The sequence below is a fragment of the Micromonospora sp. NPDC050417 genome (genome assembly GCF_044458865.1).
In the GTDB taxonomy this organism is placed as follows: Bacteria; Actinomycetota; Actinomycetes; order Mycobacteriales; family Micromonosporaceae; genus Micromonospora_G.
The window spans coordinates 104,583-162,253 of sequence record NZ_JBITIH010000017.1; the positions used below are offsets into that span (position 1 = coordinate 104,583).

A 57,671-nucleotide genomic window follows, 5' to 3' on the forward strand; every position below is an offset into this window, starting at 1 on the left:
ACCTGGGCGACGATGGTCGACCGGGGCGACACCGTCGCGTCCGCCCCCGATGGCAGCGATACCGGGTGACCGAGCCTCGCGTCGACCTGGGAATGATCGGCGCGCAGGGAAAACTGACCGGACCGGTCGTCAACACCATGCGATTCGACCACCGATCCGATTTCCTCAACCATCCGACGGGCGTCCCGCAGCCTCGGCGTCGGACCGGCCGACGATCTCACGATAGACGTCTACGGTGCCCCGAAACCGACGTACGGATCAGCTTCATCGCCGACGCCGAACGCTGTTTGCCCGAAACGCTGACCGCGCGTCAGGAACGCTTCCGGCGCGTACCAGGCATCGCCCGTACCAGCTCGGACCTGCGCCTCAACCACATCGAAATGGTCGACCAGACCACCCGTGACACCATTATGGAACTGTCCCGTAGGCCGCTGCGCGCATTTCCCGACGACACACTTCCCGTGCTGTTCGAGGAGCAGGTGACGCGTATGCGCCAGGCGCCGGCGGTGCTGTCCGGATCGACCTGGCCGAGCTACGACGAACTGAACGCGCGGGCGAACCGGTTGGCCCCGAACTGCTCGCCCGGGGCGTCGGGCCGGAGCAATTCGTGGCCCTGGCGCTGCCCCGATCCGTCGACCTGATGGTGGCGCTGCTGGCCATACTCCAGCCCGGGCCCGTGCTGTGCGCGTCGGCCGGCCGGTACTGTCAGCGTCGGTCGGCCAGGTCGGCCAGGTCCGTGACCAGGTGGGCGAAGCCGGGGCTGGCGAGGTGCTGGCGTTGCATGGCCCGCGCCCGCCACCGGAAACCCGGGTCGCGGAGCACCCGTTCGCAGGCCCCGACCAACCCCGCCTCGGTCAGCTCGGCCACGTCGAGCCGTTCACCCAGTCCCAGTTCGGCAATCCGGTCGGCGTTCGCCGGCTGGTCGGCGAAGACCGGCAGCGCCACCATCGGCACACCGGCCGCCACCGCTTCGTGGGTGGCGTTGAAGCCGGCGTGGGTCACGAAGAGGTCGACCGCCGGCAGCAGTGTGCGCTGCGCGACGAACGGGATCAGTTGGACGTTCGGCGGTGGGGGGCCGACCAACTCGGCCAGCCCGGTCTGGCCGCCGAGCGTCACCACCGAGTGGCAGGGGAGCGCGCCGAGGGCCGCCACCATCGGTGGAAGCAGTTCCGCCATCCCGGGCAGGGTCAACACCAGCGAACCGAGGCTGGCCAGGATTACCGGCCGGTCCGCCGGCAGCGCCGCGACGACCGGGTCGAGGGGTACGTCCTCGCGTGGTGCCGGCGGTCGGTAGTAGCGCCCGGACGGCAGCCTCAGCTCGGACGGGTACCACGCCCGGGGCACCAGCCCGGCGCGCAGATGCCGGTGCGGGTGCAGCGGCTGACGGACCGGGTCGAGACCGAGGGCCTCCCGCTGGGCGTCCAGCGTGTCGATCACCAGCGGCAGCTCCCGGGTGGCGTACGGGGAGATGTCGAGCGTGACGTGCGGGATGCCGAGCACCTCGGCGACGAGGTAGCCGCCGTACTCGGCCGGTTCGCGCACGATCACGTCCGGGCGCCAGTCGCGGGCCACCTCGAGCAGGTCACGGGCGAAACGCAGAGCGATCGGCCCGGCGTACGCCCGTGCGATCTGTTCGGCCGCGACCGGGTCGACGGTGCGCCGGCCGGGCAGCATCAGCCGTTGCGGCAGGCCGAACTCCTCGGCCAGCCGGGGATCGTGGCGCAGCCGTTCCTGGCCGGCGACGTTCGGCAGCGACAGGTGCGGTACGCCGTGCCGGGCCAACTCGTCCGCCATCGAGTCGGCGGTGGCCACCGCGGTCCGGTGTCCGAGGGCCTGTGCGGTCTGGGCCAACGGCACCAGCGCCGGCACCAGATGCGAGTAGATCGGTTGGCTGGTCACGAGGATGCGCACGAGACGGGATGTTGTCCCGGGATCCGCCGTGCCGTCAAGGTTCCACCACGAGCGGTTGTCCACGCTCGACGATTCGGGCGCCGACCGCCTGACCTCCCCCGTTAGCCGGGTTCAGCGGCGGGCGGCCGGGCCGGGTGCGGGCATCACGTACAGGTCCAGCACGTCGGGGAGCGGGGCGACGCCGGGACCACCGGCACGCACCCAGGTGGCGATGTCGTCCACCGCACTGTCGTCGAGGACGAAGCCGAACCAGACCGGACGGGCGCCGGCTGCGCGACCCGCCCCGGACGGGTGGACCACCACCACGTTCGACCGTTCGCAGGCGTCGAGGCAGTCGTCGGTGATCCGTACCCGGTGGTCCGTGCCGATTGCGGCCCGGAGTCGGTCGACCTGACCGGCGTGGTCGACATCGGGGTGCTTGCGGGTGGAACCGCAGCAGCAGCCCCGGCAGACGGTCAACGCGCAGCCCGCCGGTGCCGTCCAGCGGCGTCGGTCGGATGGTGCGGAGACGGGGTCGGATGGGTGGCGCACCTGATCATCCTGACATCCGACCGAGGCCGCGCGCGGCGGGGCCCGTGCCGGTCCCGCCGCCCGTCCGGGTGACGACACGCCCGTCGTAACGATCTTGGCTGGAACGCTCCGGGATGCGAGGCTGGTCCGGTGAAGCATGGAGCGACGTCGTGACCGGCCAGTTACTTGCGGTGAGTGATCTCCATGTGGGCTACCCGGAGAACCGCCGGATCACCGCCGAACTGCGTCCCGGGTCCGACGACGACTGGCTGATCGTGGCCGGCGACGTCGGTGAGATGGCGGCCGACATCGAATCCACCCTGACAATGCTGGCCGACCGGTTCGCCAAGGTGATCTGGGCGCCCGGCAACCACGAGCTGTGGACACCGGCCGGGGACCCGCTCCAGCTCCGAGGCGAGGAGCGCTACCAACATCTGGTACGGATGTGCCAGGCGATCGGCGTGGTCACTCCGGAGGACGAGTACCCGGTCTGGGACGGCGTCGGCGGACCGGCCATCGTCGCGCCGCTCTTCCTGCTCTACGACTACTCGTTCCGGCTGCCCGGACTCGACACCAAGGAAGCGTCGCTGGCCCGGGCGTACGAGACCGGCGTGGTCTGTACGGACGAGTTCGTGCTGCACCCCGACCCGTACCCGAGCCGGGAGCAGTGGTGCTGGGCCAGAGTGGAGCGGACCGAGCGCCGTCTCGCCGCCTGCGATCCAGACCTGCCGACCGTCCTGGTCAACCACTATCCGCTGGTCCGGGAGCCGACCGACATCCTGCGCTATCCGGAGTTCGCCCAGTGGTGCGGTACGGACCGAACCTCGGACTGGCACCTGCGGTTCCGGGCCACCGTGGCGGTCTACGGCCACCTGCACATCCCTCGGACCACCTGGCACGACGGGGTGCGGTTCGAGGAGGTCTCGCTCGGCTATCCGCGCGAGTGGCAGCAGCGGGGGCAACAACCGCAGGTGCCGCGCCCGGTCCTGCGCACCATAGGGGTGGACCAGTGATCGAGCGGCTGCTGCCCTCATCGGTCAGCGTGATGGAGGCATTCGACGACAACGTGCCCGCTCCGCTCTTCCCGGAGGAGGCGGCGCTGGTCGCGAACGCGGTGGTGAAGCGGCGACAGGAGTTCGCCACTGCCCGTCGTTGCGCCCGGGAGGCGATGGCCGGGCTGGGGCTGGCACCGGTGGCGCTGCTGTCAGGGCCGAACCGGGAGCCGCGCTGGCCGGACGGGGTGGTCGGCAGCATCACCCACTGCGACGGCTACCGGGCCGCCGCGGTGGCCCGGAACACCGAACTGCTGACCGTGGGTATCGACGCCGAGCCGAACCAGACGCTGCCGTCCGGGGTGAGTGAGACGGTCGCGCTGCCGGAGGAGATGGGCCAGTTGGCCGAACTGACTTCGGCCGAGTCCTCGGTCCACTGGGACCGGTTGCTCTTCTGCGCCAAGGAGGCGGTCTACAAGGCGTGGTTCCCGCTTGCCCGCCGGTGGCTGGACTTCCATGAGGCCCGCGTCGAGATCGAGCCGTACGCCGGCACCTTCACCGCGACTCTGCTGGTCCCGGGTCCGGTGGTCGACGGCACGCCGCTCACTGGGTTCACCGGCCGGTGGCTGGCCGACCGGGGCCTGCTGCTCGCCGCCATCGTCGTGCCCGTCACCCGCACGTAGGCGGCGCGGATTGCCGCACAGCTCCCGAGCCCGGCTCACCTAGAGAGGGTAGGCCGGGCCCGACTCACCGAAGGCAGTCGATATCCGAGGGGAGATACCTGGGGCGGAAGGACTCCCGCGCTATCGACTGCCCCCTGAGCTGCCCGCTCAGTGGTTGTTGTACGCCTCGACCACGGAAGCCGGGATCCGACCGCGCTCGGAAACGTCGTAGCCGTTCTTGGACGCCCATTCCCGGATGGCCTTGTTCTGGTCCCGGTCGCTGCGGGTGGGGGCGCCACCGCTGCGACGGGTCGGGCGACGGCTTTCCACGCCACCGCGACCAACGCGCGTGCCAGCGGCGATGTACGGGTCGAGCACCTTGCGGAGCTTGCCCGCGTTCTCTTCGGACAGATCAATGGTGTAGCTGACTCCGTCGAGGCCGAACTCGACCGTGCGGTCGGCTTGGCCGCCGTCGAGGTCGTCGGTCAGGACGGTGATTACCTTTTTAGCCATGGTTGATCACTCCACGTGAACAATGGGGTTCCAGGTGATGAGTTTGACTCATCAATCACTGATTTTGCAACGTTCCCTCCATTGTCCGAGTGGCGTGGCTGCCGTCGGCCCCCGGAAACTCGCCCTACCGGCATAAGAGCCTCCGCCGGCAGCCTCCCGGTTCGGTGGGGTCGGGCGGCAGCCGGTACGGTAGGAAGTTCCGTTGTGCTTACTAAGCCGGGGCGGTCCAATTCTGGTTTGCGTCCCCGGTGCCGCTCCAGATCTGCGGCGGGGTGCTGTCGGCGGCGGTGTTACCGGTGACGTCGAGGCACTTGTTCGCCCGGCGGATTTGACCAGGTCACGGCCGGTTGTAGAGGCGCACACCTTGGTGAAGGGGTCGTTGCGGGTGTAGATCCGCACTCCTGCCCCGTTGACGATGGACCGCCGCGGATGGTGAGGCATTCGCCCGACTGCGCCTACGGATGCCGTCGGCGAGCCGGGTCCACAGTTGCGCCGTTGTTCCGTCGCGGCCGTACCACTGCGCCGCCATGCCCCGGGCGGAGTCGGCGATGTCGGCGCACATTCCACCGAGGCCGGTGATCTGGCCGGTCGGTGGTGGGATGGTCGGCCCGGTCCGCTGCGTCCCTGACCGGGGGGAGATGGCCGAGGTCCACGCCGGCGGGGATAGGTGAAGGGCCGGTTTTCCCAGTTCATCTTCGCCATCAGGTCTAGCTGACCAGGTTCGTCATGTCCGCCGAGTGCCGGCCGGCGATCCATGTGGCGCCGGAATGCGCGGAGCGCGGTATCCGTTCCGGGCGATCACGCCGAAGATCGGGGCGTTGCCGATTGCCAGGTCGTTGACCAGCGGCGCGGCCCGGACTTCGCACTCGTTCCAGTTCCCGTCGTGTACCGGCATCTCGGTGTTGTCGATTCCCCGGAGCGGAATGCGGGAAAGAGGAGGTTCTTGGCGGACTCCCGCAACCCGGGAGGACGCCCTCTGTGGCGTGCCCTTGTCGATGGCACAGATCTTCTCCGACCGCGAGGCGTTTTTTTGCCGGGAGGTGGGCTCTCGGCGCCCACTGGGCGGGGGCGGTCACCGCCCCCGCGACGACCAGGGGGCGCGGCAGCGGCAGGACTCGCTCTGCTGGCCGTCGGGGGTGCGATGCTCGCGGGCGTCGGGAGTGGACCCCGTTGAGCCGGTCTGGTGCATCGACGGTGATGAGGGGGCGGCGGTCCCGTACGGCTAACTGCAAGGTTTGTTTAGAAATTTGGGTTGTTACATGAACGTGATTGACGTGGCCCGCGTCACTCCGGTTGACTCGGGCCGGAACCGCTTCCGCAACCGGTTCCGAATCAGCCGTTAACCGTCCTGACACGAAGGGCACCCACGTGCCGATCACCATTGCCGACGTCGCGGCCCGGGCCGGGGTCAGTAAGACCACCGTGTCGCGGGTGCTGAACGGCAAGGGTGAGCTGGACGTACAGACGGCGGCGCGGGTGCGGCGGGTGATCGAGGAACTGGGTTACGTGCCGAGCGCGCGGGCGGTCGGCCTGGCCCGAGGCCGTACCCGGGTGGTCGGCATGCTGGTCCCGTCGCTCACCTGGCCCTGGATGGGCGAGGTGCTCCAGGGCGCGGTGGACGTGGTGGAGACCGAGGGCTACGGCCTGCTGCTCTTCACCTGCAACCGGGGCGAGGAGTCGATGCGGCAGTTCGCCTCCCAGGTGTCGGCGAAGTCGTTCGACGGACTGCTGGTGATCGAGCCCGAGGGGACCCTCGACTACATCACCGACCTGCACGCGCGCGGCCTGCCGGTGGTGCTGATCGACGACCGGGGCCACCAGCCGCTTTTTCCGTCGGTCACCACCACCAACCGTAGTGGTGGTGCCGCCGCCGCCCGCCACCTGCTGGAACTCGGCCGACGTCGGCCACTGGTCATCACCGGCATCGAACCCTTCGGCTGCACCCAGGAACGGCTGGCCGGGTTCGGTGACGTCTACGCCGAGGCGGGCTCGCCACTGGACCCACGGCTCGTCGTGGAGGGCGACTTCACCTTTGACCGGGGTCGGGCGGTGGTCAAGCAGTTGATGGCCGACGGGCTGGAGTTCGACGCCGTCTTCGCGCACAACGACCTCTCGGCGGCCGGTGCTCTGCTGGCCATCCGCGAGTCGGGCCGCCGGGTGCCGGAGGACGTCGCCCTGGTCGGCTTCGACGACATTCCGTACGCCTCGCACACCGACCCGCCACTGACCACGGTGCATCAGCCGATGCGCCAGATGGGCGAGGCCGCGGCGCGGATGCTGCTGGCGCACTTCGACGGCACGCCGCTTCCCGACGTCCCGCACGTGCTGCCCACCACCCTGATCATCCGAGCCTCGACCATGGTCCCCGCCTGACCCGTACGCCACCCCTGACCGGTCCCACCCCCGACCGCTCCGCTCCGCCACCGGAACCACCCCGACCGGCTACCCCCTACCCCTGACCAAGCACAGCGCAACCCGTCTGCCCGATTGTGAGAGCGCTCTACCGATCGGACGGACCCTTTGTCAGCCCGTCTCTCGACATCCCGACGACCACCCTCACCACCACGACACAGGGAGGAATACATGCACGTCAGACGGACTCTCGCGCTAGCCCTCGCCAGCGTGACGGCGCTCGGGGCGCTCGCCGCCTGCGGCGACAGCCCGAACGCCAACAGGGACGGGAACAACGCCCCGTCCGTGCTGAACATCGGCATGCCGAACGGACCGCAGACCGAGAACCACAATCCGTTCCTGAGCTCCGCGTCCGCCGCGTCGCTCGGCTACCGGTGGCAGATCTACGAGCCGCTGATCATGGATAACCTGATTCGCCCCTCCGACGCGGGCAAGCCGTGGCTGGCCACCAAGGCGGAGTGGAGCAACGGCTACAAGACCCTCGCACTGACCATCCGCGACGGCGTCAAGTGGTCCGACGGCAAGCCGTTCAGCGCCGAGGACGTGGTGTTCACGTTCGATCTGATCAAGAAGACCGAGGCGCTGAACGTCAACGCGTTGCCGCTGCTCGACATCACCACCAGCGGTAGCACGGTCACGATCAACTTCGGCGCACCGCAGTTCGTGAACCAGCACAAGATCCTCACCACCATCCCGATGGTGCCCAAGCACATCTGGTCCACGATCGCGGACCCGGCTACCGACATCAACAAGAACCCCGTCGGCACCGGCCCGTACACCCTGAAGTCGTTCACCCCGCAGACCACCACCCTGACCGTGCGGGACAACTACTGGCAGGACCTGCCGAAGGTGAAGGAACTGCGCTACACGTCGTACAACGACAACAACGCGCAGACCACCGCCCTGGCCAACGGCGAGTCGGAGTGGAGCTTCGTCTTCATCCCCAACTACAAGACCGTCTACGTCGACAAGAACCCCCAGTTCAACAAGGTCTGGCCGGCGTCCGTACTCGGTATCCACGGCCTGTACATCAACACCACGAAGAAGCCGTTCGACAACGCGGCACTGCGCCGCGCGATGAACATGGTGATCAACCGCAACGACATCTTCGTCCAGGCCGAGGCGGCCTACTTCCACCCCGAAGTGACCTCCGTGACCGGCATTCCGCTGCCGGCGGGTGAGTCGTTCATCGCGCCCGAGTACAAGGGCCAGATGCACAAGGTCGACGTCGAGGGGGCCAAGGCGCTGCTCGCCCAAAACGGTTTCAAGCTCGATGGCAACGTGCTGAAGGACCCGAGCGGCAAGCCGGTCACGCTGAACCTGAGCGACCCGGCCGGCTGGTCCGACTACATCACCAGCCTGGAGATCGTGAAGGACAACCTCTCCCAGATCGGTATCGCCGCTACGGTGGAGAAGGCCAACCAGGACGCGTGGTTCACCTCGGTCGAGGAGGGCAACTTCGAGGCCAGCTTCCGTTGGACCAACGGTGGTGCCACGCCGTACGACATCTACCAGACCATCATGGACGGTCGGCTGCTCAAGCCGATCGGCACCGCGTCGCCGCAGGGTAACTTCGGTCGCTTCAACAACCCTGAGGCGACCGCGGCACTGGAGGCGTACGCCAGCGCTGCTGACGACGCCGCCCGTACCACCGCGATGAACACGCTCCAGAAGATCTTCGTCGAGCAGATGCCGATGATCCCCGTCGGCGCGGACAACGCCGGTGGCGCCTACGTCACGAAGAACTGGGTGGGCTGGCCGGACGACCAGAACCCGTACGCCCCGGCCCAGCCGACCCAGCCGAACGCGGTTGACGTCGTGCTCCACCTCAAGCCCGCTTCCTGATCCACCCGCGTCGTCTCCCGGGTGCGCCGTGACAGGCCACCCGGGAGGCGACGTCGCCGCGCGGAGCCAGCGCCGCGCGCGGATCAGCTCTCTTCGACAGGAGCTCCGGCATGACCTTGAGCGAGCCCTCCGCCCCTCCGCTGACCGAGGTGGTGCTGGAGGCGGAAAGCCTGACCAAACATTTTCCGGTCCGACGGCGGGTCCGGGACTTCCTCTCCCGCGAGCGGCGGGTGGTGCACGCGGTCGACGACGTGAACCTGGTACTGCGCCGGGGCCGGGTCACGGCTCTCGTCGGTGAGTCCGGCTCGGGCAAGTCGACGGTGGCGCGGCTGCTGGCCCAGCTCTACCGGCGCACCTCCGGCGACATCCGGCTGCACGGCGAGTCGACCACCGTACGCGGCGGCCGGCGGTTCCGGGCGTACGCCCGCCGGGTGCAGCTCACCTTCCAGGACCCGTTCGCCTCACTGAACCCGGTCCACACCGTCCGCTACCACCTCACCCGGTCGCTGCGCATCCACGGCCACGGCGGCAAGACCTCCGCCGAGCTGGAGCGCGCCCTGCACGACCTGCTCGGACGGGTGTCGCTCACCCCGGCCGAGCGCTACATCGACAAGTTCCCGCACGAACTCTCCGGCGGCCAGCGCCAGCGGGTGGCGATCGCCCGCGCGCTCGGCGCCGACCCGGAGGTGCTCCTCGCCGACGAGCCGGTCTCGATGCTCGACGTGTCGATCCGGCTCGGTGTGCTGAACCTGCTGCGCGACCTCAAGGAACGGCTGAACCTGGCCATCCTCTACATCACCCACGACATCGCCTCGGCCCGGTACTTCGCCGACGACACCCTGGTCATGTACGCGGGACGGATGGTCGAAGGCGGCGACAGCGAAACCGTCACCCAACGGCCGGCGCACCCGTACACCCGGTTGTTGATCGCCTCGGCGCCGGACCCGGACCGGATCCAGGGCTCACCCACCGAGGCCGCCTCGGCCACCCCCGAGGACCGGGGTGGCGGCGAACCGCCCAGTCTCATCGACCCGCCGTCCGGGTGCCGCTTCCACCCCCGCTGCCCGAGCGCGATGCCGCGCTGCCTCAGCACGCTGCCGCCCCGGCTCGCGGTGCAGGGGGAGCCGGGACACTGGGCCTCCTGCTGGCTCTACGACCCGGAGAACACCGAGACGCCGGGCTCCGCCGCCCGCGAGGTAGGGGCGGTGGCCTCGTGAAATTCCTGCTGCAACGGATCGCGTTCTACCTTTTCACCGCCTGGGCCGCGATCACCATCAACTTCTTCATCCCCCGGATGATCCCCGGTGACCCGGTCCAGTCGCTGATCTCCCGCTACCAGGGCCAGATCAGCACCCAGGCCATGCAGTCGCTCTACGTGCTCTTCGGGTTGGACAAGGAGAAGAGCCTCTGGCAGGAGTACGTCGAGTACTGGGGCCAGCTCTTCCATGGTGATCTGGGTCTGTCTTTCACGTTCTTCCCCGCCCCGGTCTCCCAGGTGCTCTCCGACAGCCTGCCCTGGACCCTCGCCCTGGTCGGCATCACCACCGTGATGAGCTTCTTCACCGGCACCGCCCTCGGTGTGGTCGCCGGGTGGCGGCGGGGCTCCTGGCTCGACGGGCTGCTCCCGGCGACCACGTTCCTCTCCTCCATTCCGTACTTCTGGCTCGGTCTCATCTCGATCGCCCTGCTGGCCGGTCCGGGGAGCTTCTTCCCCTCCTCCGGCGGGTACGAACCCGGTCTGGTGCCGGCCTTCGACCAGTACTTCATCGGCAGCGCGATCCAGCACAGCCTGCTGCCGGCGTTCACCATCCTGATCTCGTCGGTCTCCGGCTGGATCCTCAGCATGCGCAACATGATGGTCACCGTCGCGGCGGAGGACTACATCACCGTGGCGCACGCCAAGGGGCTCTCCGAGCGGCGGGTCGCGGTCAGCTACGCCGCCCGCAACGCGCTGCTGCCGAACGTCTCCGGATTCGCGCTGTCGCTGGGCTTCATCGTCGGCGGCACCCTGCTGGTCGAGATCGTCTTCTCCTATCCGGGCCTCGGGTTCCAGCTCTTCCAAGCGGTCGGGGCCAAGGACTACCCGCTGATGCAGGGCATCTTCCTGATCATCACGCTCTCCGTGCTGCTGGCGAACCTGCTGGCGGACCTGGCGTACCTGGCCCTGGATCCCCGAACCCGCAAGGAGGGCTGAGCGATGGCCATCCCCACCAGCAGCATCGACGCCGTCATTCCCTCCGGGCCGGTGGCCGAGACCGCGCCGCCGGCCGCCGCCCGCCGCCGCCGACTGCGGTTCGTGGCCAATCCCAAGGCCGCGACCGGGCTGGTCATCCTGGGCATCTTCCTGCTGATCGCGGTGATCGGCCCGTGGATCGCCCCGTACGACCCGTCGGCCCGTGGCGCGGACCTGGTCGCGCCCCCCTCCGGCGAGCACTGGTTCGGCACCACCCACCTCGGGCAGGACATCTTCAGCCAGGTGCTGGTCGGCACCCGGGGCGTCATCTTCGTCGGATTCCTGGCCGGCGCGGTCGCGACCGTGCTCTCGGTGCTGATCGGGGTCACCGCCGGGTACCTCGGTGGAGCCGCAGACGAAGGACTCTCCGCCCTGTCGAACGTCTTCCTGGTGATTCCGGCGCTGCCGCTGGTCATCATCCTCGCCTCGACCATCCAGTCCGCCGGTGACCTGGTCGTCGCCCTCGTCATCGGCTTCACCTCGTGGGCCTGGGGAGCGCGGGTGCTGCGCGCCCAGACGCTGTCGCTCCGAAGACGCGACTATGTGGAGGCGGCCCGCGCCAGCGGGGAGAGCACCTGGCGGATCGTGCTCTTCGAGATCCTGCCGAACCTGACCGCGATCATCGCCTCGAACTTCGTCGGCACGGTCATCTTCGCCGTGATGTCCGAGATCACCCTGGCGTTCATCGGCATCTCGACCATCTCCGAGTGGAACTGGGGCACGATCCTGTTCTGGGCGCAGAGCCAGCAGGCGCTGGCCCAGGGCGCCTGGTGGTGGTTCGTCCCGGCCGGGCTCGCGATCGCCCTGCTCGGCACCGCACTGTCGCTGGTCAACTTCGGTATCGACGAGTTCGTCAGCCCCCGGTTGCGCAGCAGCGGCAAGGCGAAGGTGCGTACCGCCGACGGCCGGGTGGTCCGGATGCGGGTCGGGTTCACACCGGTGCTGGCCGCGCCGACGTCGACCCCACCGCCGGTGCCCGAGGGTGCCGCCGTGCTGACCAACGCCGAGGGAAAGGCGGCCGGGCGATGACGCGACCCGTGCTGGAGATCAAGAACCTCAACGTCGACTACGGACTCGGCGACCAGGCCGTACGAGCGGTCCGGGACGTCAACCTCACCCTGCACCGGGGCGAGGTGCTGGGCCTCGCGGGGGAGAGCGGCAGCGGCAAGTCCACCCTGGCGTACGGGGTGACCCGGCTGCTCCCACCGCCCGGTGCGATCAGCGGCGGCTCGGTGATCTACCACCCGCCGAGCGGCGAACCGATCGACATCATGACGCTCAGCCCGGCGCAACTGCGCACGTTCCGCTGGGCCGAGACCTCGATCGTGTTCCAGGGGGCGATGAACTCGCTCAATCCGGTGCACAAGGTCTCCACTCAACTGCTCGATGTCCTGGCCGCACACGAGCCGACGATGAGCGCCGCCGCCCGGTTGGCCCGTGCCCGCGAGTTGCTCAAACTCGTCGGCATCTCGGCCGACCGGCTGGAGAGCTACCCGCACCAGCTCTCCGGCGGCATGCGCCAACGGGTCATGATCGGCATGGCGCTCGCTCTGGAACCGCAGATCGTCATCATGGACGAGCCGACCACCGCGCTCGACGTGGTGATGCAGCGGCAGATCCTGGGACAACTCGTCGAACTGCGGGAACGGCTCGGCTTCTCGGTGCTGTTCATCACCCACGACCTGTCGCTGCTGGTCGAGTTCTCCGACCGGATCGCGATCATGTACGGGGGGCGGATCGTCGAGGAGGCGCCCGCCGCCGCGCTCTACCGTGACTCGCTGCATCCGTACAGCGAGGGGTTGCTGAACTCGTTCCCGGCGCTGCGCGGCCCGCGTCGGGAGCTGAGCGGCATCCCCGGTTCGCCGCCGGACCTGCGCGGGATGCCGACCGGCTGCTCGTTCCACCCGCGCTGCCCGAAGGCGTTCGACCCGTGCGGTACGGAGATCCCGGTGCTGGGCGTACCGAAGGAGGGTACGGCCGTGGACCGGGCGGTGGCCTGCTGGCTGCACCCGGTCCGGTGACGGCCCGGACCGGTCTCGGTGTGCGCGGGCCACCACCGGTCGCCGCCGACCAGCCCGACACCAGTTCCCCACACCCGATCAGGAGAGCCATGGACACGACCGCCCCGACACTCGATCCTGCCCGCGTGGCCAGCGGTCAACCCGATCCGATCGACAGCCTCCCCGCCGACTTCCGCTGGGGCGTCGCCACCTCGTCGTACCAGATCGAGGGAGCCGTAGCCGAGGACGGACGTACCGCCTCGATCTGGGACACCTTCTGCCGGGTTCCCGGCGCGGTGCACAACGGCGAGCACGGCGACGTCGCCTGCGACCACTATCACCGCATGCCCGCCGACGTGGCGTTGATGCGTGACCTCGACGTGGACACCTACCGTTTCTCGGTGGCCTGGCCGCGGGTCCAGCCCGGTGGTCGGGGCCCGGTCAACCCGGCGGGCCTGGCCTTCTACGACCGGCTGGTGGACGAGTTGCTGGCCAAGGGGATCGACCCGTGGGTCACCCTCTACCACTGGGACCTGCCGCAGGAACTGGAGGACGCGGGCGGCTGGCCGGTCCGGGACACCGCGTACCGGTTCGCCGACTACTCCATGCTCGTCTTCGACCAGCTCAGTGACCGGGTACGCACCTGGACGACGCTGAACGAGCCGTGGTGCTCGGCGATGCTCGGCTACGCGTACGGGCGGCACGCCCCGGGCAAGCGGGACTTCGAGGCGGGCATGCACGCGGTACACCATCTGCTGCTCGGGCACGGCCTGGCCACCCAGCGGATGCGGGCCGCCGCGAGCGGGCCGGTCGACCTCGGCATCACGCTGAACATGAGCACCTCGACCGCGGCCAGTGAGAGCGAAGCCGACCTGAACGCCGCCCGCCGGGCCGACGGGCTCGGTGTGCGGATCTACCTTGATCCGCTGGTGTACGGGCGCTATCCGCAGGACATCGTCGCCGACCTGGCCGCCCGCGACATCGAGCTGCCGGTGCGGGACGGGGATCTGGAGATCATCTCGACGCCGATGGACGTGCTCGGGGTCAACTACTACTTCAGCACCCAGCACTCCGGAGTGGACGAGCAGGGACGCACCGAGGACGCCGACGGGCTGCCGGTCGACCGGGAGGTGCCGTTCGGTCGGCCCCGCACCGCCATGGACTGGGAGATCGTGCCCGAGGGCTTCACCGAGCTGCTGGTACGGCTCGGCCGCGACTATCCCGGCCTGCCGATGGTGATCACGGAGAACGGTTCCGCGTTCGACGACAAGCCGGACGAGAGCGGGTTCGTCGCCGACGACGACCGGGTCGGCTACTTCGCCTCGCACATCGGGGCGGTCGCCCTCGCCCGCCAGCAGGGTGCCGACATCCGGGGCTACTTCGCCTGGTCGCTGCTGGACAACTTCGAGTGGGCCTACGGCTACGACAAGCGTTTCGGCATCGTCCGGGTCGACTACGACACGCAGGTGCGTACGCCCAAGCGCAGCGCACTCTGGTACCGCGACACCATCCGCCGGGTACGCGACGCCGGCAAGTGAACTGACCGCGTTCCGGGAGGGGTACGGCGACCGATCTCGTTCGGCCGCCGTACCCCGTTCCTGCGATCATGCTCGTCATGCGGGACGAGAACCTCGTGGGACTCTGGGACAGCAGTCCGTACGACTACGGTTCGATGGAGTCGAGCTGGGTCTGCCTTCGGCGCGACGGCACCGGCTGGACAGCGGTCGCCAACACCGGCAGTGCGGCGGTCAGCCAACTCACCTGGGATTGCTCCGCCGAGGGCGAGGTCGAGCTGCGATACACCTGGACAGCCTCCGGGAGCTGGGCTCCCGGCACGCCGTTCATCCTCGCCGAGGTCGACGAGGAGGGTCCGTACGACGAACGGGTGCGTACGCGCTACTCGGTCGGTACCGACATGGCGCCGATGGCGGACTCACCAGCAACCGCCCTGCGCCTGGAGGAGAGCGTCGAGTTCACCCAGCGCTTCGCGCTGATGACCCGGGATACCGACCAATGGGGTGCGGCACCTGCGCCAGCAGTCGGAGATCGACCGGAACCGGGTGCATGAACAACGGCAGCACAGGGGTTGGCCGCCCTCTCGTGGTCAACGGGGCTCGCCGAACAGCGCGGCCATGAACGCCCCGGGCTCGATGCTGGTAGGCCGGTCGCTGACCTGCCCATCGCCCAGCTCGACGACCCTCCACACACCGTCCGTGCGCAGCGCGAGGTCGACGGTCACGAAGGGCAGGCCCAGCGCGGCTATCAGAGGTGTGACCCGAGCGAGGTCGACCGTGGCGGGTGGACAGTCGTTCGGAGTGTCCGGATGCGAGCCGACCAGAACGCACACGCCATCGACCCACCAGGTACGCACCTCGGCGGAGGTGAAGGGCTCGAAGCGACGCAGGACGAACCCGCCCACGAGGTCGTCCTCGCGGAGCTGAAGAAACCGGCTCGCCACTTCCCAGGCAGCCACGGGATCAGCGAGTTCGGGAATGAACGCGGCCTCGTGCCAGTAGTGCTTCATCGACTTGGTGTAGTCGCGCAACACCGCTGGACCCGCCCCCAGTTCGACGCGTGCCCGGTCGAAGTCCGCCTGACCCGTACCCGTGGTCCAGACCGACGGTGGGGTGACCGCCGCCAGGCTGGAATACCAGCCAGGCAGCTCGTGGGCCCGCCGGTACTGGTCACCGCCGGTTCTCAACACCACGCCGCGTCCGGCGAGCATCTCGGCGAACGGGGCGTACCGCTCACTGCGCAGCATCCAGCCGCGGTACACCGCGGTTCCGCTCCCTGACACCGATGCGACTGCCCGTTCCCGCTCGTCTGCTCGGGTCAGCGCGTCGTGGTCGACGACCGATACGTCGATTCCAGCATCGCGAGCCGCGTCCGCCTCCGCCGCGAAATGGTCGTCCGGGCGGCGCGGTCGCAGAGGGTTCGCGGGAACCAACAGGATCACTCGCACATCCTGCCAGAGGAACGATCCCACGAGGTGCTGTCGCCGTTCGTCGGCGGTGGCGCGAGAGCGTACGTCAGAGTGAAGACCGTGACATCATCGCTGGGTGAACACGACTTCCCGGCACCTCAGCGTGCACATCGACCGGCCGGTGGCGGAGGTCTACAGGTTCGCCTCCGATCCCGCCAACCTGCCTCGTTGGGCCCCCGGTCTGGGTAGCTCAGTCGTGCGGGAGAACGAGTACTGGTTCGTCGAAACGCCGGAAGGACGGGCGCGGGTCACGTTCGCCCCGAACAATGAGTTTGGGGTGCTCGACCACGAGGTGTTGACGCCCTTCGGTGAGACGGTATACGTACCGCTACGGGCGATCAGCGATGGCGAGGGCTGCGAGGTGATCTTCACGTTGCGCCGCTCTCCCGGGATGACCGACGCGGAGTTCGAGCGGGACGCCGGGCTGGTCAACGGTGACCTCGCACTCCTCAAGAGAGTCCTTGAGCGCGGTGACGCCACCCCGCCGGACCGGGTTCCCCGGCCGTGAGCCGTTCGGCGGTGGCGGGGTGTCGTGCGGCCCGCCACGTGGCCGACGAAGCGGTGCGCGGTCAGTCGTTGTAGCCCGCCCAGCCGGGCCAGTACTGACGCAGGACGGGATCGGCGTCCGTTATGCGCGGCCAGAGTTGGAGGCGGTAGTAGTCGTCACCGTCCGCGCCGGCGTCGCCCCTTTCCAGATAGCCGGCACCGGAGACACGTGCCCGGTAGCTACCTGCGGGAATCTCCACCGGAATCTCGTCGGCGAAGCCGGACGCACAGAACGCCAGCCGTCCGTCCGGGACGTCCAGGTCGATGTCGACCTCGTGCGACCACCGCTCGGTGTCGGCGGTCGGCTCGGCGGCCCAGACCTGCACGCTCATCGGCGTACGCGCGTTCCGCGTCCCTGGCGTGACCAGGACGACCAGGCCGCCCCCTGCTCCCACGAACCGCTCGTTGTCGGTCGCGTCGTCGAACGCGTCCTCATAGAGGTCGTCGTTCTCCTGGTCGAGCGCGGCCTCGGAGTAGATGTATATCTGTCCGTGGTCGGCTTGGACGTGCAGGTCGAGGGCGACGACAGGCGCTTCTGGTGCAGTCACGGCGGGAAGCCTACCGAGTCCGCCGCCGTCCCCGACAAGCCAGCCGGCGCCGGTGAGCCGGGCCGCGAATCCTGACCCTCATCCGGCGAGACCGGCCCGCCGCGATTGACCGTCCGTGACGATGCGTGACGCATCGTCGGCAGCAGAAAACGTTTGATCATCGGGCGGTCGGCCGGCAGGATGTAGCAAACCTCGCGATGCCGGGCAGCTTGTCCGGCGCTGGACGAGTCGGTCCTTCCGGCAGCTCAACCGTTGTCAGGGTTGGACGCAGTAGTGCCGATATCGGAGGTGATCACGGTGTACCCCTGCTCATGACAGCCCCACCCTGGGGCGTCACGGAGCCGAAAGGTGGCCGTATGAGCAGGACCGACAAGACTCGGCCCTGGTGGGTGAAGATCGCCGATCGACCGATGGTGACCTGCCGACCCCATCATGACCATCGGTTCGGGACGTGCACCTTGCCCGAACGGATCGACGCCGACAGCACCGCGGCGGCGGCCGGCCGTCCCCCGAGAAGCTGTTACTGGAGGGTGACGGACCACTTCGCCGACCTGCTCCACGATGGCTGCCGGAGTTGCACCGACCACTACGTCCGTCGGGAAGAACGCCGTCGGAGCCGCCACCAGTTGCGCCGCGAACTGCGCAGCTACCGCAGCGAAGATTGACCAGAACGGCAGGGCCGGCCATGCGCCGGCCCTGCCGCGTTCCCACCAGACCGCTCGACGACAAGCTCACCCCTGGTTGAGCAGGTGGAGTGCGGCAGCGCCCCGACCGGCGTCGACGCGGCGAGCTCGTTGTACATGCGTACCGCCTCGCGGCTTTCGTGAGAATTAGGGAAACGCGTCCGTTATCGCGGCGCGTCCCCGCATCGATTCCAGCCCCGCCGTGCGAGTGTCGGCAGGCCGCTGTCGTACACATGTGCTTGTCTGCCAGGGGACGTGTCCCGGGCCGACTCCGATTCTGAACGGAGACAGATCTGATGACCACGACGGATCACGAGCCGCTCGCGTTGCTGACGAGTGCGTTGGATCAGGTCGGCGAGGTGCTCGCCGGGGTGGGCGACGAGCAGCAGGACCTGCCGACCCCATGTCGTTCGTGGACGGTGGCGCAACTCGGTGACCACATGGTTCATGACCTGCTCCAGTTCACCCTGGCCGCGACCGGTGGCACGCCCGACTGGTCCGAGCCCTCTCCGCCAGTGGCCGGGGACAGGGCTGCGGCTTTCCGCAAGGGAGCCGCCGACCTGCTCGACGCGTGGCGCAAGGCTGGTGACCTGACCGGCACGATGACGCTGCCGGGTATGGGAGAGGTGCCGGCCCGTTTCCCGCTCGACCAGCAGACCGCAGAGTTCGCCGTGCACGCCTGGGACCTCGCCAGGGCCACCGGTCAGTCGACCGACCTCGACCCGCAGGTTGGGCAGGCTTCCCTGGACTGGATCCAGCGCACCTTGCAGCCGCACTTCCGGGCGAAGGAGATCGACGGCGGAGCCTTCGGTCCCGAGGTCCCGATCGCTGACGACGCCCCGCTCTACGATCGCCTGGCCGCGTTCGCCGGACGCCACCCGAACCAGGTCTGAGCCCGCTACCTAGGCGTTCCACTCCGGCGGGAACCCGCTCCAGCGCAGCGCCACCGGTAGGTGCGCCATGTCGTTGAAGCGAAGCAGCGCAGGCGGGCGATCGGGGCGGTACAGGATCGTGGTCAGGGCGCAGTTGCCCTGGTTGAGCCCGAGCCAGCGCTGGTCCGGTCCGTCGAGGGCGTGTCGGACGAACCAGCCGATCAGGAAGTTGTGCGTCACGATCAACTCGTGGGTGTCCGACTCGGTCGGCACCGCATACCGCTCGATCGCGGCGGTCGCGAGCGCGGCGCCCTCGGCGTACTCCGTGCGGCTCACGCCGTCGAGGAACCGGGCGTAGACCTCCGGCAGTGCGTCCCGGTGCGGCACCGGCGGGATGTAGTCGCCAAGGACGTCGTCGGCGTGGAGCGGAACGTCAGGAAGGGACTCACCGATCAGCGTGGCGGTGTGCACCGCGCGGGGTAGTGGGCTGTGGTGGATGGCGGTCAGGGGAACCCCCACCATCCGCCGGCCCAGCAGCCGCGCCTGCTCCCGACCGGCATCGCTGAGGGCGCCCTCGTCGACCGCCTCGCCGTGCCGGGCCAGGTGCAGAAACCGCTGTGCCACAAGCTCCCCCATCGGTCGCTGAGTCCGCCTCAACCTGGGCGTTAGGAAGGGCCCCTTCCTATACCGGAAGCGATAACAAGGGGCCCTTCCTTAACCGTGCGGTGTCAGTTCGGGAGCAGGACGCCGGGGTTCAACACCCCGGACGGGTCCAGGGCGGACTTGATCCGCCGCAGGACGTCGATTTCCTCGGGGGAGCGGGAGAGTGACAGCCACTCCGCCTTCGCCCGGCCCACGCCGTGCTCCGAGCTGATGCTGCCGTGCCGCTGCGCGACCTGCCGTAGCACCGCGTCCGTGACCTGCTCGGCGTGCTCGCCCGCGCCGAGCACGTTCACGTGCAGGTTGCCCTCGCCGAGGTGGCCGAAGAGAATCGTCCGGGCTCCCGGGGCGACCGCTTCGACGGTCTCCGACAGGACCGCGACCAGTCCGGACAGCTCCCGCAGGGGCACGCAGACGTCGAGCTTGGTCGGTACGCCAGCCGTGTTGATCGCCTCGGTGTGGGTCTCCCGGTACGCCCACAGCCGCGCCCGACCAGCCGCGTCGGAGGCGACCGTGGCATCCTCGACCGCCGCACACTCGCCGAGCATGTCGAGCAACTCGTCGGTCGGGTCGGTGTGCCCGGCACACTCCAGCAGCACGTACGCCGGGTAATCGGCGTCGAAGGGCGCAGGTAGTCGGCCGTACGAGCGGACCAGCTCCATGCCCTCCGGGTAGCAGATCTCGGCTGCGGCGAGGGTGCTCAGGCGACCCCGTGCGGCGGCGAGCAGGGTGAGCGCGGCATCGGTGCCGTCGACCGCGACCAGAGCCACCGCCCGTGCGGGCAGCAGCGGCACCAGACGCAGCCGTACCCGGGTGATGATCGCCAGGGTGCCTTCGCTGCCGGCGAGCAACTGGGTCAGGTCGTACCCGGTGTTGTCCTTGGCGAGGCCGGCGAGCCGGGTGATCACGGTGCCGTCGGGCAGCACCGCCTCCAGGCCGGTGAGTTGGTCGCGCATGCTGCCGTAGCGCAGCACCCGGATGCCACCGGCGTTGGTCGCGACCATGCCGCCGATGGTCGCCGACGAGCGGGCCGCCAGGTCGACTCCGACGTCGAGTCCCGCCGGCCGGGCGTGGGACTGGAGTTTCTCCAGGGTGACCCCGGCACCGACGGTGACCTGACCCTCGATCTCGTCGACCGGCTCCAGGGCGGTCAGCCGGCTGAGGCTGACCAGCACCTCGCCGCCGGCCGGGACGGCGCCACCGACCAGTCCGGTGTTACCGCCCTGGACCACCATCGGTACGCCGGCCGTGGCGCAGGCCCGCACCACGGCGGCCACCTCGGCGGTGTCGGCCGGGCGCACCACACACCGGGCGGTCCCGGTGAACCGCCGGGTCCAGTCGGTCTCGTACGCGTCCCGCAGGTCCGGGTCGACCAGCAGGTGCGCCGGGCCGACGATCGCCCGCAACTCCTCTTCGAGGTCGCTCACGACAGTTCCCGGAGCCGGATCGTCTGGCTCATCGCGCGCAGTTGCAGGACCACATCCTCGGTGTAGCCGGCGCCGAGGTCGGTGAGCAGGTAGCCGTACTCGCCCCGGGTGGCGAGCAGTTGGCCCTCGATGTTGACCGCGTGCTCCGCCAGGATGCTGTTGACCTGGGCAAGTACGCCGGGCGTGTTGTGGTGGGTGTGCGCGATCCGGTGCGTTCCCGTCGCCTTGGGAAGTTGGATCGCGGGCAGGTTCACGCTCAGCGTGGTGTTTCCCTCACTGACGAACTGGGCCAGCTTGTTCGCCACGAAGCCGCCGATGTCGGCCTGCGCCTCCTCGGTCGAGCCGCCGATGTGCGGGGTGAGGATGACGTTCGGCAGGCCGCGCAGCTCGGAGGTGAACTCGTCGCCGCGACCCTTGGGCTCGTTCGGGAAGACGTCGATCCCGGCGCCGGCCAGGTGCCCGCTGACCAGGTTGTCGCGGAGCGCCGCGTAGTCGATGACGAAGCCCCGGGAGAGGTTGAGGAAGAGGCTGCGCGGACGCATCCGGGCGAACTGCTCCTCGCCGAAGAAGCCGCTGTTACCCGGCCGGCCATCGACGTGCAGGGTCACCGTCTCGGCGACCTCCAGCAGTTCGTTGAGGCTGTCACACCGCTTCGCGTTGCCGAGGGCGAGTTTGTCGGCGGTGTCGTAGAAGTAGACCTGCATGCCGAGGTTCTCGGCGAGTACGGAGAGCTGAGCGCCGATGTTGCCGTACCCGACGATGCCCAGGGTCCGGCCGCGGACCTCGTGGCTGCCGTTGGCGGCCTTGTCCCAGACCCCGGCGTGCATCCCGTTGTTCTTCTCGCTCAGCCGACGAGCCAGCATGATGATCTCGGCCAGCGCGAGTTCGACCACGCTGCGGGTGTTGGAGAACGGGGCGTTGAACGCGGCGATGCCGGCGGCGGACGCGGCGGCCAGGTCGATCTGGTCGGTGCCGATGCAGAAGGCGCCGACTCCGACGAGCTGCGGCGCGGCGGCCAGCACCCGGGCGGTGACCTGGGTCTTGGAGCGGATGCCGAGCAGGTGCACCCCCTCGATCCGGGCGATCAGCTCGTCCTCGTCCAGCGCGTTACGCAGTGACTCGACGAGAAATCCCTCGGACTCCAGCCGGGCGACCGCGTCGGGGTGAATGTTCTCCAGCAGCAGGGCGCGGGTCTTCCCCTGGTCGATCATGATCTTTGTTCCGTCCGTTGCGGTCCGTTGCGTTGATCGGCGGCGAGCGCGCCATAGAGCCCGGCCAGAGGCCAAGGTTAGTCCAGCGCGGGATGGATCTTTCGGGTCGTCCGCTCCGTCCCGCCCTTTGGGTCACTGACGTCCGATTTCTCCGTACCGCTGGACATTTCGTCGCGCGGCCGGGCGGTGTGACCAGCGCGGCGACGGCCGGGAGTGGGTGACGAGGTCCCCGCTCCACCGAGCGGCACCACCTCGCCGGTGAGCGGAGCACCTCGACCGGCGGGGCGCCCGCCGCCCCGTGGACCAGATGTCCGGTGTTGCCACACCGACGCCGATGCGGCGGTTGCCGCTGGCTGGCACAGGGGAACATCGTTCGTCGTGGCGGTGGCGGTGGCGGTGGCGGTGGCGGTGGCCGGTGGCCGGTGGTCGCGAAGCGGAGGCGACACTCCGTACCGGGTGGTCCACGATGGAGCGGCGCGCCGGAGAAGAGGCATGAGCTGCCTATCATCGAGTCGTGTCCGGTGACTCACCACCCGCCGCCCAGGTGCCGGAGACCGGCGTGCCCGAAGCGGTCGAGCGGGGACGGGTGGGCCACTTCATCGTCTGGGGCGACAACCCGCTCGCACGCCGGCTCGTCGCCGAACTGATGGACACCTATCACGCCCCGGTCACGGTGATCGTGGGGTCGATGTCCGCCGGTCAGGCGCCGGAGATCGCCGGACTGCGCCCGGAGAACGACGACCCCACCCTGCGTCCGGTCGTCGTCGTCGCGCCCCGACTCAACGAGGAGGTCCTCCGGTACGCCGGAATCGATCGGGCCGCCGCCCTGGCGCTGGTCGGCCGGGACGACATCGACAACGTTGACGCCGCCATGATGACGCGCGAGGTCAGTCCCACCGTCCGGATCGTGGTACGGATCTTCAACCCGATCCTCGGTGAAGGCGTCGCCGCGATGCTCGGCGACTGCGACGTACTCTCCGGTTCGGAGATCGCCGCCCCGGCATTCGTGGCGGCCGCGCTCGGCGACGACACGCCCCGCTACATCCGGCTCCCGGACGAACTGCTGATGGCGGTCAACCGCGAACGGATCACCGATCCGGACGACATCCTCTGCGGGCTCGCGGTCACCGGTAGCGGAACCGACCCGGTCACGCTGCCGGAGCCCGACGACACCGCCGACCTCGTCCTCGCCCGGGTGACCGGACGCCAGCCACGGCCCGTCCCGCGCCGTCGTCGCCGCCCCCTGCGCACCACCCGGCTGCTGCTCGACCGCAAACTACGGCTTGCCCTCGGCACGGTGGCCGGACTGCTGCTCACCGGCACCCTGACCCTGAGCGTGCTGCGGGACATCAGTTTCTGGCAGGCCGTCTACCTGACCGCCGTGACCACCCTCGGTGGGGCCGACGCCGACCTGGAGGGCTCCGCCGCCGAGCAGGCGGTGCAACTCGTCCTCGTCCTCGCCGGGGTGGCGCTGATCCCGGCCGTCACCGTGCTGCTGGTCGGGCTGGTGGTCAACGTACGGCTGGCGCTCGCCGCCGGTGAACTCACCGAGCCGATCGCGAACCACGTGGTCGTGGTCGGCCTCGGCAACATCGGCACGAGGGTGATCGAGGAACTGCACGCACTCGGGATCGAGGTCGTCGCCATCGACCGGGCCGCCGACGCCCGGGGCGTCCAGGTCGCCCGGGACCTCGGCATCCCGGTGCTGGTCCGGAACGCCAACAGCGCCGAGACACTACGGGCGGCATCGGTGCAGACGTGCCGTGCGCTGGTGATCCTCTGTCGTGACGACGTGACCAACCTGGAGACCGCTCTGCTCGCCCGATCGGTACACCGGACCGCCCTGGAGTCGGCCGGGTCGGCGGGCGCGGAGAAACCGGTGCCGCTGCGGGTGGTGCTGCGCCTCTTCGACGAGGAGTTCGCCGGACGGATCAAACGCTCCTTCGGGATCGACATCTCCCGGAGCGTCTCCTACCTGGCCGCCCCGGCGTTCGCCGCCGCGCTGCTGGGGCGCGGAGTGATCGACACCGTGTCGGTCGGACGGCGGGTGCTGCTCGTCGCCGAGATCCCGGTCGGCGCCGGCTCCGCGATCGAGGGGGAGTTCTGCCCCGAGATCAGTCGGCCGCACGAGGTACGGATCATCGCAGTTCGGACCGGTCGGATCGGCCAGACCCTCTGGTCCGTGCCGGACCGCCGGCCGTTGGTCCGTACCGACCGGCTGCTGGTGGTCGCCACCCGGGCCGGGCTGGCCGCGCTCCTCGCCCGTGCCGCGCCCTCGGCCAACCCGCCGCCGTTGGTGGAACCACGCCCGTTGCCACTGCTCGCCCAGCCCCGACCGAAACCGTTCTGACCAGGGCGCGTGCGAGATCATGGCTGGCCCCGGAGCGGCGCAGCCGTTGTCACATGGTCACCCCGCGTTAACGTGATGGCCGCTGCCTGGCCTTTCGGTTGTCCGAGGCTGACCCGGCCCGACGTAGCCGGAGGAGGACAGCCGTGGCACTGCTCAGCTTGATCGTGCCGGTCTACCGGGTCGAGGAGTACCTCGCGGAATGTCTCGACTCGCTCCTCGATCAGTCGTTCACCGACTTCGAGGTGATCGCGGTCGACGACGCGTCCCCCGACGACTCCGGCAGGATCCTCTCCGCGTACGCCGAGCGGGACAGCCGGATCAAGGTGGTGACCCTGCCCCGCAACGTCGGCCTCGGCGCGGCACGCAACACCGGCCTGCGGCACGCCACCGGCCGCTACGTCTGGTGCGTCGACAGCGACGACTGGCTGCCGCCGGGCACGCTTGAGGCGGTCGCCGCCCGGATCGCGCAGACCACGCCGGACTTGCTGGTGACGGGTTACGCCCGGGTCTACTGGGACGGCCGGATCGAGGACCACCCGGTGAGTGCGGTGCAGCAGGGGCGCGAGGTGCCGGAGAGCTTCACCTTCGCGGAACAGCCGGGCCTGCTCAACCACCTCTGGATCGCCTGCAACAAGGTGATCCGGCGGGACTTCCTGGTCGAGACCGGTCTCACCTTCGGCCCCGGCTGGTACGAGGACGTGGCGTTCGTCCTGCCGCTGATGCTGGCCTCCGGACGGATCAGTCTGCTCGACCGGGACTGCTACGGCTACCGCCAACGGCAGCAGGGCGCGATCACCCGAACCGTCAGCGAGCGTCACTTCGAGGTCTTCGACCAGTGGGACCGGGTCTTCGAGTTCATGAACTCCCGCCCCGGCGAGTTCGCCACCCTCCGCCCGGTGATCTTCCAGCGGATGATCTGGCACTGCCTCCAGGTCCTCGGGCACGCGAGCCGGGTGCCGGGACCGATGCGCCGCACCTTCTTCGCCCGGATCACCGCGCAGTACCGCCGGCACCTGCCGTCCGGGGGTGCCCCGGTGGCGGCGGGCAACGACGGAATGAAGCAGCGGCTGGTCGCACTCGGTGCGTACCAACTCTTTGAAATGCTCATGAGCGCGTGGCAGATTCGGCAGCGATTGGCCGGACGCCGGCCGCGAGTGGGCGTGTCCGCGCCGCGTACAGTGGTGCAACGGTCACCGATCAAAACAGGATGAGGCATGCCGAAAGCCACAACTGAATCGTCCGGCGCACACCCGGGCGGTACGTGGCGACTGGTCAACGGCCCGCGGCCGGCACTCAGCGAACGGGTGGGCCGCCTGGTCGGCCTGCGGGTGCTGAGGTTCCCGGGATCGCGTGGCGTGCTGGTCGTCGCCGGCACCATGGACCGGTTGCACGAGCTGCTGCCGCAGCCCCGCGCGCTCGCACCGACCAGCCGCGCCCGGATCGTCGTCGTCTACTGGCGTCGGCCGCGCAAGGCCTGGTCGGGGCGGATCGGACCGGTCGACTACCTGATCCGGCAGCGGGTGGCCCTGCCCCGTCTCGGGCGCGGTACGGCGACCGTCCGGCTCCGGCTCGGTGAACCACTCCCACTGCGAGAGGTCCTGCGAGGGGCGATGCACGCCCTCGCCCCCACCCTGCCGCTGCCCGCCCCGGTCAGCGCGAACCTGACCAGCCAGGGTGGGACGCCGGCGTACCTGCCGACCCAGCTCGGTGCGGCCGTCGTGACCGACGCGCTGCCGCTGAGCACCGACATCCGGGCACACGACGTCGTGTTGCGCCACCCGGGCGTGACAGCGGCGGACGGCCCGGCCGACGAACGCCCGTACGCGGTCGCGGTGCCGACCAGCCGGCACGGCGTACAGACTCCCGGCGGCGAGTCCGTGGTGCTGGTCGACGCCCGGTGGATCAACCCGCGGGGGCGCAGGGGCGGCTCCTACCGGCCCGAGGCGGGCACGGTCCGGCTCGACCTGGAACCGACCGGTCGCCCCGCCCGCCGACCCCGGGCCGAATCCGACCGCCGCCTCCTGGGCGGCTCCGGTCTGGACGCCACGACCCTGGCCACCCTCCGCCAGGTGAGCCTGGTCGAGTGCCCGCCGTTGACCGACGAGCGACCCTTCGACACCGCCGCACTCCTGGTCCAGTTGGCGATGACCGGAGCGGTGCTGCGCGTGCCGGCGTTGCCTCCCCGGGTGGCCGAACTGGTCGCACCCGAACTGCGCGCCGTGCTCGCCACCGCCCCACCGGTCGACGACCCGCTCGCGCTGGAGGCGCGCAGCGTACGGCAGCGGCGGGCCGCGATGCGTGGCCACGCGGCCGGGTTCGCCCTGCCCCGGGTGGCGGCGGACGCGTTGCCGGAGCTGAACCGCCCGCCGTCGGTGAGCGCGATCCTGGCCACCCGGCGACCGGAGATGCTCGCCGGAGCGGTACGCGCGATGATCGATCAGACCTACCCGGAGCTGGAGATCATCCTCTGCCTGCACGGCATCGACCTCCCCGCCGAGGTGGCGACGATGCTCACCGAGTCCGGCCGCCCGTACGAGATCGTGCGCGTGCCCGGCACGACCGGTTTCGGCGCGGCGCTCGGTGAGGCGACCCGGCGGGCCCGGGGAAGTCTGGTGACCAAGTTCGACGATGACGACAGCTACGGCACCGAGCACGTCTGGGACCTGGTGCTCGCCCGCCACTACTCCGGCGCGACGCTGGTCGGCAAGGGCACCGAGTTCGTCTACCTGGAGACACTCGGGGTCACCGTCCGTCGCCCGTCCGGGGTGCCCGAGTCCAACGGCGAGATGGTCGCCGGCGGCACGATGTTGCTGGCCAAGGGCGACCTTGAGGCGGTTGGGGGATGGCGCCCGGTGCCTCGATCGGTCGACTACGGCGTCATCGAGCGACTCCGCCGCGACGGCGCGGTGATCTACCGGACCCACCCGCTCGGCTACGTCTACCACCGGCGGGAGTCGGGACACACCTGGGACCCGGGGCAGCAGTACTTCCTGGACACCGCATTCGCCCGTTGGCCTGGCATCCCCGCCGAGGCGTTCGCCAACCCGGTGTCGGACGAGGCCGGCCCGGGGTCGGCGAACCTCGGCATGGCGCTGGAGACGGCCGGGCCGGTGACGGAGGGGGCCACGTCCCGCCTCTCCTGAGCGGCGCCCGGTCCCGACCGTGACGGGTCGGGCGTTGACCTCCGTTCGGGGTCCGGCTCGACCCGCCATGGTCTGCCCGTCTTACACGGCGGACATCGTGCGGCTCGCCTGACGCTCGGATCGAGCGGGGTCGTGGGATGGTCGCGGGGCGTGCCGAGCCCCGCCACCTCACCAGTGGTGGGCCAGGTTCACGACCAGAGCGGCCACCACCGTGGAGAAGAACACCGCCCATCCCACGAGCTGACGGGAACCCACTCGCAGGTGGGCAACGAGCGCGCCGACGAAGTACAGCACGAGTCCAGCGGCGGCGAGTGTTCCCAGCAGTGGCACAGCGAACCCGGCCAGCAGCCCCAGCGAGCCCGCCGCCAGCAGCATGCCAAGCACCGGCACCCACGACCGTGGCACGCGCTTCGTGTCCGCCTGAGCCTTGCGGTAGTCGTGGCCGATGAGATAGGTGACGGCGGCGCTGCCGTTGAGGAACGAGGCAACGATGGTGATCGTGACGTACGCGGCGAACATGGTCCTCCTCTTGAGACGTGTGCTGGACGGACGAGCTGGCGACGTGCGATGTGACGTGCGTGGCTGTGACCTGGAACACCAACCCGACGTACGTCCGTAGCCGGTGAGCAGCCGGCGAGTGGACCTCGGCAGATGTGGCGACGTTGACGTCGGCGGTGGACGGTGACCGCTATTGATCAGGGGTCGGTGCGGCTGACAGCGGGGCGAGCCGCCGGGGCAGCAGCGCACGAAACTGTCGGGGCGGGTATCTAGAGTGCCGCTGTGCCAATCGAACCGTGGTCCAACGCACAGGTGCTCGCGCTGGCTCCCGACCCCAGTTCCGCCAAGGGTGCGCGCAGTGTCAGCGGCGCGGCGAAGTGGACCGCCGCCGGGCTCGACGACGACGTGCTCTGGGGGCTGTGCCGGGGCAGCGGCAGCAACCCGTACCAGGCCTGTGTCGACCTGACCGAACCCGCGTACCGCTGCTCCTGTCCGAGCCGTAAGTTCCCCTGCAAGCACGCGCTCGGTCTGCTCCTGCTCTGGTCCGACGGCGGGGTGAGCGAGCAGGCCGCGCCCGACTGGGTGCGGGAGTGGCAGGAGAAACGCTCAACCCGCGCCGCGAACGCCGCCGCCAAACGCGCCCAGGCCGGTCCCGTCGACCAGGCCGCCGCCGAGAAGCGGGCCGGGCAACGGGCGGACCGGGTCACCGCCGGACTGACCGAACTGGACCGGTGGCTGACCGACCAGGTGACCCAGGGCCTCGCCGGCGCCCACCGTGCCGGATCCGGGCCCTACGCGACGATGGCCGCCCGCCTGGTCGACGCCCAGGCGCCGACGGTCGCCGGCACGGTTCGCCGCGTCGGCGAGGTCGTCGGTGTCGGGTCGGACTGGGCCGACCGGCTGCTCGGCGAACTGTCACTGCTGCGGCTGCTGGTCGCCGGGCACTCCCGGATCGAGGAGTTGCCGGCAGAACTGGCCGCCACCGTACGGAGTCGGGTCGGCATCCCGGTCACCACCGACGAGGTGCTCGCCGGCCCGGCCCTGCGTGACCGCTGGCAGGTGCTCGGCCATGTCGACCTTCCCGACGAGCGGCTGGTCGCCCGTCGGACCTGGCTGCACGGCACCGAGTCCGGACGGTCCGCGCTGCTGCTCGCCTTCGCCGCACCCGGTCAGGCGCTGCCGGCGGACGTGGTGCCGGGCACGGTGATCGACGCCGAACTCTGCTGGTACCCCGGAGCGTTCCCGCAGCGGGCTCTGCTCGCCCGACGGCACGGCACCACACCCGGCGGACCACCGGTCGGTGCGGTCTGCGTCCGCGACGCGCTCGCCGGCTGGAGCGCGGCACTCGCCGCCGAGCCATGGTGCGACCAGGTGGTGATGCTTCTCGCCGACGTGGTGCCCACCGAGGACGGTCACCTGGTCGACAGGGCCGGCGACGCGATCGCCCTGCGTCCGGCGGACAACCCGCCGTGGTGGTTGCTCGCCGCCGCCGGTGGCCGCCCGGTTCCGGTGGTCGGCGAGTACGGCCCGGCCGGATTCCGTCCGCTGGCGGCGTGGCCGGAGGGTGAGTTTCTGCCGGCCCCCGCCCGTACCAGCGCCGACCTGCGCTCCGCGCAGCTCCCGCCGGAACTCGTCTCGGCGGCCCTGGTCGGCACCGGCCGTCGGCCGTTCAGCGCCGCGACCGTCGACATCGGCGGGAGGGCTCTGCCCGTGGTCTCCGGTGCTGATCCGGCGGCCACCCTGCTGGACACCGCCGCGGTGGCGTTGACCTACCAGCGGGCCGGCGTCACCCCTGATCCCGGCCGCTCGCCGGTGGAGGCCGCACCGGCGGAGACCCGCCCACCGGTGTCGGCTCCGGCAGCCCGCCGGCTCGCCTCGCTCCTGGCCGACGGTGGCGGACCCGGTGGCGCCGAACTGGGGCAGCGGCTACTCGGTGGATGGCTGCGGCTCGCCGCCGAGCGCGGCTACCTGGCCCCGGCGCAGTGCCTGCCCGCATTGCTGGAGAGCGGCCGGCGCAGCAGCGCGCTGCGCGCCTCGCTCGCCACCGTCGCGGGTCGCCGCGGCGGGTGGCTCGCCGCCCAGAACGGCGAGTGGAGCTATCTGCTGACCGAGGCGACCCCCGATCCGGACCCGGGTGACTGGGCCACCGGTACCCCGGGCGAGCGGCTGGCCTACCTGGTGGCGCTGCGCCGTGCCGACCCGGCATCCGGTCTCGACCTGCTCGTCGGGGTGTTCGACGACGAGGCGCCGGAGGACCGGGCCCGGTTCGTCGGCGCTCTCGCCAACGGTCTGGCCGACCGGGACGAGCCCCTGCTCGAACGGGCGCTCGACGACCGCCGCAAGGAGGTGCGCGACGCTGCCGCCGGGCTGCTCTGTGGGTTGCCCGGCTCGGCGCTGGGCGACCGAATGGCGCGGCGGGCACTCGGCTACGTCCGGCTCGACGGGGGAGAGCTGGTTGTCACCCCACCGACCGAATGCGACGCCGGAATGCGCCGGGACGGAATACCGCCGAAGGGCCCGCAGGGCGTCGGCATCGGTGCCTGGCTGCTGGGCGAGGTGCTCGCGCGTACGCCGCTGGAGACCTGGTGCGGCGCGTTCCACCGGACGGCCGAGGAGATTCTGACCCTGCCCGTGGCCGACGACTGGGGCCCGGTGCTGCACCGGGGACTGGCCCGGGCGGCGGTGGCGCAGCGCGACTCGCAGTGGTTGGTTCCGCTCGCCGACGAGATGTCCCGGGACCTCAACCGGCACGACGAGCGGTTGGTTGCCCAGTTGTACGAGACGCTCTCCCCGTCCGACCTGGCCCGGTACGCGACGGCCGCGTTGCGCCGCTCTCCGGGCGAGGCGCTACGGGTCGTCGAGCTGCACCCGGGGCCGTGGCCCGAACCGCTCGCCGACGCGGTGGTGGAGTCGATCGGTGCCCTGATCCGAGGCGACCATCGGACCGAATGGCAGGCCGGCGAACTCTGCCGGATCGCCGCCACCGCCCTGCCGCCCTCCTACGCCGCCGAGCTCGCCGAGCTGGCCGACACGATCGAGCGGGAGCACCCCGAGACCCGGCGCGGCGGCATGGTCCGCCGACTCGCCGCCACCCTGACCTTCCGACACGAGATGTACGAGGAGCTCCGATGACCGCCCTGCGCCCCCACGCCGAGCAACTGTTCGCCGAGGAACTGGCCGCGCTCGCCAGCGCGGACGACCGGCCCCGTCCGCCCGGTTGGCGGCTTTCGCCGCAGGCGGTGGTGACCTACCTTCTCGGCGACGATGCCAAGATCACCCCGAAGTACGTCGGCCCGCGTCGGCTGATGGAGGTCGCGGTCGCCACCCTGGCGACCGACCGGGCGCTACTCCTGCTCGGGGTTCCCGGCACCGCCAAGACCTGGGTCTCGGAGCACCTCGCCGCGGCCATCTCGGGCGACTCCACCCTGCTGGTGCAGGGCACCGCCGGCACCCCGGAGGAGGCCATCCGGTACGGCTGGAACTATGCCCGCCTGCTCGCCGAGGGACCTTCGACGGCAGCGCTGGTGCCGAGCCCGGTGATGCGCGCGATGGAGACCGGCACGATCGCCCGGGTGGAGGAGCTGACCCGGGTCCCGTCCGACGTACAGGACACGTTGATCACGATCCTCTCCGAGAAGACCCTGCCCGTGCCGGAACTCGCCGGCGAGGTGCAGGCGACCAAGGGCTTCAACATCATCGCCACCGCCAACGACCGGGACCGGGGTGTGAACGAACTCTCCAGCGCGCTACGCCGCCGGTTCAACACGGTCGTGTTGCCGGTGCCGGCCTCCGCCGACGAGGAGGTCGACATCGTGGCCCGCCGGGTGGCACAACTCGGGCGCTCGCTGGAACTGCCCGAGGTGCCGCCGGCCCTGGAGGAGATCCGCCGCGTGGTCACGGTCTTCCGTGAGCTGCGCAGCGGCCTGACCGAGGACGGCCGGACCAAGGTGAAATCGCCGACCGGCACCCTCTCCACCGCCGAGGCGATCTCGGTGGTGACCAATGGTTGGGCGCTCGCCGCCCATTTCGGCGACGGGGTGCTCCGCCCGGGTGACGTCGCCGCCGGCATCGTCGGCGCGGTGATCAAGGATCCGAGCAGCGACCCCGTCGTCTGGCGTGAATACCTGGAGACCGTGGTCCGTGAGCGGGATGGTTGGACCGCCTTCTACCGCGCCGCCCGCGATGCCTGAGCGCTTCTACGGGGTACGCCACCACGGTCCCGGATCGGCCCGCGCGGTGCTGGCGGCGCTGACCGAGCAACGCCCCGACCTGCTGCTGATCGAGGGCCCACCGGAAGCCGACGACCTGGTCCGATGGGTCGCCGACCAGGGCCTGGAGCCGCCCGTAGCGCTGCTCGGCTACGCCACGGACGACCCGCGCCGGGCGGCGTACTGGCCGTTCGCGGTCTTCTCCCCGGAATGGCAGGCGATCCGCTGGGCGGTCGACCACGACGTACCCGTCCGCTTTTTCGACCTGCCGTACGCGTACCGGCTGGGTGAGTCCCGCGCCGGCGACGGGGCGGAGTTGCCCGAGCCCGAGACCGGCGTCGACGGCGGCACCGGGATCGACGGCCCGTTCGGCGACGACGCCGAGACCCGACCGGGTGAACCGGTGCCGCCGGTCCGGCCGGTCGACCCGATCGCCGAACTCGCCGCTGCCGCCGGCTACGACGACCCGGAGCGCTGGTGGGAGGACGTCGTCGAGCATCGTGGGGCGCCGGCCTTCGAGGCGATCGGGGAGGCGATGGCCGCGATCCGGGCCGAATCCCCGGAGGATCCGGACGACCTGCTCCGCGAGGCGTACATGCGGGGGGTGCTGCGCGAGGCACGGAAGAGCCATCGCAACCTCGCCGTCGTCTGTGGAGCGTGGCACGTGCCGGCGTTGACCGCCACGGTGCCGGCGAGCCACGACAACGCGCTGCTCAAAGGGCGGCGCAAGAGCAAGGTCACCTTCACCTGGGTGCCCTGGACGTACGGCCGGCTCGCCTCCTGGCAGGGCTATGGTGCCGGAGTCCGCTCGCCCGGTTGGTACCACCACCTGTTCACCACGCAGGACGAGGTGGTGCCACGCTGGCTGGTCGCCGCCGCCGGGGTGTTGCGGGCGGAGGGTGTGCCGACCTCGTCGGCGCACGTCATCGAGGCGGTCCGGCTGGCCGAGGCACTGGCGACGATCCGGGGCCGGCCCCTGGCGGGGCTCGCCGAGCTGACCGAGGCGACCCGCTCGGTGATCTGCGAAGGCGACGACCTGCGGCTGGACCTGGTCGACCGGCAACTGGTCGTCGGTGAGCGGCTCGGCGCGGTTCCCGACGACATGCCCGCGGTGCCGCTCGCCCGTGACCTGGCCGCGCAACAGCGGACGCTGCGGCTCAAGCCGGAGGCGCTCGACCGGGAACTCGACCTGGACCTGCGCAAGGAGATCGACCTCGGGCGGAGTCGGTTGCTGCACCGGCTCCGACTGCTCGGCATCGGGTGGGGCGAGCCGACCCGGGGCCGGCAGGGCAAGGGCACCTTCCGGGAAACCTGGCGATTGCGCTGGCTACCGGAGTTCGCCGTCGCGGTGGTCGAGGCAGGTGCGCACGGTACGACCGTGCAGCACGCCGCGACCACCAAGATCACCACGGCGGCACAGGACGCCGAAGGGCTCGCCGAGGTGACGCCGCTGGTCGAGCAGTGCCTGCTCGCCGACCTCACCGACGCGTACCCGGCGGTGCTGCGGGCGCTGCACCACCGGGCCGCGCTCGACGCCGACGTGACCCGGCTGATGGCGGCCGTGCCGCCGTTGGCCCGCACCCTGCGCTACGGCGACGTCCGGGGTACCGAGCTGGGTCCGCTCCGTACGGTCACCACGGGTCTGCTGGTCCGGATCTGCGTCGGACTGCCCCCGGCGCTCCGGTCGCTCTCCGACGACGCGGCCCGGACGATGCGCGACCACATCGACGCGGTGCACGCCGCGCTCGGCCTGTGGGACGAGCCGGAGCCGCGCGAGCGGTGGCTCGACACCCTGGCCGGGCTCGCCGCCCGCGACACCGAGGCACATCCGGGAGCGGACCAGTCGACGCACGGGCTGGTCGCCGGCCGGCTGACCCGGATCCTGCACGACGCCGGACGACTCGACGCGGACGAGACCCGGCGTCGGATGGGTCTGGTCCTCACCCCCGGGACGCCGCCCGCCCAGGCGGCCCACTGGATCGAGGGCTTCCTCGCCGGCGGAGGACTGCTCTTCGTCCACGACACCGCACTGCTGGGCCTGGTCGACGGGTGGCTGACCGGGATCGCCCCGGAGGTCTTCACCGACGTGCTGCCGTTGCTGCGGCGTACGTTCGGCGCCTTCGCCCCACCCGAACGGCGGGCCATCGGCGAGCGGGTCCGGGGCGACCGGCCCGACGCCGACCAGCCGGGTCAGCGGTTGCCGCTCGACCACGACCGGGCCGCCGGGGTCCTGCCCGCCCTGGCCACCCTGCTCGGCCACCAACCACTGCTAGGGGGTCCGCGTGCACACGGCTGACGAGGAGAGGTTGCGCCGCTGGCGCCTGGTGCTCGGCGGGGCGGCCGACGGTTCCTGCGGACAGCCCACCGGCGCCGACGCGGGAATGGACGCCGCGCTCGCCGCGCTCTACGACAGCGGCGGCGATGGCGGCGACGGCGGCCCGCCACGGCAGCGCTCGGCCGGGCTCTCCGCATCCGCGCCCCGGGTCGCCCGCTGGCTCGGTGACATCCGGGAGTACTTCCCCAGCACGGTGGTCCAGGTGATGCAGGCCGACGCGATCGAGCGGCTCAACCTCACCAGTCTGCTCCTCGAACCGGAGATGCTGACCGCCGTTGAGCCCGACGTGCACCTGGTCGGCACCCTGCTCTCCCTCAACCGGGTGATGCCGGACAAGACCAAGGACCTGGCCCGCCAGGTGGTCCGGCGAGTGGTGGAGGAGTTGGAACGGCGGGTGGCGCAGCGAACCCGAGCCGCGGTGACCGGGGCACTGAACCGGGCCACTCGGGTCGACCGGCCGAGGCACGCCGACATCGACTGGGACCGCACCATCCGGGTCAACCTGAAGCACTACCAGCCGGAGTACCGCACGATCGTGCCGGAGCGCCTGATCGGCTACGGCCGGCGCAACACGGCGGTGCAACGGGACGTGGTGCTCTGCGTCGACCAGTCGGGTTCGATGGCCGCGTCCGTGGTCTATTCGGGCATCTTCTCGGCGGTGCTCGCCTCGATGCGTTCGCTGCGTACCTCGCTGGTCGTCTTCGACACCGCTGTGGTGGATCTGACCGACCAGCTCAGCGACCCGGTGGAGGTGCTGTTCGGCACCCAACTCGGCGGCGGCACCGACATCAACCGGGCGATCGGCTACAGCCAGGGCCTGATCACCCGCCCCCGGGACAGCATCTTCGTGCTGATCAGCGACCTGTACGAGGGCGGTGTCCGGGCCGAGATGCTGCGTCGGGTCGCCGCCATGGTCGAGGCCGGGGTGCAGGTGGTGGTGCTGTTGGCGCTCTCCGACGAGGGTGCGCCGGCGTACGACCACGAGAACGCGGCGGCGCTCGCCGCGCTCGGCGTACCCGCCTTCGCGTGCACGCCGGACGCCTTCCCCGACCTGATGGCCGCCGCGATCGAACGCCGGGACCTGCGGGCCTTCGCCGAGCGGTTCGCTGGTCGTTGATCGGCGCACGGGCGGGCGACGGCTGACCGCCTGGCACCGGCATGGTGGACGTCCACGGTCGCACCCCTGCCACCGTCCTGCCCATGCCGGTGCCCGACGGAGATCAGCAGCCGGTCGCGTGCGCCGTCGTGCCGGCGGCCGGCGCGGCCGGGTCGAGGTCGCGGGCGAGTACGTCCTCGACCGTCTCGCCACGGACCAGCACCTGGGCCCGGCCGGCGTGGACCGCCACCAGCGGCGGCCGGGGCACCAGGTTGTAGTTCGAGGCCAGGCTGATCTGGTACGCCCCGGAGCACGGAATCGCCAGCAGGTCACCGGCGCGCAGGTCGCCCGGCAGGGGCGCGTCCTGGACCAGCACGTCACCGGACTCGTCGTGCCGACCGACGACCGTGGTTCGTTGCTCCTGGGCGCGGCTGAGCCGGCCGAGCAGGACGGCGGTGTACCGGGCGCCGTACAGGGCTGGGCGGGGGTTGTCGCTGAGCCCACCGTCGACCGCGACGAGTTGGTGACCGTCGGGGTCGCGGCGTACGGCGAGCACCCGGTAGAGCGCCACCCCGGCACGGGCCACGATCGCCCGGCCCGGTGCGACACCGAGTCGGGGTACCGGCAGGTTGTGCTCGTCGCAGGCGACCCGGAGGACCTTGCGGGCCCGGGAGGCGAACGCATCGAGGGCGAACTGGCCGTCGGCGTCCGTACCCGGAACGGCGTGCCCGCCCCCGATGTTGATCTCGCTGAGCTGGGTCCCGTGCCGCTGCGCCAGGGCTGCCATGGTCGCCACCAGGTGACTGATCGCGCGTTCGTAGCCGCCGAAGCGGGAGGTCTGCGAGCCGAGGAAGAAGTCGAGGCCGACGAGTTCGAGCATGGGCTGGTCGATGATCCGCCGGACCATCTCGTCCAGGCTGGTGCCGGCCGCCGGTACGCCGAACCGGTCCGTGACCGGCGCCGCCGGCAGCATCGACATGGTGTCGACCCGGCCCGTGTCCCAGTCGGGCAGCACCCGCAGCAGCACCCGCTGCCGGCGGGTCAGCAACGCGGCCAGCCGCGGGATCTCCGAGCTCGACTCGATCACGATGGTGCCGACGCCGTACTTCAGCGCGGCAGCCAGGTCGGTCGGGCTCTTCGCGTCGCCCTGGAGCACGATCCGGTCGGCGGGGAAGCCGACGGCGGCGGCGGTGGCGAGCTGCCCGGCCGAGTGCACGCCGAGGGAGAGCCCCTCCTCGGCGATCCAGCGCAGTACACCCCGGCAGGTCAACGCCTTCGCCGCGTAGACCACGTTGCCGGGTCCGAACGCGGTGGCGTACTCCCGGCAGCGCTGGCGTACGTCCGCCTCGTCCAGCACGTAGGTCGGGGTGCCGAACTCCTCGGCGAGTTCGCCCAGGTGCACCTCGCCGACCGAGATCTCGCCGTGGTCGTCCCGGTGGGCCATCGAGGGCCACACCTGACCGGAGAGGTGGGCGGGGAGGGAGGTACGCAGCGAGGGGATGAGTTCCGCGAGAGTCATAGCGGGTCACATTCGGGTTCGGTCGTGTCCCGCTCGAGGATTTCGAGCGGGCGGAGCAGCAGATGGGTGATGGTTTCCGCGGCGCCGCCCCGCAGCCGTAGGGCGGCGACGGCGGCGTTCAGCTCGGGCAGGCTGGCGCAGGAGAGACGTACCATCAGGTCGATGTCGGCGGCGACCCACCACGCGGCCACCACCCGCTCGTCGTCGCGCAGGTGCCGCGCGAACCGGTCGCCGTCGGTACTGGCGGCCAGCCGTACGCAGACCAGTGCCTCGATTCCGTCCGACGCGCCCGTGAGCAGATCCTCCGGGCGCGGCCGGGCCGGGATTCCGGCGTCACGTCCGGTGCTGGTACGCCGGGGCGTACGACGGGGCAGGGTCGGGCTGTACATGTGCCGATCGTGGCGCCCCAGGGAGTTCGTGACGGCGATCTTCACGCGTTCGCCACGGCCGGCGGGGCGATCCCGACGCGTTCTTGACACGGGTGTGGTGACGGCGTCAGCGTGGCCGTTGACGGCGTAGCGATCGCGTCAAGGGGCCGGACGGCGCCGGTCCCACCGTGCTTTTGTTGATCACAGGTGCCCCGCGGGCGATTCGCCCGTACGGCGTACCCGGTAAGTGTCGCTTGCCAACCCCCTCGACGGGCGACCTCGCCGGGTACGCCGGCCCGGGCGCCGTGATGGTTCAGGTAGGCAGTGGACGCCGGGCACCGTTGCCGGCGTCCACCAGGTACATCCGCGCGTCGTGCAGGTCGAAGTAGAGCCCGACCAGGGTGAGTCGGTCGGCGTCGAGCCGTCGCCGCACGCTCGGATAGGTCCGCAGGTTGTCGAGCTGTTGGGCCACGTTCGCCAGTGCCTGTCGTTCCAGTGTCTGACGTTCCCGCGTCTGGTGCTCCCGGATCGGATGGTCGGCCGGCGAGGTGTCGTTCGGGTGCCGGTCGTCGTGTCGGACGCCGAGCCGGGCGTGCCGCAGCCACGAGCCGAGGTGGGACTGCGGGGCGACGCCGCCGTGCAGCACCGCGCGCATCGCTCCGCAGTCGGAGTGCCCGCAGACCGTGATCGTGGAGATGTCGAGTACGTCCATCGCGTACTCGATCGCGGCGCCGACGCTGTGGTCACCGTGGCTGCCGTGCCGGGGCACGATGTTGCCGATGTTGCGCAGGCAGAACAGGTCACCCGGGCCACTCGCGGTCACCAGGTTCGGCACCATCCGGGAGTCGGCACAGGTGATGAAGAGTTCTCCTGGTCGCTGGCCGTCGCGGGCCAGTTCGGTCAGGTAGGGGCGGACGAGCGGGGCGAACCGGCGCTGGAACTCCCGCACACCCTCCAACATGTTCTCGCCGATCTCGTTTCCGCCGGTGGTGCCGGTGGTGCCGGTGGTGCCGGTGCCGGGCGGCCCGGCCGGGTCGACCCTGCCCGGTGTCTGTACGGGTACGACCGCACCGGTGCGCGCCGCGCTGGATCCGTCGGGTGCCGCCGTCGGGCCCCCGGTGGGTGTCGTGCCGGTGGTTGACGTCTCCGGTGTCGTGCTGGCCTGCCAGTGCGACCACGGCGCGAGCCAGCGGGGAAGCCGGTCGGGCAGCGTCTTGCGGTTGCCGAGCCGGTCCCGGACGGCACGGTCGAACCAGCCGTCCAGCACCTCCTCCACCCGTACCTGGCCGCCGCCGCGTTCGTAGCCGCCCCGCCATTGTTCGATCACGCCGAAGGCGGCGTGGTCGAGGAAGTCCAGCCGTAGTTCGAGGTGGACCCGGGCGCCGGGCGGCAGCCGTCGTAGTTCGTTGTTGAGCCGGCCGGCGCCGAGGAAGAGCAGGGTGCCGGTGATCTGGACCAGGTAGTCGTCGGGGCCGCGCCGGTCGACGTCGATGCGCCAGTGGGTGAGCCGGTAGAGCGCCGCGACCAGGGTCACCGCCACGCCGAGCAGTACACCGGTGACCAGGTCGACGAAGACGACCCCGGCCACGGTGACCGCGTACGCGGGCAGCTCCCGGTGCCGCCTCAGGTCGCGTACGTGGGCCACGCTGATCAGTCGGAGTCCGACGATCACGAGCACCCCCGCGAGCGCGGACATCGGGATGAGTTCGAGTATTCCGGTGAGCAGGAGGGCGAAGACGGCGATCCAGATGCCGTGCAGGATCGCCGACGCGCGGGTACGGGCACCCGCTTCGACATTCGCCGAGCTGCGCACGATCACGCCGGTCACGGGTAGCCCACCGAGTGCGCCGGAGGCGGTGTTCGCCGCGCCCTGGGCGATCAGCTCACGGTCGAGCCGGGCCCGTGGACCGTCGTGCAGTTTGTCCACCGCCACCGCCGAGAGCAGGGACTCCACGCTGGCGACCACCGCGAGTAGGAGTACGCCGGAGAGCACCGCGGTCAGTGGCGCGTCCGGCCAGCGCGGCAGGCTCAGGTGGCTGAGCGGATCGTCCGGCAGGGCGACCCGGGACAGGTCGAGATCCAGGCCGGTGGCGAGCGCGGTGGCGACGGTGATGGCGATCAGCGGTGCTGGCAGGTAGGACAGCCGGATCAGTCGGGGCCAGGTGAGCAGTACCGCGACCGTGACGACACCGACCAGGACTGCGGCGTCGTGGTAGCCGACGAGTTGGGCCGGCAGTTCGCTGAGGTTCTCCCAGGCTGAACTCTGTGGCGCGCCGCCAAGGACGACGTGGAGCTGGCTGAGTGCGATGACGATGCCGATCCCGGCGAGCATGCCGTGGACCACCGCCGGGGACAGCATCAGTGCGGCCCGGCCCAACCGGCTGAGCCCGAGGACGATCTGGAGCAGACCGGCCAGGCTGACCATGGTGGCGGTGGCCGTCCAGCCGTGCCGCAGCACCAGGTCGGCCACGATCACCGACAGGCCGGCGGCGGGGCCGCTGACCTGGAGCGGTGCCCCGCCGAGTGCGCCGACCACGATGCCGCCGACCACCGCGGCGATGACGCCGGCGAGCAGTGGCGCCCCGGAGGCCGCCGCGATGCCGAGGGAGAGGGGGACTGCGACGAGGAAGACCACGAACGAGGCGGGGAGGTCGTGGCGGAGCAGCGTACGTCGGTAGGAGGCTGCCCGTTCCCGGTTGGTCGGACCCGGGACGGTCATCGAAGCGGTGCTCTGAGGCTGCCCGGTATCCACCATATTATCCTCCGGGTCGTGACAAGGCTCGGACGAATTGATGACAACAATGAGAACTAATGCCGCGTAAGCGGTCTCATGCCGCTCATCGGGCACATTACCTGGTGAACTTGATCGATAACAGCCTGTGATTTTTGTCGCTCAATGTTGACTGCGCATCGCTGAGCTGCGCCGATGTCGAACTCTTGATCGTCCTTTGTGGACCTGATGGCGTCGGTGGGGCACTCGCGGGCGTCGCTCGGGGCCCGCGTGGGCAAAGATCGACCACAGTGGAGGTCGCCGGGTTTCGGTGGCCGGGGGCGCACGGAGTGGTGCGCGACCGCGTCGGTCCGGTGGCTGGTGGATTGGCCCGCCGTCTCCGCCCGGCCGGTGGATCAGGCGTCAGGGGTCGACCGTGGCCGGTACTCGTCCGGACGCACCGACCGTACGGCCCGGACGTGGTCGCGGATGGTGCCGATGGTGGCGTCCGGCGCCATGATCGCGGCTCGCCATCGCCGCAGCAGGGCGCTCAGGTTGCGGTGATGCAGCCGCAGCTCGCTGATCTCGCGCTCCGCCGCCAACGCCCGGCCGCGGAACTCCGCGGTCTCCAACTCCAGCTCCGTCACCCGGCCCCGCAGTGGTCCCACGATGGTGAGCGCGGTGTCGGTCAGCATCTCCGCGGCGTCCGTCCGGAATCGGCGCCGCCGCAGGGCGATGGTGGCGACCGCGGCCACGCCCCCGGTGGCGCCCACCAAGCCGACCGTGGTCAATAGAATCTGGACCCACGCCGGCCCGCTGGGCGGCGTGGTCGGGCCGGTCATGGCGTGCCTGCTCGGGTCGGCGCGTTCGCCAGGCTGGCGCGAGCCAACCGGCGGAGGTCGCCGATGATCTGTGCGCACCTCCAGCTCGACCCGATCGAGACGGCGCCGATGAACGTGCCGGCGGTGAGAGCGGCCATGCCGCTCATGCTGAACAGGGCGATGGCGTACATCGCGGTGTTGGCGCCGAGCAGGAGCACCGCGCCGAGTTCGAGCCCCAGGCCGGTGGAGAGCTGCCCCGGCCAGCCGACGCCGGCCAGGCCGACAAGGCCGGCGACGATCAGGCCGGTCTCCCAGCTCCACTCGACGGTGGCCGGCATGGCGAGGACGAGTGAACGGGGAAGGGCGTCGAGCAGGATCATCATGATCCCGCAGACGAGCCCGCCGAGGAGGAACGTCAGCTCGAACGGGTGCCGGCCGGAGCTGACTCTGATCGGTGTGAGCGGCGGAGGAGTGGCGTCGGTTCCCCGGCGACTGCTTGACCGGGAGTTTTTCGTGTTCACGGCATTGCCCTCGGGGAGTGGCGCCTCTGTGCCTCTGCCGTCCGGCTGATCCGGGCCGATGACGGCTGGTGCGTCAGGAGCGAGAAACAACTGTGCGTGAATACTACAATCCGTGTTGGATCAATTACTAAAGGATATGTGACGGATCATCGACACCTCTGTGTCCGAGGCAACGCCGCAGGTAGCGCCCGGACACTCTCCACAGGCGACAAAGGGTGCCGGGAATCCGTTCCGGCGCGTTCCTCCCGCCGACCCCTCCGGTGCGGCATAGTCGTCGCTGCGGGAAACGGATGCGTACGCGGAGGCCCGCTGTCGAGGCCGGTGCACCCGGGCACCGAACGTCGACGGCTGCCCGGCTGCGCGGGTGGGAGGAATCCGGTTGGCGGAGCGCCGCACGATCGGCTTTGTCGCGCTGACCGCCGCCCTCGGATTCGGAGTCCTCGTGTTCCCCTCTGCGGCGCCGGTCCTCTGGGGGATGATCGGTGCCGCCAGCACGGCCGCCGTCGGGTACGGCCTCCGACGGCACCGACCCGCGCGTCCCGCACCCTGGCTGCTGTTCGGGGCGGGACTGGCCGTTCTGGCCGCTGGAGACGTGACGTACGCGGTCGTGTCGGCGGGGGTGGGCCGTGACGCCGGCCTGGTCGCCGAATGGTTCTACGTCGGCAACTTCCCGCTGCTCGCCGCCGGCCTGGTCCAGCTCACCCGTCGTAGCGCGGTCCTGCGGGACCGGTCCGGCCTGACCGACCTGCTCGCGGTGGTGCTCGCCCTCGGTCTCGTCGGCTGGACCCAGCTGGTAGCCCCGGCGCTGCCCGGTTCCGGGCTCTCTCCGGTCGAACAGTGCCTGTTGGCCAGTCACATCCTCGGCGACCTGCTGGCGCTGGTGGTGATGTTGTGGCTGGCCGTCGCCGCGCCACGTAACGCCTCGGTCCTGCTGTTGACCGTTGGTGTCGCGGGGCTGCTCACGGCCGACATCGCGTACGCCATCGCCCGGGTCGGCCCGGGTTGGTACCCGGGTGGCCCGGCCGAGTTGGGCTACCTCGTCTTCTACCTGAGCTGGGGCGCGGCCGCGCTGCAACCGTCGATGACCCGCCTGACCGAGCGGGCGGAGCCGGCGTCCGAGGAGACGGCGGCGACGCGGGTCGGGCTGGTCGCCCTGACCAGTCTCGCCGCCCCGGTGGTGCTGCTGATCGAGGCCGCCGCCGGCGTGGTGGTGCACGGCGTGATGATCGCCGTGGTCGCCGGCTTCACCACCACGCTGGTGGTGGTTCGCGTCGTCGACGCCCGCAACAAGCATCGGCAGGCGCTGCGACGGGAGCGGCACCTGCGGGAGACGTGTACCAGTCTGGTTGCCGCGACCGGCAGCGCGCAGGTCGGCGAGGCACTGCGGGCGCTGGTCACCCAGGTGATGCCCGACGGGACACCGCACCGGATCGTGTTCGCTCTCTATCGGCCGGGCCCTCGGGCAGGCGATCTCGACTTCGCCTGGTCACCCCGGGTCGAGCTGGACCACCCGCTGCCGACCGAAGGCTCTCGGCGACGCAGCCTGCTGGTCGAGACGCGGTTGCTGCCCTCGGTGCTGATCGAGCCGCTGGGTGGCCTGCCGGCCACCATCGTGGCGTCGTTGGCGCCCGGGGCCGAGCCGGTGGTCGGAGGGGCCGACGCCGCCCTGCTGGTGGCGGCCGACCGGGATGTCCTGGTCGCCTCCCGGGACGTCATCGAGGTCGCCGCGGGTCAGGCCACGCTCGCGCTGTACCGGATCGAGGTGACCGGTGCGGCCAACCGTCGGGACCGGGAGCACTATCTGGACCTCACCGCCGGCAGCACGACCGACGGTGTCCTGATCGTCGGAGACGACGACCGGGTGGGTTACGCCAACCCGGCGATCTGGCGGATCCTCGGCATCGAGTCGCGGGTCTTCGCCACCTGGCGCGACATCGTCCATCCCGACGACCACGAGCAGGTGGAGCGGACACTGCGCGCGGTGCGTGCGGCGGTCGACCCGCCCGGGCTGGGTGTGCAGTGGACCCTGCGTCGCGCCGACGGCAGCCGGGTGGTGGTCGAGGTCGACTGCCGGCCGCTGGGCGCCGAACCCGGGCCGCCAGGAGTCGCGGTCACGGTACGCGACGTCACCGACGAGCGGCGGCGCGAGTGGGACCAGCTTCGGCGCCGGCTGGAGACCACCGCGCCGGGTCTGAACCGTCGCAGCCTGCGTCGCCGTTTCCGCTGACCGTTACCGCGCGGGCGTATCGGATACGAGTAATGGGCGAACGACCCTGGGCCGGGGCCGCGCACCGCCGGCGACGTCGCATCCGTCGCCGGCGGTGTCGCATCCGGTCAGGCCGGGGATTCGGTACGGTCGCCGGCCCACTGCACGTGGAAGCTGCCCTCGGCGTCGACCCGCTGGTACGTGTGCGCGCCGAAGTTGTCCCGCAGCCCCTGGATCAGCGCGGCGGGCAACCGCCCCCGGCGCAGCCCGTCGAAGTACGCCAACGAGGACGAGAAGGCCGGGGTCGGGATGCCGACCTCGGTGGCGTACCGCACCACTCGCCGCCAACTCTCGATGCTCTCCGAGACGATCTTCGCGAAGTACGGCGCCACCAGCAGACTCGGCAGTTGCGGGTCGGCGTCGTACGCCTCCCGGATCCGGTTCAGGAACCGGGCCCGGATGATGCAGCCGCCCCGCCAGATGGTGGCCATCTCGCCCCGGTCGATGTCCCAGCCGTACTCTTCGCTGCCGGCCTGGATGTGGTCGAAGCCCTGCGCGTACGCGACCACCTTCGAGGCGTAGAGCGCCTTGCGGACGTCGTCGACGAAGGCGTCCCGGTCCGGCACGCTCGCCTTGCCCCCGGCGTCGGCGAAGAGTTCACGGGCAGCGGCCCGCTGGTCGGCGTGCCCGGAGAGCGAACGGGCGAAGGTCGCCTCGGCGATGCCCGTGATCGGCACCCCGAGGTCGAGTGCGCTCTGTACGGTCCAGCGGCCGGTGCCCTTCTGCTCGGCCTGGTCGAGCACCACGTCGACGAAGGGCTTGCCGGTGCGGGCGTCGGTCTGCCCGAGCACGTCGGCGGTGATCTCGATCAGGAACGACTCCAGGTCGCCCTCGTTCCAGGTGCGGAAGACCTCGGCCAGTTCGCCCGGGGAGGCGTCCAGCCCTTCCCGGAGCAGGTCGTACGCCTCCGCGATGAGCTGCATGTCGGCGTACTCGATGCCGTTGTGCACCATCTTCACGAAGTGTCCGGCGCCGTCCGGGCCGACGTGCGTACAACACGGGGCGCCGTCCACCTGCGCGGCGATCGACTCGAAGATCGGTCCGAGCTTCGCGTACGCCTCGACCGAACCGCCGGGCATGATGCTCGGGCCGAGCAGTGCGCCCTCCTCGCCACCGGAGACGCCGGTGCCGACGAAGTGCAGCCCATGGGCCCGCAGCGTCTCCTCACGCCGCCGGGTGTCGGCGAAGTGGGCGTTGCCGCAGTCGATGATGATGTCGTCCTTGTCGAGCAGCGGGATCAGCTCCTCGATCACCGCGTCGGTGGGGCCGCCGGCCTTCACCATGATGATGACCGCCCGGGGACGGGCCAGCGATGCCACGAAGTCCGACATCGACTCGCTCGGGATGAACTCGCCCTCGTCCCCGTGCTCGGCGATCAGGCTCCGCGTCCGGTCGGCGGAGCGGTTGTGTACGGCCACCGGGTAGCCGTGGCGAGCCAGGTTGCGGGCCAGGTTGCGGCCCATCACACCGAGACCGGTGACGCCGATCTGCGCGCTGCCCACCGGCGGCTGTCCGGTCGCTGCCTCTTCGGCCATGGTTCTCTCCCTCGATCCGACTTGTTGACCATGCTGCCAGCGTTTTTCCGCCCAGACCGCCGGCCCAGGCATGTGATCTTCCTCTATACCGGTCGGTACCGTCCGGCTCAGGGATGTCCGTCCCGCCCAGCGGAACCGGGCAACGGCCGGGCGGCCCGCCGGCTGGACAGCAGGCTCCAGACGATCGAGCCGGCGATGGTCCCCACGATCACGCCCAGCGTCAGGGGGATGGGCAGCTTACCGACCTTGGTCTCGGCCAGGATGAGTTTCACCCCGGCGAAGACGAGCAGCACGGCCAGGCCGTAGTGCAGGTGTTTGAACCGGCGGAGCAGGCCGGCGAGGAGAAAGTACAGACTCCGCAAGCCGAGGATGGCAAACGCGTTCGCCGACCAGAGGACGAACGTGTCGGTGGTGATGGCCAGGATGGCGGCGATCGAGTCGACCGCGAAGATGAGGTCGCTCGCCTCGATCGAGACCAGGACCACGAAGAGGAGGGTGACCCGCAGTTTTCCGTTCTTCCGGGTGATGAACCTGCCGTCGTGGTAGTGGGCGTCGGTCGGCAGGATCCAGCGGATCAGACGGACCACCGGATTTCGTTCCGGCTGCACCTTCCGGTCATGGCGGAACGCCATCTGGTATCCGGTGTAGATCAGGAACGCACCGAAGATGTACGCGGTCCAGAAGAACGTACGCAGCAGTTCCGCCCCGGCGAAGATGAACACCAACCGGAAGCCGAGCGCGCCGACGACTCCCCAGAACAGGACCTTGTGCTGGTACGACGCCGGTACGGCGAAGTAGGTGAAGATCAGGGCGAACACGAAGACGTTGTCGATGGAGAGCGTCTTCTCGATCAGGTAGCTGGCGTAGTACGCGGTACCGGCGGTCGACCCCTGCCACCCCCAGAGCAGTACACCGAACGCGAGCCCGGCGGTGATCCAGATTCCGCTCCAGATTCCCGCCTCACGTAGTCCGACCACGTGGTTGTCCCGGTGCAGGAGCAGGTCGACCGCGAGCATGGCCGCGATGATGACGGTCAGTGCCATCCAGGCCCAGCCGGGAACGGCGCCGGTCACCAGGCCCGCCGCGGTGTCGTCACCGGTGACCCATACCCCGCCGGTTCGGGTTTATCGGCGCCGGCGGCACTCGGGTGACCGCCACCGCCACCGCCTGCGCACGGCCGGGCCGGTCGATGGTCGGCCGGACCGATCGACGAGGGCGATGGGTGGCGGGGTTCGGGACCACGACCCGGACGGCTGGCCGTCCGCGGCCGGGCAGGCACAATAGCGGACAGTTGGGGGAGGGGAGGGCGGGTTGCGCATCCTGCTGGTCGAGGACGACAGTCGGGTCGCGGCGGCGATGGCCTCTGCGCTCACCCGTCGTGGCTTCGACATCGAACAGGCGTCCACCGCCGCGGCGGCGCTCGCCGCCGCCCCCTGCGACCTGGTCTTGCTCGACCTCACCCTGCCCGACGGCGACGGGGTCGAGGTGTGCCGGACGTTGCGCCAGCGCAGCGCCCAGATCGGGATCATCGCGGTGACCGCACGTGGCGAGGAACGCGATCGGGTGCTCGGGCTGCGGGTCGGCGCCGACGACTACGTGGTCAAGCCGTTCTCGATGGCGGAACTGCACGCCCGGATCGAAGCGGTACTGCGCCGGGGCGCACACGCCACGGCACCGCGTACGGTCATCGAGGCCGGCCGGATCAGGATCGACGTGACCGCCCGCTCGGCCGAGGTCGACGGGGCGGCGATCGCGCTGACCCGTAAGGAGTTCGACATCCTGATGTCGCTGGCCCGCCAGCCCGGACTGGTGGTGCCTCGGGACCGGATCCTGCTCGACGTCTGGCAGACCACCTGGACCGGTCGGCACACGGTCGAGGTGCACGTCGGGTCGCTGCGGGCCAAGCTCGGTGACCCGGGCCTGGTGGAGACCGTCCGGGGGGTCGGCTACCGGCTCCGGGTCGGGTAACCGGGGAACCGCCGTGCGTCGACGTCTTGTGCTCAGCTACCTGCTGCTGATGGTCCTGGTGCTGGCCGCGCTGGAGATTCCGCTCGCCTTCACCCTGGCTACCGCCGAGACCGGCCGGGTCAGGGCCGATCGGCTCGCCGACGCGACCCGGTTCTCCTCGCTCTCCGGTCCAGCCCTGCGCGTCGGGGCGACCGGGCCGGTGAGCGCGGAACTGGACCGCTACGCCGAGTTGTACGGGCTGGACGCCGCGCTGGTCGACCGGGACCGTACGGTCGTGATCCGTACTCCCCGGTACCGTCCCGACCCGGCGTTGGTGGAGTCCGCCACCCGCGCCTCGCTCGCCGGACAGCAGTCCGCCGCGCCGGGGCTGGTCCTGCCCTGGAACACGGAGCCGCTGGTCGTCTCGGTGCCGGTGAGCGAGAACGGCGAAGTGCTCGGTTCCGTGATCATCTCGTCGCCGACGACCCGGATCGGCCGTACCACTCTCTCCTGGTGGGTGGCGCTCGCCGTGATCGGCATGCTTGCCGTACTCGCCTGTGTTCTCACCGCGTTCCGGCTGGCCGGATGGGTGCTGCGGCCGGTCACCGTGCTCGACGCGGTGACCCACGAGATCGCGGCCGGGGATCGGTCCGCCCGCGCCCCGCACCGGTTCGGCCCGCCCGAGTTGCGCCGGCTCGCGGCGAGTTTCAACGACATGGCGGACGCGCTCTCCGACGCGATGGAACGGCAACGGGCATTTGTCGCCCACGCCAGTCACCAGTTGCGTAACCCGCTCACCGCGCTGCGGCTGCGAGTCGAGGAACTCGGGCCGAGCGTCAGCGACGAGGACGGCCGGACCGAGCACAGGCTCGCGCTGGAGGAGAGCGACCGGCTCGCCCAGGTGCTCGACGGGTTACTCACCCTGGCCCGGGCCGAGCGGGGCGCGGACAAGATGGTGGTGGTCGACGCCGCCGCGGTGGCGATCTCCCGGGTACGTGCCTGGCAGCCCTTGGCGCGACGCCGGTCCATCCAGCTCAACTTCAGCACACCGGCGATCCCGGCGTACGTGAGCAGCGCGCCCACCGCCGTCGACCAGTCGCTCGACGCACTGATCGACAACGCGGTGAAGTTCACCGACGAGGGCGGGAAGATCGACGTGTCGGTCTACCGGCTCGACGGCGGGGTCGCGATCCACGTCCGGGACAACGGGCGGGGCATGACCTCGGCGCAGCTCCGTCACGCCACGGAACGGTTCTGGCGGGCGGCGGACGCGCAGAACATCTCCGGCGCGGGTCTGGGCCTGACCATCGTCGCGGTGCTGGTGGACGTCTCCGGCGGACGGCTGACCATGCGGCAGGCGATTCCCCGGGGTCTTGACGCGGCGCTCTGGTTCCGGGCGCCGGACGAGTCGCCGTAGTGCCCCGGGGGTGACGACGATCGTCCGGTCGCTCAGGAGACGGGGAGCGCCTGAACGAACGTGACGCCCTGCGCGCCGGGTTCACGGTGGAGCGGGCCGCCCCCGTGTTGCGGCTCTACTTCGGACCGCACGCGTCGTCGCAACACCGGGGCATGTGGCTGGCGGCCGACGGCCGAGGCGGTGGGCTGGTCGAGCCGGTCAGGGCTTGCTGGCGCGGTAGTAGTCGGCGGCACCGGCGTGCAACGGCAGCGGGGCGGTGGCGATCGCCGACTGCGGGCTCATCCGCCCGGCAGCCGGATGGGCCTGGCCCAGTTCCATCCGCCGCTCCATCAGCAGCCGGGTCAATTCGTACACCAGGGACCGGGGCAGTTTCGCCGAGACGATCAGGTAGTTGGGATCGGCGACGGTGGTGACCGGGGCGAGCCCGTACACCGAGGTCGGAATGTCGCGGCTGACGTACACCTGGCTGTACCGCTGCCGCATCGGTTCGGTCCACTCGCCGAGATCGATGATCCGGGTGGGGGTGTGCTGGACGAACTCGGCGACCGCCTGCACCGGCAGTCCGCCGGAGAAGAGGAAGCCGTCGATCTCACCTCTGCGTAGTGCGGCCACAGAGGAGTCCAGCCCGAGGCGTCGGGTGTCCACCGAGCCGGGGGTGAGACCGGCGACGTCGAGCAGGCGGCTGGCGGTGATCTCGGTACCGGAACCGGTCGCGCCCACCGAGACCTTCCTGCCACGCAGGTCCTCCAGCCGGTGGATCGGTCCGTCGTCGCGCACCACCAGATGGAGCAGGTCGTCGTAGATCCGGGCTACTCCGAGTACGGCGGGGTCGCCACCGGAGGTGCTCGGCAGTGTGTCCGCCTGGGTGAAGCCGAGTTCGGCGCTGCCCTGCGAGACCAGGGCGACGTTCTCCGCCGACGCGGCGGTGATCGCCACGCTCGCCCGTACGCCCGGAATCTCCCGATTGATGATCTTTACGAGCGACCGGCCGAACGCGTAGTAGACGGCGGTCGGGCTGCCGGTGGCGATCCGGATCCGGATCGGCTCCGCCGGGCGATCGGCGCACGCGCTGGTCAGCACCATCGGGACGGCCACGCAGAGCGCGAGGGTGACCCGGCGGGTCAAGCGTGGTGACCCGACCAGGGGCGGCGGGATGAGGGCCAAGGGTCGTGTTCTCCGGCGGAAGTAGGGGCGCCGCGGCAAGTCTGGCCCACCTGGTTCGGTCGTGCATACCGACCGAACGGTCACCCCCGCCAGAGCCCGCTACACCCGGTCCCGCCCTACACCGCGACGTCGAACTGGTCCGCCGAGCGGACTGCGGTGAGCAACCGCTGGGCGTCCGGTCCGACGGGCACGCTCACCAGGAAGCAACCGGAGCGGCGCCGCAGGGCGGCCCGGGCGTCGAGCAGTTGGGCACCGCGGATGAGCATTGCCGCGAAATCGGGATCGGCCACCCGTACGCCGAGGATGTTCTTGTGCAGGTGTCGACCGGCGGCGGTGAGGACCGAGCGCCAGAGCGCCTCGGCCAGCCGGGGCCGCCACAGTTGCCGGGCGCTCGACCCGCCAGTGGCCGTCGGGTCGAGGATCGCGGAGCGGCCCTGATTCCAGGCCGCCGTCATCAACGCCCCGTACGCGGGACGTTGGTACGCCGGGACGTACAGGCGGTGAAGTTGGTAGCGTCGGCGCAGTCCGGCGACGGTCGTCTCCGGGACCACCGTCAGCTTGAGCCGTTCGAGCAGGTAGGCCAGTCGGTCCGCGGCCATCTGCTGGTTGAACTCGGCCACCAGCACGCCGTGTACGCCGTGTGTGTCGCGGCGGTGGTCTGTCGGTGCCGCGGCGACCGGGGTGCAACGGACCAGTGCGGCGATCTCCAGTGCCTCGGCCAGGACCGGCCAGTCAAGCCACGGCAGTCTGAGATTCTCCGTTGGACTCGCGGTCGTGAACTCTGCTGTCTCCGCCATCGATGTGCTCCCGGCTGATGTGGCCCGATCTCCATCAGGGTGGATCGTCCGGGTCGCCGCTGGAAGCCCCGTGTCACAGTTTTGAGCGAATCTTGCGCGTCCGGCTGTTCCGCGCCGTGTCGGTGCGGGTGGCGACACCCGGAGTGGCGCCGCCCAGGTAGGTGCCCACATAGGGATCTTTCGCGGAAATCTGCCCAATTGGGACTTCATGCTCGCGGTTGAGGGTGCCCCGAAACCGGAGAACTGTGCGACCAACATCGACGATGTCGTCATGGGCAGGGGCGGCTGCCAGGGAAACCGACGTCACCCGGGTCTCGCCACTGAGACGAAATCCATGCGGGAGGGAAACGGCGTGCAGGGGGCGGGTCCGGTAGAACTGTGTCGGTGCCGTCCGCCACGTATGGCCTGACCGTCACCATTCTCTGCGAGAACTCTCCACTCTGTGCGTCGGTCCCGCACGCTGTGGCTGACCGAGCACCGCGGATGTGACGTGATTCGATCCGTGGCGGTGACGGGTTGGCTGTCGCCGCCACGGTGCCGCCCGGGCCGGAACGGCCGGGGGCCAGCCCGTACCGAGTTATTCGCCTCGGTACGCCCGCACCACCGAGGCGGGTATCCGGCCCCGCTCGGAAACGTCGTAGCCGTTCTTGGTGGCCCATTCCCGGATGGCGCGGTTCTGGTCCCGATCGGTCCGGCTCGCGCCTCGCGCCACGCCGCGCCCGGCGGCGCCACGCACCTCGGGAGTGGTGCGGCCGATCCGGTTTCCGGCGGTGATGTAACCGTCCAGTGCCTTGCGTAGCTTGCCGGCGTTCTTCTCGGACAGGTCAATGGTGTAGTTGACTCCATCGATACCGAACTCGACGGTGCGGTCGGCCTTGCCGCCGTCCAGGTCGTCGGTGAGTAGGGTGATCACTTGTTTGACCATCGTGGTGCCCCCATCGCCAATTGATTTGGTGAGTGCATTGTGTCCCACCGAGTTTGTCCTATCGTCGGCGATTTCGCAACGTATTCGCAATTTGACGGAGCGTCGGTACAGTTTCGAGTGTCGAACTGGGTGGCCGGAGAGAGGCCGGATCCGGCTGGAATCGCGCCGTACGGCGTGCCAGGATCATCGGGTGACGTACGGGTGGTCGGTCGACGCTGCGACGCCGGGTGCCGTACGGCGGGTGTCTGCCGCAGGGGGCCGGCGACGCGGCCGTGGAGACTCTCGGGGGCCTGCGGTGAGCGGGTGAACGATGTGGACGGTTCGCCGGTGTTGCGGGCATAAACCGAGAAACTCCCGTCCAGGGTGCTTGCGCCTACCGATCTGTGGTAGTTAGGTGAGGCTAACCTTTGGAGGCTTTGTGGTCGTCTCGCAACTCCCGTCATCCGCACCCATTGATCAAGCCATCGCCGACCTGCTCGAACGCCAGGCGGAGCGGGAGTCGGGCGCGCGTACCTACGCCCGATCCCTGCCGATCCTGCCGGTACGCGCACACGGGATGGTCGTCGAAGGCGCGGACGGCCGGCGTTACCTCGACTGCCTTTCCGGCGCCGGCACGCTGGCGTTGGGTCACAACCACCCGGTCGTGATCGACCAGATCCGCCGGGTGCTCGACTCCGGCGCGCCGCTGCACGTGTTGGACCTGGGCACCTTCGAGAAGGACGAGTTCACCACCACACTGCTCGCCACGTTGCCCGGCGGACCGGACGGCTGGCGGCTGCACTTCTGCGGACCGGCCGGCACCGACGCGGTCGAGGCCGCGCTCAAACTCACCCAGACCGCGACCGGGCGAACCGGCGTACTCGCCTTCACCGGCGGGTACCACGGAATGACCGCAGGGGCCCTCGCGGTCAGCGCCAACGTCGCGATCAAGGCGCCGCTGCCGCCGGCCGCGTTCGAGGTCACGCGACTTCCCTTCCCGTACGACTACCGGTGCCCGTTCGGCGTCGGCGGCGGCATGGCCGCCGAGATCGCCGCCCGGTACGCGGAGACGATGCTCACCGACTCGCACTCGGGAGTCGTACCACCGGCCGCGATGATTCTCGAAGCGGTACAGGGCGAAGGCGGCACCGTACCCGCACCGGACGGTTGGTTGCGCGAGATGCGCCGGCTCACCGCGCTGCACGGCATCCCGCTCATCGTCGACGAGGTGCAGACCGGGGTCGGCCGGACCGGGGCGTTCTGGGCGGTCGAACATTCCGGTGTGGTGCCGGACGTCCTGGTGATGTCCAAGGCGATCGGAGGAAGCCTGCCCTTGGCCGTGATCGCCTACCGGGAGGAGCTCGACACCTGGCGGCCCGGCGCGCACACCGGCACCTTCCGTGGCAACCAGCTCGCCATGGTGGCCGGTACCGCGACGATGCGCCACATCCGCGAGAACGGCCTGGTCGAGCGAGCCGCCCTGGTCGGTGAACGGATGCTGCGCGAGCTGCGACTGCTCCAGGGTCAACAGACCGCCATCGGCGACGTACGCGGCCGGGGCCTGATGATCGGGCTGGAGATCGTCGAGCCGGACGGGCCGGCGAACCCGATCGGCGCCCGTCCCGCCGCCCCCGAACTCGCCCGCCTGATCCGCGGCGAATGCCTGGCCCGTGGGTTGATCGTCGAACTCGGTGGACGGCGCGACGCGGTGGTACGGCTACTTCCACCACTGGTCATCACCGACGCGCAGGTCGACGCGGTGCTGGCCCGGCTCGCCGACGCGGTCCAGGCCGCCCAGCGGGCCTACCCGGGAACGCCCGCATGACCGTCACCGATCCGCTCGACACCGCTCTCGCCGGTGGGGTCGCCGGCCCGGCGGCGTTGGGTCCCCTGATCGACGTGGCGCTGGAAGCGCTGCGCCTCGGCGCACGCCGGCGCGGCGGTCCGCTCCCCGCAGGTACGCCGACCGAGCTGGCCTCCGCCGTCGCCGCTACGTTCGGACCGGGACTCCTGCCCGAACAGGGCACCGGGGCGCGGGCCGCCCTCGCCGCGCTCGCCACCGGACTCGCCGCCGGCACCGCCGACCCGGCCGACCCGCACTGTGCCGGGCACCTGCACTGTCCACCACTGGCTGTGGCGGTCGCCGCCGAGGTGGTCGCCGCCGCGCTGAACCCGTCGCTCGACTCGTGGGACCAGGGGCCCTCGGCGACCGCAGTCGAGCCCCAGGTCATCGCGGTCCTGGCCGGACTGGTCGGCTACCGGCCGGACGTCTCGGCCGGCGTACTCACCTCCGGCGGGACGGAGTCGAACCTGATGGGCCTCCTGCTCGCCCGCGACGCCGCCGTACTCGCCACGACCGGAGCACCGGCAGCCACCGTCGGGATCGGATCGGTCGGTTCGCGACTGCGCTACTTCTGCGGCGAGGTCGCGCACTTCTCAGTCCGGCGCAACGCCGCCCTGCTCGGACTCGGCGAGGAGGCGGTGGTCCCGGTCCCGGTCGACCACACGTACACCATGGACCCGGTCGCGCTGGCCGAGCGGATGGCCGCCACCGTACGCGCCGGTGGCGTACCGGCGGCAGTCGTGGCGACCGCTGGCACCACCGACTTCGGCAGCATCGACCCGCTGCACCCGATCGCCGATGTTGCCGCCCGGCACCGGTGCTGGCTGCACGTCGATGCCGCGTACGGGGGAGGGGCGCTCTTCTCCGACCGGCTCGCCGGCCTGCTCGACGGGCTGCACCGCGCCGACTCGATCGCCCTCGACCTGCACAAGCTCGGCTGGCAACCGATCGCGGCCGGAGTCTTCCTGACTGCCGACGCGGCCACGCTCGCACCGCTGTCCCAGCGGGTTGCCTACCTCAACCCGGCCGACGACGAGGCGGCCGGTTACCCGAGCCTGCTCGGCCATTCGCTGCGCACCACCCGCCGGGTGGACGCTTTCAAACTGGCCGTCACCTTCCAGGCGCTCGGCCGGGTCGGGCTGGGTGTACTGGTCGACCACGTCCACGAACTGGCCCGGCACGCCGCAGCCCGGATCCGGGCCGATCCCCACCTCGAACTGGCCGCCGAGCCGGTGCTCAGCACCGTGGTCTTCCGTTACCGTGCCGGACCCGTCAGCAGTCGAGTCAACGCCGAACTGCGCCGTCGCCTGCTCGTCGAGGGCACGGCGGTGGTCGGTCGGACCGAACTCGGCAACGCGGTGTGGCTCAAACTCACCCTGCTCAACCCGCACGCCACCCCGGCCGACGTGGACGCGCTGCTGGACCTGGTGGTCCGGGCCGGCGCCGCCGAGCAGACGGTGGTGTCGGCCGCCGTCCCCGGGCCGAGGGGCGGCGACATATCGGAGGAGGCGCCCCGTTGACCAGTCCCACCGCACCGGAACCCGTCACCGACGCCAGCTCGGACGAGACCGACTACGACCTGGTCGGCATCGGTCTGGGCCCGTTCAACCTCGGACTAGCCGCCCTGGCCGAGCCACTCACCGGTCTCCGTACGCTCTTCCTCGACGCCCGCCCCGACTTCGCCTGGCACCCCGGCCTGCTGTTGGAGGGGGCCAGGTTGCAGGTCCCGTTCCTCGCCGACCTGGTCACCCTGGTCGACCCGACCAGCCGCTGGTCTTTCCTGTCCTACCTACGCGAACAGGACCGGCTCTTCCCGTTCTACTTCGCCGAACGGTTCCACGTGCCCCGCCGGGAGTACGACCACTACTGCCGGTGGGTCGCCGACTCGCTCCCCTCGTGTCGGTTCGGCGCCCGGGTCGATGGGCTGCGCTGGTCGGCCGGGAGCGGCCGGTTCCTGGTCGAGGTGACCGAGCCGGCAACGGGTGCGGCCACCCGCGTGCGGGCCCGACACGTGGTGCTCGGGGTGGGCACGGATCCCGTCGTGCCCGAACCACTGGCCCACCTCGTCGGTGAGCACGTCTTCCATGCCGGCGACTACCTCGACCGGCTGCCGACGTTGGCCGGGGCACGGGACGTGACCGTGGTCGGTTCCGGGCAGTCCGGTGCCGAGGTCTTCCTCGACCTGCTGCGCCGCACACCCGAGCAGGGTTGGCGGGTGCGCTGGCTCACCCGGAGCCCGGCGTTCGCCCCGATGGAATACTCGAAGCTCGGTCTCGAACACTTCACCCCCGACTACACCGCGTACTTCCGTGGCCTGGCCGAGTCCACCCGCGACACCCTGCTGCCGCACCAGTGGCAGCTCTACAAGGCGATCAGCGCCGAGACCATCGACGAGATACAGACCCTGCTGTACGAGCGGTCGGTCGGCGGTCGCCGACCCGAGGCGAGCCTCACCGCGAACGTGGCGGTGCTGGCTGCCCGTGCCACCGGGGACGGCTACCGCCTCTCCTGTCGGGAAACCCGGCAGGGCAGCGAATTCGACCTGCGCACCGACCGAGTCGTGCTCGCCACCGGTTACGCGGCCCGGCGGCCGGCGCTGCTCGACCCGCTGGCCGAACTGGTGCGTTGGGACGCACGGGGGCGCTACCGGGTGGACGCCGACCACCGGGTCGAACTCGCCCCGGAGGTCACCGGTTCCCTCTTCGTGCAGAACGCCGAACTGCACACCCACGGTGTCGGTACGCCCGACCTGGGCCTCGGTGCCTGGCGCGGCGCCACCATCCTGAACGCGGTCACCGGCGGCATCGCATACCGGTTGCCGAAGCGCACCGCGTTCACCGGCTTCGGCGTACCCGACGACGCGCTCGCCGCCGACGCCCCGTTCTGAACCCCGCCACCCCCAGGAAGGAGCGCCGTGCCGCCCCGCCCCTCGGCCGACCCGGCCACCGCACCGCCTCCCCACCTCGCCCCGGCGCACTGGACCGCAGCCGGCCGTACGCTGCTGGCGCGCACCGTCGCCGAGATGGCGTACGAGGAGATGGTGACCCCCGAGCCCGACGGCCCGCCGGGGTGTTGGCGGATCGCGCTGCCGCAGGGGGTGAGTTACTCCTTCGAGGCGCACCGGGGAACGTTCGGCGCCTGGCGGATCCGGTCGGAGAGCCTGCTGCGCCGGGTCGGCGACCGGGACCAACCCGCCACCGATCCGACCCGGTTCGTGGTCGACGCCGCCGACGTCCTCGGCCTGTCCCGGTCGGTCATCGCCGACCTGGTTCGCGACCTCACCGCCACACACGCCGCCGACGCTCGGCTGCACGCCCGCGCGATCCCGGCCACGGCGCTCGCCGACCTGTCCCACGAGGACCTGGAGGCGCACCAGACCGGCCACCCCTGCATGTTCGTCAACAAGGGCCGGCTCGGCTTCTCCTCGGCCGACACCGCCCGCTACACGCCGGAGGCGGCCGGCGACTTCCGGCTGGTCTGGGTCGCGGTGACGCCGGAGTTGGGCTGGTTCAGCGCCGTACCCGGCCTGGATCTGAAGGCGCTGCTCGCCGACGAACTCGACCCGGTCACCCGGGCCGGCTTCGCCGAGCGGGTCCGGGACCGGGGTGGCGACCCGGAGGCGTACGTCTGGCTGCCGGTGCACCCGTTCCAGTGGGACGAGGTGGTGCTGCCGCTCTTCGCCGCGCAGATCGCGCAGGGGAACCTGGTGTACCTCGGGGAGAGCGTCGACCGCTACCGCCCGTTGCAGTCGATCCGCACCCTGACCAATCTGGACCGGCCTCGGCGGCGCAACGTCAAGGTGTCGCTGATGATCCGCAACACCCTGGTCTGGCGTGGCCTGTCACAGGCGCAGACCACCTGCGCACCCCGGCTCACCACCTGGCTGCGGGAGCTGCGCGACGGCGACGGCTTCCTGCGTGACGAGTGCCGCGTCATCATGCTCGGCGAGGTCGCCTCGGTGACCGTGCCGCATCCGACGTTCGAGGCCCTGCCCGACGCGCCGTACCGCTACCAGGAACTGCTGGGCGCGATCTGGCGCGAACCGGTGCACGGCCACCTGGAGCCGGGGGAGCGGGCCCGGACCATGGCCGCCCTGCTGCTGGAGGGGAGCGACGGGCGGGCGGTCGTGGCCGAACTGGTCGCACGGTCCGGTCTCCGGGCCCGGGAGTGGCTGCGGGCGTACCTCGGCGCGCTGCTGCCGCCGCTGCTGCACTACCTCTA

At 70.6% G+C, this 57,671-nt stretch carries 49 protein-coding genes (1 of these 49 only partly in view); 28 read left to right on the top strand and 21 right to left on the bottom strand.

The genetic code is table 11. From position 1 onward, the window contains the following. Nucleotides 1-287: 287 nt before the first annotated feature. Nucleotides 288-641 (top strand): hypothetical protein, encoded by a 354-nt coding sequence (locus ACIBF5_RS22155; protein WP_396814507.1) that lies wholly within the window; start codon nucleotides 288-290, stop codon nucleotides 639-641. Nucleotides 642-705: 64 nt separating this feature from the next. On the opposite strand, the gene ACIBF5_RS22160 is transcribed toward ACIBF5_RS22155, so the two are convergent. Together ACIBF5_RS22160 and ACIBF5_RS22165 are read right to left on the bottom strand one after the other, a co-directional pair. Further along, nucleotides 706-1,911 (bottom strand): glycosyltransferase, encoded by a 1,206-nt coding sequence (locus ACIBF5_RS22160; protein WP_396814509.1) that lies wholly within the window; start codon nucleotides 1,909-1,911, stop codon nucleotides 706-708. A gap of 111 nt (nucleotides 1,912-2,022) precedes the next feature. Next, entirely contained in the window at nucleotides 2,023-2,370 is a 348-nt protein-coding gene (locus ACIBF5_RS22165) for a hypothetical protein (protein ID WP_396814610.1), read from the bottom strand. A gap of 185 nt (nucleotides 2,371-2,555) precedes the next feature. Here ACIBF5_RS22165 and ACIBF5_RS22170 point away from each other — a divergent pair, with 185 nt between their 5' ends. Continuing rightward, nucleotides 2,556-3,434, top strand: a complete 879-nt coding sequence (locus tag ACIBF5_RS22170; protein WP_396814511.1) for a metallophosphoesterase family protein — start codon at nucleotides 2,556-2,558, stop codon at nucleotides 3,432-3,434. After that, complete coding sequence (locus ACIBF5_RS22175; protein WP_396814513.1) at nucleotides 3,431-4,096, top strand: 4'-phosphopantetheinyl transferase; 666 nt, start codon at nucleotides 3,431-3,433, stop codon at nucleotides 4,094-4,096. Before ACIBF5_RS22170 ends, ACIBF5_RS22175 begins: the two co-directional genes overlap by 4 nt. 147 nt (nucleotides 4,097-4,243) lie before the next feature. Here ACIBF5_RS22175 and ACIBF5_RS22180 read toward each other — a convergent pair whose 3' ends face one another. Both ACIBF5_RS22180 and ACIBF5_RS22185 read right to left on the bottom strand, forming a co-directional pair. After that, entirely contained in the window at nucleotides 4,244-4,588 is a 345-nt protein-coding gene (locus ACIBF5_RS22180) for an Lsr2 family protein (RefSeq protein ID WP_121160390.1), read from the bottom strand. Nucleotides 4,589-5,312: 724 nt separating this feature from the next. Then, complete coding sequence (locus ACIBF5_RS22185) at nucleotides 5,313-5,483, bottom strand: hypothetical protein (protein ID WP_396814515.1); 171 nt, start codon at nucleotides 5,481-5,483, stop codon at nucleotides 5,313-5,315. 473 nt (nucleotides 5,484-5,956) lie between these two features. Here ACIBF5_RS22185 and ACIBF5_RS22190 point away from each other — a divergent pair, with 473 nt between their 5' ends. The 8 genes from ACIBF5_RS22190 (at nucleotide 5,957) to ACIBF5_RS22225 (ending at nucleotide 15,146) form a co-directional block, all read left to right on the top strand. Beyond that, nucleotides 5,957-6,961 (top strand): LacI family DNA-binding transcriptional regulator, encoded by a 1,005-nt coding sequence (locus tag ACIBF5_RS22190; RefSeq protein WP_396814517.1) that lies wholly within the window; start codon nucleotides 5,957-5,959, stop codon nucleotides 6,959-6,961. A gap of 210 nt (nucleotides 6,962-7,171) precedes the next feature. Further along, the gene (locus ACIBF5_RS22195) at nucleotides 7,172-8,845 is read left to right on the top strand and encodes an ABC transporter substrate-binding protein (protein ID WP_396814519.1); all 1,674 of its coding nucleotides are present in this window, start codon (nucleotides 7,172-7,174) and stop codon (nucleotides 8,843-8,845) included. Between the two features lie 110 nt (nucleotides 8,846-8,955). After that, nucleotides 8,956-10,062: an ABC transporter ATP-binding protein gene (locus ACIBF5_RS22200; protein WP_396814521.1), complete on the top strand. Its 1,107-nt coding sequence runs from the start codon at nucleotides 8,956-8,958 to the stop codon at nucleotides 10,060-10,062. After that, complete coding sequence (locus tag ACIBF5_RS22205) at nucleotides 10,059-11,039, top strand: ABC transporter permease (RefSeq protein ID WP_396814523.1); 981 nt, start codon at nucleotides 10,059-10,061, stop codon at nucleotides 11,037-11,039. The genes ACIBF5_RS22200 and ACIBF5_RS22205 overlap by 4 nt, the downstream gene beginning before the upstream one ends. Before the next feature lie 3 nt (nucleotides 11,040-11,042). Continuing rightward, on the top strand, nucleotides 11,043-12,107 hold the full coding sequence (locus tag ACIBF5_RS22210) for an ABC transporter permease (protein ID WP_396814525.1): 1,065 nt from the start codon (nucleotides 11,043-11,045) through the stop codon (nucleotides 12,105-12,107). Then, a complete protein-coding gene (locus ACIBF5_RS22215; protein ID WP_396814527.1) occupies nucleotides 12,104-13,099 on the top strand; it encodes an ABC transporter ATP-binding protein in 996 nt (331 codons plus the stop codon). Before ACIBF5_RS22210 ends, ACIBF5_RS22215 begins: the two co-directional genes overlap by 4 nt. Before the next feature lie 89 nt (nucleotides 13,100-13,188). Beyond that, a complete protein-coding gene (locus ACIBF5_RS22220; RefSeq protein WP_396814529.1) occupies nucleotides 13,189-14,616 on the top strand; it encodes a GH1 family beta-glucosidase in 1,428 nt (475 codons plus the stop codon). A 77-nt stretch (nucleotides 14,617-14,693) separates the two neighbouring features. Then, a complete protein-coding gene (locus ACIBF5_RS22225; RefSeq protein WP_396814531.1) occupies nucleotides 14,694-15,146 on the top strand; it encodes a hypothetical protein in 453 nt (150 codons plus the stop codon). Between the two features lie 36 nt (nucleotides 15,147-15,182). On the opposite strand, the gene ACIBF5_RS22230 is transcribed toward ACIBF5_RS22225, so the two are convergent. Then, nucleotides 15,183-16,034: an ATP-grasp domain-containing protein gene (locus ACIBF5_RS22230; RefSeq protein WP_396814533.1), complete on the bottom strand. Its 852-nt coding sequence runs from the start codon at nucleotides 16,032-16,034 to the stop codon at nucleotides 15,183-15,185. Between the two features lie 103 nt (nucleotides 16,035-16,137). On the opposite strand from ACIBF5_RS22230, the gene ACIBF5_RS22235 reads away from it, so the two are divergent. Then, nucleotides 16,138-16,569 (top strand): SRPBCC family protein, encoded by a 432-nt coding sequence (locus tag ACIBF5_RS22235; protein ID WP_396814535.1) that lies wholly within the window; start codon nucleotides 16,138-16,140, stop codon nucleotides 16,567-16,569. 61 nt (nucleotides 16,570-16,630) lie between these two features. Here the strand turns inward: ACIBF5_RS22235 and ACIBF5_RS22240 are convergent, their stop codons facing one another. Continuing rightward, a complete protein-coding gene (locus ACIBF5_RS22240; RefSeq protein WP_396814536.1) occupies nucleotides 16,631-17,155 on the bottom strand; it encodes a hypothetical protein in 525 nt (174 codons plus the stop codon). Between the two features lie 356 nt (nucleotides 17,156-17,511). Here ACIBF5_RS22240 and ACIBF5_RS22245 point away from each other — a divergent pair, with 356 nt between their 5' ends. After that, entirely contained in the window at nucleotides 17,512-17,820 is a 309-nt protein-coding gene (locus ACIBF5_RS22245; RefSeq protein WP_396814538.1) for a hypothetical protein, read from the top strand. Nucleotides 17,821-18,134: 314 nt separating this feature from the next. Then, nucleotides 18,135-18,731 carry a TIGR03086 family metal-binding protein gene (locus tag ACIBF5_RS22250; protein WP_396814540.1) on the top strand — a complete coding sequence of 199 codons (597 nt, stop codon included), beginning with the start codon at nucleotides 18,135-18,137 and terminating at the stop codon, nucleotides 18,729-18,731. A 9-nt stretch (nucleotides 18,732-18,740) separates the two neighbouring features. On the opposite strand, the gene ACIBF5_RS22255 is transcribed toward ACIBF5_RS22250, so the two are convergent. The 3 genes from ACIBF5_RS22255 to serA form a co-directional block, all read right to left on the bottom strand. Next, on the bottom strand, nucleotides 18,741-19,334 hold the full coding sequence (locus tag ACIBF5_RS22255) for a histidine phosphatase family protein (protein WP_396814542.1): 594 nt from the start codon (nucleotides 19,332-19,334) through the stop codon (nucleotides 18,741-18,743). A 104-nt stretch (nucleotides 19,335-19,438) separates the two neighbouring features. After that, complete coding sequence (locus tag ACIBF5_RS22260) at nucleotides 19,439-20,797, bottom strand: FAD-binding oxidoreductase (RefSeq protein WP_396814544.1); 1,359 nt, start codon at nucleotides 20,795-20,797, stop codon at nucleotides 19,439-19,441. After that, on the bottom strand, nucleotides 20,794-22,008 hold the full coding sequence (serA, locus tag ACIBF5_RS22265) for a phosphoglycerate dehydrogenase (RefSeq protein ID WP_396814546.1): 1,215 nt from the start codon (nucleotides 22,006-22,008) through the stop codon (nucleotides 20,794-20,796). The genes ACIBF5_RS22260 and serA overlap by 4 nt, the downstream gene beginning before the upstream one ends. Before the next feature lie 514 nt (nucleotides 22,009-22,522). On the opposite strand from serA, the gene ACIBF5_RS22270 reads away from it, so the two are divergent. The 3 genes from ACIBF5_RS22270 to ACIBF5_RS22280 all read left to right on the top strand — a co-directional run bounded on the left by ACIBF5_RS22270 (nucleotide 22,523) and on the right by ACIBF5_RS22280 (nucleotide 27,501). After that, entirely contained in the window at nucleotides 22,523-24,358 is a 1,836-nt protein-coding gene (locus ACIBF5_RS22270) for an NAD-binding protein (RefSeq protein WP_396814548.1), read from the top strand. Nucleotides 24,359-24,501: 143 nt separating this feature from the next. Next, nucleotides 24,502-25,569, top strand: coding sequence for a glycosyltransferase family 2 protein (locus ACIBF5_RS22275; protein ID WP_396814550.1), 1,068 nt, complete (start codon nucleotides 24,502-24,504; stop codon nucleotides 25,567-25,569). A gap of 3 nt (nucleotides 25,570-25,572) precedes the next feature. Beyond that, nucleotides 25,573-27,501: a glycosyltransferase gene (locus tag ACIBF5_RS22280; protein WP_396814551.1), complete on the top strand. Its 1,929-nt coding sequence runs from the start codon at nucleotides 25,573-25,575 to the stop codon at nucleotides 27,499-27,501. Between the two features lie 168 nt (nucleotides 27,502-27,669). Here the strand turns inward: ACIBF5_RS22280 and ACIBF5_RS22285 are convergent, their stop codons facing one another. Next, the gene (locus tag ACIBF5_RS22285; RefSeq protein ID WP_396814553.1) at nucleotides 27,670-28,020 is read right to left on the bottom strand and encodes a DoxX family protein; all 351 of its coding nucleotides are present in this window, start codon (nucleotides 28,018-28,020) and stop codon (nucleotides 27,670-27,672) included. Nucleotides 28,021-28,281: 261 nt separating this feature from the next. Between ACIBF5_RS22285 and ACIBF5_RS22290 the strand changes: the two genes are divergently transcribed. Genes ACIBF5_RS22290 through ACIBF5_RS22305 form a run of 4 tightly spaced genes read left to right on the top strand, consistent with a single transcriptional unit; the run spans nucleotide 28,282 to nucleotide 35,659 of the window. After that, entirely contained in the window at nucleotides 28,282-31,131 is a 2,850-nt protein-coding gene (locus tag ACIBF5_RS22290; RefSeq protein WP_396814555.1) for a DUF5691 domain-containing protein, read from the top strand. Continuing rightward, nucleotides 31,128-32,189, top strand: coding sequence for an AAA family ATPase (locus ACIBF5_RS22295; protein WP_396814557.1), 1,062 nt, complete (start codon nucleotides 31,128-31,130; stop codon nucleotides 32,187-32,189). Before ACIBF5_RS22290 ends, ACIBF5_RS22295 begins: the two co-directional genes overlap by 4 nt. Beyond that, nucleotides 32,182-34,503, top strand: a complete 2,322-nt coding sequence (locus ACIBF5_RS22300; protein ID WP_396814559.1) for a DUF5682 family protein — start codon at nucleotides 32,182-32,184, stop codon at nucleotides 34,501-34,503. The genes ACIBF5_RS22295 and ACIBF5_RS22300 overlap by 8 nt, the downstream gene beginning before the upstream one ends. Beyond that, complete coding sequence (locus tag ACIBF5_RS22305) at nucleotides 34,490-35,659, top strand: VWA domain-containing protein (protein WP_396814561.1); 1,170 nt, start codon at nucleotides 34,490-34,492, stop codon at nucleotides 35,657-35,659. The genes ACIBF5_RS22300 and ACIBF5_RS22305 overlap by 14 nt, the downstream gene beginning before the upstream one ends. A 103-nt stretch (nucleotides 35,660-35,762) precedes the next feature. Here ACIBF5_RS22305 and lysA read toward each other — a convergent pair whose 3' ends face one another. The 5 genes from lysA to ACIBF5_RS22330 all read right to left on the bottom strand — a co-directional run bounded on the left by lysA (nucleotide 35,763) and on the right by ACIBF5_RS22330 (nucleotide 41,577). Continuing rightward, nucleotides 35,763-37,157, bottom strand: coding sequence for a diaminopimelate decarboxylase (gene lysA / locus ACIBF5_RS22310; RefSeq protein ID WP_396814563.1), 1,395 nt, complete (start codon nucleotides 37,155-37,157; stop codon nucleotides 35,763-35,765). Next, nucleotides 37,154-37,546 (bottom strand): hypothetical protein, encoded by a 393-nt coding sequence (locus tag ACIBF5_RS22315; RefSeq protein WP_396814565.1) that lies wholly within the window; start codon nucleotides 37,544-37,546, stop codon nucleotides 37,154-37,156. The genes lysA and ACIBF5_RS22315 overlap by 4 nt, the downstream gene beginning before the upstream one ends. Nucleotides 37,547-37,838: 292 nt before the next feature. Beyond that, nucleotides 37,839-40,244 carry a SulP family inorganic anion transporter gene (locus tag ACIBF5_RS22320; RefSeq protein WP_396814567.1) on the bottom strand — a complete coding sequence of 802 codons (2,406 nt, stop codon included), beginning with the start codon at nucleotides 40,242-40,244 and terminating at the stop codon, nucleotides 37,839-37,841. Nucleotides 40,245-40,651: 407 nt separating this feature from the next. Next, entirely contained in the window at nucleotides 40,652-41,077 is a 426-nt protein-coding gene (locus ACIBF5_RS22325) for a hypothetical protein (RefSeq protein ID WP_396814569.1), read from the bottom strand. Beyond that, complete coding sequence (locus tag ACIBF5_RS22330; RefSeq protein ID WP_396814571.1) at nucleotides 41,074-41,577, bottom strand: hypothetical protein; 504 nt, start codon at nucleotides 41,575-41,577, stop codon at nucleotides 41,074-41,076. The genes ACIBF5_RS22325 and ACIBF5_RS22330 overlap by 4 nt, the downstream gene beginning before the upstream one ends. Before the next feature lie 379 nt (nucleotides 41,578-41,956). On the opposite strand from ACIBF5_RS22330, the gene ACIBF5_RS22335 reads away from it, so the two are divergent. Beyond that, nucleotides 41,957-43,804, top strand: a complete 1,848-nt coding sequence (locus ACIBF5_RS22335) for a PAS domain-containing protein (protein ID WP_396814573.1) — start codon at nucleotides 41,957-41,959, stop codon at nucleotides 43,802-43,804. A 107-nt stretch (nucleotides 43,805-43,911) separates the two neighbouring features. Here ACIBF5_RS22335 and gndA read toward each other — a convergent pair whose 3' ends face one another. Together gndA and ACIBF5_RS22345 are read right to left on the bottom strand one after the other, a co-directional pair. Beyond that, the gene (gene gndA, locus ACIBF5_RS22340; RefSeq protein WP_396814575.1) at nucleotides 43,912-45,378 is read right to left on the bottom strand and encodes an NADP-dependent phosphogluconate dehydrogenase; all 1,467 of its coding nucleotides are present in this window, start codon (nucleotides 45,376-45,378) and stop codon (nucleotides 43,912-43,914) included. 107 nt (nucleotides 45,379-45,485) lie between these two features. Next, complete coding sequence (locus ACIBF5_RS22345) at nucleotides 45,486-46,421, bottom strand: TerC family protein (RefSeq protein WP_396814612.1); 936 nt, start codon at nucleotides 46,419-46,421, stop codon at nucleotides 45,486-45,488. A gap of 268 nt (nucleotides 46,422-46,689) precedes the next feature. On the opposite strand from ACIBF5_RS22345, the gene ACIBF5_RS22350 reads away from it, so the two are divergent. Then, entirely contained in the window at nucleotides 46,690-47,346 is a 657-nt protein-coding gene (locus ACIBF5_RS22350; protein WP_396814577.1) for a response regulator transcription factor, read from the top strand. A gap of 13 nt (nucleotides 47,347-47,359) precedes the next feature. Continuing rightward, nucleotides 47,360-48,742 carry a sensor histidine kinase gene (locus tag ACIBF5_RS22355; RefSeq protein ID WP_396814579.1) on the top strand — a complete coding sequence of 461 codons (1,383 nt, stop codon included), beginning with the start codon at nucleotides 47,360-47,362 and terminating at the stop codon, nucleotides 48,740-48,742. A gap of 198 nt (nucleotides 48,743-48,940) precedes the next feature. Here ACIBF5_RS22355 and ACIBF5_RS22360 read toward each other — a convergent pair whose 3' ends face one another. The 4 genes from ACIBF5_RS22360 to ACIBF5_RS22375 form a co-directional block, all read right to left on the bottom strand. Next, nucleotides 48,941-49,885 carry a TAXI family TRAP transporter solute-binding subunit gene (locus ACIBF5_RS22360; protein WP_396814614.1) on the bottom strand — a complete coding sequence of 315 codons (945 nt, stop codon included), beginning with the start codon at nucleotides 49,883-49,885 and terminating at the stop codon, nucleotides 48,941-48,943. Nucleotides 49,886-50,022: 137 nt separating this feature from the next. Then, nucleotides 50,023-50,703: a hypothetical protein gene (locus ACIBF5_RS22365; RefSeq protein ID WP_396814581.1), complete on the bottom strand. Its 681-nt coding sequence runs from the start codon at nucleotides 50,701-50,703 to the stop codon at nucleotides 50,023-50,025. A 73-nt stretch (nucleotides 50,704-50,776) separates the two neighbouring features. After that, a complete protein-coding gene (locus ACIBF5_RS22370; RefSeq protein ID WP_396814583.1) occupies nucleotides 50,777-51,010 on the bottom strand; it encodes a hypothetical protein in 234 nt (77 codons plus the stop codon). 270 nt (nucleotides 51,011-51,280) lie between these two features. Next, the gene (locus ACIBF5_RS22375; RefSeq protein WP_396814585.1) at nucleotides 51,281-51,628 is read right to left on the bottom strand and encodes an Lsr2 family protein; all 348 of its coding nucleotides are present in this window, start codon (nucleotides 51,626-51,628) and stop codon (nucleotides 51,281-51,283) included. Between the two features lie 418 nt (nucleotides 51,629-52,046). Here ACIBF5_RS22375 and ACIBF5_RS22380 point away from each other — a divergent pair, with 418 nt between their 5' ends. The 4 genes in view from ACIBF5_RS22380 to ACIBF5_RS22395 are tightly spaced (at most 27 nt apart) and all read left to right on the top strand, a layout consistent with a single transcriptional unit that may run on beyond the window. Next, nucleotides 52,047-53,432 (top strand): diaminobutyrate--2-oxoglutarate transaminase family protein, encoded by a 1,386-nt coding sequence (locus ACIBF5_RS22380; protein ID WP_396814587.1) that lies wholly within the window; start codon nucleotides 52,047-52,049, stop codon nucleotides 53,430-53,432. After that, entirely contained in the window at nucleotides 53,429-54,970 is a 1,542-nt protein-coding gene (locus ACIBF5_RS22385; RefSeq protein WP_396814589.1) for a pyridoxal phosphate-dependent decarboxylase family protein, read from the top strand. The genes ACIBF5_RS22380 and ACIBF5_RS22385 overlap by 4 nt, the downstream gene beginning before the upstream one ends. After that, nucleotides 54,967-56,337, top strand: coding sequence for a lysine N(6)-hydroxylase/L-ornithine N(5)-oxygenase family protein (locus ACIBF5_RS22390; protein ID WP_396814591.1), 1,371 nt, complete (start codon nucleotides 54,967-54,969; stop codon nucleotides 56,335-56,337). Before ACIBF5_RS22385 ends, ACIBF5_RS22390 begins: the two co-directional genes overlap by 4 nt. A gap of 27 nt (nucleotides 56,338-56,364) precedes the next feature. Continuing rightward, on the top strand, nucleotides 56,365-57,671 hold the 5' portion of the coding sequence (locus ACIBF5_RS22395) for an IucA/IucC family protein (RefSeq protein WP_396814593.1). 517 nt of this gene lie beyond the right edge of the window; 1,307 of the gene's 1,824 nt are visible here — the first part of the coding sequence; its start codon is at nucleotides 56,365-56,367; its stop codon lies off the right edge, out of view.

Excerpts from the sequence above, each read along its gene's own strand:
- ACIBF5_RS22170 (WP_396814511.1), top strand. The coding sequence starts at position 2,556 with ATGCGAGGCTGGTCCGGTGAAGCATGGAGCGACGTCGTGACCGGCCAG.
- ACIBF5_RS22180 (WP_121160390.1), bottom strand. The coding sequence starts at position 4,588 with ATGGCTAAAAAGGTAATCACCGTCCTGACCGACGACCTCGACGGCGGC.
- ACIBF5_RS22185 (WP_396814515.1), bottom strand. The coding sequence starts at position 5,483 with ATGCCGGTACACGACGGGAACTGGAACGAGTGCGAAGTCCGGGCCGCG.
- ACIBF5_RS22195 (WP_396814519.1), top strand. The coding sequence starts at position 7,172 with ATGCACGTCAGACGGACTCTCGCGCTAGCCCTCGCCAGCGTGACGGCG.
- ACIBF5_RS22200 (WP_396814521.1), top strand. The coding sequence starts at position 8,956 with ATGACCTTGAGCGAGCCCTCCGCCCCTCCGCTGACCGAGGTGGTGCTG.
- ACIBF5_RS22210 (WP_396814525.1), top strand. The coding sequence starts at position 11,043 with ATGGCCATCCCCACCAGCAGCATCGACGCCGTCATTCCCTCCGGGCCG.
- ACIBF5_RS22215 (WP_396814527.1), top strand. The coding sequence starts at position 12,104 with ATGACGCGACCCGTGCTGGAGATCAAGAACCTCAACGTCGACTACGGA.
- ACIBF5_RS22220 (WP_396814529.1), top strand. The coding sequence starts at position 13,189 with ATGGACACGACCGCCCCGACACTCGATCCTGCCCGCGTGGCCAGCGGT.
- ACIBF5_RS22225 (WP_396814531.1), top strand. The coding sequence starts at position 14,694 with ATGCGGGACGAGAACCTCGTGGGACTCTGGGACAGCAGTCCGTACGAC.
- ACIBF5_RS22245 (WP_396814538.1), top strand. The coding sequence starts at position 17,512 with ATGAGCAGGACCGACAAGACTCGGCCCTGGTGGGTGAAGATCGCCGAT.
- ACIBF5_RS22250 (WP_396814540.1), top strand. The coding sequence starts at position 18,135 with ATGACCACGACGGATCACGAGCCGCTCGCGTTGCTGACGAGTGCGTTG.
- serA (WP_396814546.1), bottom strand. The coding sequence starts at position 22,008 with ATGATCGACCAGGGGAAGACCCGCGCCCTGCTGCTGGAGAACATTCAC.
- ACIBF5_RS22280 (WP_396814551.1), top strand. The coding sequence starts at position 25,573 with ATGCCGAAAGCCACAACTGAATCGTCCGGCGCACACCCGGGCGGTACG.
- ACIBF5_RS22285 (WP_396814553.1), bottom strand. The coding sequence starts at position 28,020 with ATGTTCGCCGCGTACGTCACGATCACCATCGTTGCCTCGTTCCTCAAC.
- ACIBF5_RS22295 (WP_396814557.1), top strand. The coding sequence starts at position 31,128 with ATGACCGCCCTGCGCCCCCACGCCGAGCAACTGTTCGCCGAGGAACTG.
- ACIBF5_RS22300 (WP_396814559.1), top strand. The coding sequence starts at position 32,182 with ATGCCTGAGCGCTTCTACGGGGTACGCCACCACGGTCCCGGATCGGCC.
- lysA (WP_396814563.1), bottom strand. The coding sequence starts at position 37,157 with ATGACTCTCGCGGAACTCATCCCCTCGCTGCGTACCTCCCTCCCCGCC.
- ACIBF5_RS22315 (WP_396814565.1), bottom strand. The coding sequence starts at position 37,546 with ATGTACAGCCCGACCCTGCCCCGTCGTACGCCCCGGCGTACCAGCACC.
- ACIBF5_RS22320 (WP_396814567.1), bottom strand. The coding sequence starts at position 40,244 with ATGACCGTCCCGGGTCCGACCAACCGGGAACGGGCAGCCTCCTACCGA.
- ACIBF5_RS22325 (WP_396814569.1), bottom strand. The coding sequence starts at position 41,077 with ATGACCGGCCCGACCACGCCGCCCAGCGGGCCGGCGTGGGTCCAGATT.
- gndA (WP_396814575.1), bottom strand. The coding sequence starts at position 45,378 with ATGGCCGAAGAGGCAGCGACCGGACAGCCGCCGGTGGGCAGCGCGCAG.
- ACIBF5_RS22345 (WP_396814612.1), bottom strand. The coding sequence starts at position 46,421 with ATGGCACTGACCGTCATCATCGCGGCCATGCTCGCGGTCGACCTGCTC.
- ACIBF5_RS22365 (WP_396814581.1), bottom strand. The coding sequence starts at position 50,703 with ATGGCGGAGACAGCAGAGTTCACGACCGCGAGTCCAACGGAGAATCTC.
- ACIBF5_RS22375 (WP_396814585.1), bottom strand. The coding sequence starts at position 51,628 with ATGGTCAAACAAGTGATCACCCTACTCACCGACGACCTGGACGGCGGC.
- ACIBF5_RS22385 (WP_396814589.1), top strand. The coding sequence starts at position 53,429 with ATGACCGTCACCGATCCGCTCGACACCGCTCTCGCCGGTGGGGTCGCC.